Raw genomic sequence first — 57,671 nt, forward strand, 5'->3', positions numbered from 1 at the left:
CGGTGCCATCGCGTCGGCGATCCGCAGCGCCTGCCGGACGTTCCGCTCCGTCTCGCCGACGAGCGAGCCGAGCAGCGCCCCGACGTCGAGCGTGAGCGTGGGCCGGCCCGTCTCGTTGCCCAGGGCCCTGGCGAACTGCGACTTGCCCGTGCCCGGCACGCCCAGCAGCAGGACGCCGCGGGCGCGGACGCCGGCCCCCCTCCCGGGTCGCAGGGCCCGCGAGCAGAAGTCTTTGAGGGCGTCCAGGCCCCCCAGGTCGGCGAACGCCTCGCCGCCGCGGTGCAGCGTCAGCAGGCCCGACTTCTTCAGCATGCCCGACTTCAGCTCCCACAAGGGCCCGGCGGCGACGCGGCCGTGGCGGACGAGCGAGAGGCTGCAGGCCCCCTCGGCCTCGAACCGCGTCAGCCCGGCGGCCGCGTCCAGGACCCGGTCGAGCTCGTCGCCCCCGGGCAGCTCGCCCGGCTCGCAGGCGATCGAGCGGGCGATGGCCTCCAACTGGCCGCGTCCCGGCAGGTCGTGCTCCAGGACGACGAACTGCTTCTCCAGCTCGACCGGCACCTGGACGACCGGCGACAGCACGACGACGAACGTCCGGGCCTGCTTGCCGGAATTGATCCGCGCGTCGAGGGCCTGGACCACCTCGGGGCTCCCCAGGAAGCGGTGGAAGTTGACCAGGACCAGCAGAGCCGCCCCGTCGGGGGCGGCCATGGCGTCCAGCGCCCGGATCGCCGCCAGCGGGTCGGCGGCGTCGACCCCGGCGTGCGCGGCTGCGCCATCGAGCCTCCGCAGCCCGCCGTCGACGTCCCAGGCGGCCAGCGACCAGCCCTGGGCGCGGCACAGGTCGGCGATCTCGGCCAGGGCGTCCTGGTGCTCGGACGATCGGACCCAGAGGCCGGTGAAGCAGGCGCGCACGTGCTCCGCGAGGCGCTCGGCGAGCGTCATCGAATTCTCCTCGGTGGTGAAGGGGATGCGGGGTGGGGCGGTGGGATATGCGGCGACGTGGGTCGCGGCCGGATCACGTCGGGAGTGGACATGGGCCGGCCGGCCATCGGATCGGATAAGGGCGTCGGCCGACCTCACTGCGACTGCCGCTGCTCCTGATCGGCCTGCAGGCCCTGGTGGAACTCGGCCGTGAGCGACTCGGCCGTCCGCCGGCCCAGGGCCCGCTCGACGAACCGGCTCGCCTCGCGGCACTCGGACCCGGCGAAGCCGCGGGTCCGCACGGACGCGCCGCCCTTGGGGTCGACGAGGATCTCGATGGATTTGCTCAAGACGCACCCCCGACGCTGATGGTCAGCTTGATCGAGCCGTCCGCCAGGGCCTGCTCGATGACGATGCAGCCCCGCTTTCGCGCCTCGATCCGGGCCTTCTCCACCGCGTACGCCTGAGTCAGGCGGTCGAGGTGCTCCGGCGCCCCCCACGCCCCTTCGAAGTTGTCGTAGCGGACCCGGCCGGCGGCCGCGTCGATCACCACCGGGTAGAGCCAGCCGGGCAGCCGGACCAGCAGCCCGGCGGCGGCGCCGGAATAGAGCTCCGCCTCGCCGAAGACCGGCTCGACCAGGCCGAGCCGTCGGCAAGCGGACGCGATCGCTGCCGGGTCGCGTAGCTGGGTCTCGATCGTCACGATGTGGCTCACGGATCTACCTCTCGATGGGAGTAAAGGAAGCCGCCGTATCGGTTCGCCCTACCGTCGAGGGCTAGTCCCTCCGACATGGGTCTATGACGCGATTTCGGCCGGAGTTCAGTGATGTCGACCGCCCCTGCGTCTCTGACTCCGCCTCCCATGAGCGATCGAGCCGCGGGACGGCGAGCGGGGTCCCTGGACCTCGGACCTCGGAGCGGCATGGCCATGGACCCCTTTCAAACCGATGCCCAGGCTGGGGCCCGCGAGCCATTCGGCCCGGCTGACCTGGACGATCGATGGCGCCTCAGGCAGCTGACCCGCGTCGCCGCCCAGCTCGCCGCCGATCCCTCCGCCAGCAACCCCGGGCAGATGGAGGGCTGGGCCGAGGCCAAGTCCGCCTATCGCCTCCCAGCGCCGATGGGGTCGCCTTCGGATTGATCTCCGCCCCACTCACGGCGGACGAGGGCCTGCGACCCCCGGACGTTTCCTGGTATCGGGGGAAACGAGCGAGCTGGACTACGGCATACGTCGTCATGTCCCCTACCTGGCACCGACCGGCAACGGGGGCGGCTACGGCTTCCAGCTCCTTGTCGCGCTGCTTGTCGTGGCGGAAGTGACCGGCGAGCCCGTCTTCTACCGAAAGCCTGGCAACCGCCAGGGAGGACACCCACCAGCCGCTCAATCGCGACATGGAGTCCGAAATCTGGGGTGATGTCAAAGACCTGGCCGGCACGCCCACCGCGACAATTCAGCGGGCCCACGTGCTGGACCGTGGCACCGACGATTTCGACGTCTACCACCGCTCCCGAGAGCCTCGATCCGGCTGGGTCGTGCGTGAAGGCATGGAGCACCGAGGGCGGCCAGCCTCCAGAGTAGGTCCACGTCGGCACGGGCACTGGCAGCAATCTTCCCGGGGCCGAGCGAGTTCCGCCTGCAGCTCTGTGTCAGACCCGGCCAGCCGGCACGCCTCACGCGGCCGGCGGCGTCGCCGGAAGAATCCAGCGACCGCTTAAGTTTTTATGCCGTAATAGGATAAATCCATAGGCAACGCACAGGCTGTGGAACGCCCTCCACAAACTTGACGATGTGAATTCGTTATTGAGCAGGCTTCCAACTTGACGCACGCATTAATGCGGCGATGATGAAAATCCGATAAAATCGATCGTCGGGTGCTACTCGTTGGAGAGGATCTCACGGTAGATGGAGATAACTAACCTTCACAAGAGAGACGCCGGCGGGTCCAATCAGGACGCCATAGTCTTCAGTCGGTGGCATGCAACGCTGGATAACGTAGAGCGACTCCGGCCGTATGCCACGGAGCCCCCCCGATTTCACGGCCTCGCGTCCAATCCACCAAACCCAGAAGGCACTGCGGGGTCCTGTTCGGGATGAAGACGCCGATGACACCTCTTCCGCGGGCCGGCCAGGTCGTCCAGGTGCGGCAGCGTCGATACTTCGTCGAGGAGCTGGTGCCGGCCCGGCCCGGGGATGATTCGGCGCTAGTTCGCATGTCATGCCTCGACGACGACGCCCAAGGGCAGCCGCTCGAGGTGCTGTGGGAGAAGGAGGTCGACCCGGAGATCATCACCTCCGAGGCCTGGCAGGCGATCGCGACTCGTGGGTTCGACCCGCCCAAGGTCTTCTCCGCCTATCTGCACACGCTCCAGTGGAATTGCGTCACGTCGACCGATCCCAGCCTCTTCCAGTCGCCGTTCCGCGCGGGGATTCGGATCGACGCCTATCAGCTCGAGCCGCTGCGCAAGGCGCTCCGCCTGCCGCGGGTGAACCTCTTCATCGCCGACGACGTGGGGCTCGGGAAGACGATCGAGGCGGGGCTGATCGCCCGCGAGCTGCTCCTGCGGAAGAAGGCCCAGGCCGTCGTCGTCGCCTGCCCGCCGTCGATGCTCCCCCAGTGGCGGGACGAGCTCGAGACCCGCTTCGGCATGGTCTTCCAGATCCTGGATAAGGAATACATCGCACGCGTGCGGCAGCAACGGGGATATGGGGTCAATCCCTGGACGACCCACACCCGCTTCCTGATCTCGCATCGGCTGCTGATCGACGAGACGTATACCGCGACCCTTCGCGATTGGCTGGGGGACTTCCGCCCGGGGTCGCTGCTGATCCTCGACGAGGCCCATCACGCCGCTCCGGCGAGCGGGACCCGCTACGCGATCGATTCGAAGTTCACCCGGGCGATCCGCGACCTGGCGGGTCGATTCGAACACCGGCTGTTCCTCTCGGCCACCCCCCACAACGGCCATCCGAACAGCTTCTCGGCCCTGCTCGAGATCCTCGACCCCCAACGGTTCATCCGCGGCGTGCCCGTCAATGCGAAGCTGCGCGACGAAGTGATGGTCCGCCGGCTCAAGGAAGACCTGCGCGTCATCTCCGGCGGGTTCCCGAAACGGACGGTGAGGCAGATCGACATCGAGGGCCTGCCGCCGGAGACGGCCGAGCTCAAGCTCGCCGAGCTGCTCGACCAGTACCGAGAACTCAGGGAGCGGCGCCTCGAAGGCGAGACCAAGAAGCGGCAGGCCGCGGCCTCGCTCCTGATCACCGGATTGCAGCAACGTCTCCTCTCCTCGATCGAGGCGTTCGCCCGCACGCTTCGAGTCCACCGTCGGACCGTGCAGCGCCACTGGGAGGCGAGCCAGGCCGGGCTTCCGGAGCCGAAAGCCGCCTCGGCGAGTCTCGACCTGTTCGCCCATGGCGCGGACCCCGACGACGAGCATGCGACGCTGGGTGAGGACGAACTCCAGGCCGAAGAAGACGCGCAGGTCGAAGCGGCAACCCTTTCCTCGGCGGGCTCGCTCGCCGATCTCTCGGCCCGGACCCTGTTCGTCCGCGAGCAGGAGCTCCTGGACGAGATGACGGAACTCGCCGAGGTCGCGAGGGGGCGGCCGGACGCCCGCGTACTCAAGCTCCTCGACTGGATCCGCGAGAACATGTGTCCGGGCCTGGCCTCCCCTCGCGCCCGCTGGAACGAGACGCGCGTCATCATCTTCACCGAGTACGACGCCACGAAGCGATATCTTCAGCAGCATCTCGGGGCGGCCATCGAGTCGACCGACCGAGGGCAGGAACGGATCCGGATTTATGACGGGCCGACCCTCCAGGCGGATCGCGAGGACATCAAGCGGGCCTTCAACGCCGACCCGAAGAAGAACCCGGTCCGCATCCTGATCGCCACCGACGCCGGCCGCGAAGGCCTTAACCTTCAGACCCACTGCTGGAACCTGTTCCATTTCGACGTTCCATGGAACCCCAGCCGGATGGAGCAGCGGAACGGCCGGATCGACCGAAAGCTCCAGCCGAACGCCGAGGTCTTCTGCCACTACTTCGTCTACAAGCAGCGGGTCGAGGACCGCATCCTCAAGGTGCTCGTCCGCAAGACCGAGACGATCAAGCTCGAGCTCGGCAGCCTTTCCCAGGTCGTCGAGAGCCGCCTGGCCGAGACGCTCAAGCACGGGATCCGTCGCCGCGACATCGACTTCATGGAGAACGAACTCCAATCCGCCGACCTGGACCCGAAGATCAGGGAGGTCGTGCGCGACGAGCTGGAACGGACCGCCGACGATGACGACTCGCTCGAAAGCGAGCAGAGGCTCCGCCTGAAGGAGGACGAGGAGGCGCATCGCCGTCAGGAGGGGCTGAGAGGGCAGATCGACCGGCTCCGCAACCTTCTGGAGAGGTCGGGGAGATCGATCGCGCTGGACGAGACGCACTTCCGCTCGGCCATCTCCTGCGCGTTGCAGCTGATCGGCTCCGATCCGCTCAGGCCGATGGCGACGTCGGAGGACTGGGACCGGCCCGTCACCCGGTTCGAGTTCCCTTCGCTCGACCAGCGGCAGGGGGCCGATTCGAGCTGGGCTGACACGATGGATACGCTCCGGGCCCCGAGGCGGCGGGACCAGAAACCATGGGAGTGGCGAAGTGACTCGCCGATCCGCCCCGTCGTGTTCGAGGACACGGGCCGGATGGACGAGGACGTCGTCCACCTGCACCTCGAACATCGGGTGGTCCAGCGCCTGCTGGGGCGATTCACCGCCCAGGGGTACATCCTCCACGACCTCTCGCGGGCCTGCGTCGCGCAGTCGAAGGACGCCATCCCCCGCGTCGCGTTGATCGGTCGGCTCTGCCTCTACGGCCCTGGGGCGGCCCGCCTCCACGAGGAACTCGTCCCGGTCACGGCTCGCTGGTCGGAACCCTCGCAACGCAAGGAGCCCCTGGCCCCCTACGGTCGTGAGGCCGAGGTGAAGACGCTCGACTTGCTGGAGCACGCGCTCCTCCCGACGAACCTCCCGGAAGTCGATCCCGTCGTCCAGGACAAACTCCGAGGGACCGCGGCTCAGGACCTCGACGAACTGCTTCAGCACCTCGAGCGACGTGGCCGGGAACTCGCGGAGGGTGCCCGCATCGCGCTAGCCAGGCGGGCCGATCAGGAGGCGAAGGCGATGGCGGAGATCCTCGAATTGCAGAGGAAGCGCGTCAAGCAAACGGCCGACAAGCACCGCTCGCCGCAGCTCGAGTTCGAGTTCGGCGACCTCGACCAGGACGAGCGCCGCCAACTCGATTCGAACAAGCGGCACTGGGAGAAGCGGCTGGCCGCGATCGACGACGAGTTGACCACCGAGCCGGAACGCATCCGTTCGGTGTACGATGTGAAAGCCCAGCGGATCGAGCCGGTGGGGTTGATCTATATCTGGCCGGTGACGGGATAGCAGGAAGAACGATGGCGATCGACCCCGAATTCCAACGCAACAAGGAATGGCTCGGCTACGTGCAGCCGGTGGGCCTCGTGGTCTCGCCCCCCGCCCTCTCGGCGGCGCAGGCGTTCCCGAACAGGAACATCATCCCCGACCACGCCCGCTTCCTCGATTGCGTCTCCGAAGTCGACCTCCCCGGGAAGGACGACCCGGCGCCGGCCGTCCTGGACCTGCCGAGGTTCTGCTCGGAAGTGCTGGGCTGGAGGCCCGAGGATCTCGTCGGCTCGCCCCAGGGCGGCCCCCTCCCCGATTCGCTCGAAGTCGCCCTGCCCGAGTACAACGAGACGCTCCGGCCCACCTACGCGCTCCGCGAGGACGAGCCCGGCCCGGACGGCGATCGCCCCTGGATGATGCTCATCGAGGCCCTCCCCACCGGGGCCGGGCTCGACGAGGTCGGCGAGACGGACGACCACCGCTGGCAGGCGAGCCGCCAGGCGCGGTTCGAACGGCTGCTGCGCGAGACGCAGGTCCCCATCGGGTTGCTCGCCAACGGCACGCAGTTCCGCCTGGTCTACGCCCCGCGCGGCGAGACTTCGGGCCACGCGACTTTCAGCGTCAAGGACATGACCGAGGTCGCCGGGCGGCCGATCTTCGCGGCCTTGCACATGCTGCTTTGCGAGGAGCGGCTCTTCTCGCTCGGGCCCAAGCAGCGCCTCCCCGCGATCCTGTCGGACAGCCGCAAGTACCAGAACCTCGTCTCCACCCAGCTCGCCCAGCAGGTGCTCGAGGCCCTCTATGAACTCGTCCGGGGGTTCCAGGCGGCCGACGAGCGGTCGAAGGGCGAACTGCTCCGGGCCGTGCTGGAGGACGACCCGAACCACGTCTACGCGGGACTGCTCACCGTGCTGATGCGGCTCGTCTTCGTGCTCTACGCCGAGGATCGCGGGCTCGTCTCCAGCGACGAGGTCTACCAGAAGTTCTATGCGATCACCGGCCTCTTCGAGCGGCTCCGCGAGGATGCCGGCCGGCACACCGACACGATGGACCACCGCTACGGCGCGTGGCCGCAGCTCCTGACGCTCTTCCGCCTGATCCACGACGGCGGCCGGCACGGCGGGTTGAAGCTCCTGGCGCGGAAGGGCTACCTGTTCGACCCGGACCGCTACCCTTTCCTGGAGAGGCGGCCCAGGGGCTCGAAGCGGCGGCCCGGCGAGTCGATCGCCCCGCCGCACGTCTCCGACGGCGTCGTCTTCCGCGTGCTCCAGAACCTGCTCATCCTCGACGGCGAGCGGCTGAGCTACCGGACGCTCGACGTCGAGCAGATCGGCTCGGTCTACGAGACGATGATGGGGTTCAACCTGGAAGTGGCCCGGGGCCGCTCGATCGCCATCAAGCCGAAGAAGGCCCACGGCGTTGACCGCGATCAATCTCGACGAGCTGCTCGCCCAGAAGCCCGGCGAGCGGGCGAAGTGGCTCAAGCAGAAGGCCGATCAGGAGTTCACCGGCCAGGCCGCGACGGCGCTCAAGGCGGCCGAGACGCCCGAGGACGCCGTCGCCGCGCTGGAGAAGAAGGTGGCGAAGGCCGCCACACCGGGCATCGTGCCGCCGGGGGCGATGGTGCTCCAGCCGAGCGACGAACGCCGCAAGTCGGGCTCGCACTACACGCCGCGTTCGCTCACCGAGCCGATCGTGCGGACCACCTTGCGGCCGATCCTGGAGCGACTCGGGGAATCGCCCAGGCCGGAGCAGATCCTCGACCTCAAGGTCTGCGACCCGGCGATGGGCTCCGGGGCGTTCCTGGTCGAAGCCTGCCGACAGCTCGGCGATGCGCTGGTCAAGGCCTGGCACGCGCACGACGGCCTGCCGGCGATCCCGCCGGACGAGGACGAGGTGCTGCACGCCCGCCGGGTCGTCGCCCAGCGCTGCCTTTACGGGGTCGACAAGAACCCGATGGCGGTCGACCTGGCGAAGCTCTCGCTCTGGCTCGCGACCCTGGCGAAGGAGCATGCCTTCACCTTCCTCGACCATGCCCTGCGGTACGGCGATTCGCTGGTGGGCCTCGGCAAGGCGCAGATCCTCGGGTTTCACTGGAAGCCCGAGAAGCAGCAGGACTTCGCGCGCGCCGCGATCGAAGGTCAGCTCAACCGGGCGATGGAGCAGCGTCGCCAGATCCGCGAGGCCCCCGAAGGGACCTCCGACGCCTTGCTTCGCGAGAAGTTCCAGGCGGCCGACGGCTTCCTCGATCAGGCGCGTCGGTACGGCGACCTGGTGATCTCCGCCTTCTTCGCCGGGGACAACGACCGGAAACGGAAGGAACGGCTGGAATCGATCGCGGACGACCTCGCGGCCCAGCGTTCCGCGTACACCGTCGAGCGGCACGCACGTCTCGAACGGGCCGTCGACGACCTGCGGGGGGGGACGAACCCACTCGTGCCGTTCCACTGGGAGATCGAGTTCCCCGAGGTCTTCGACCGACTGCGTTCGGGGTTTGACGCCTTCGTCGGAAATCCTCCATTCCTCGGAGGCACCAAAATCTCGACGTTCTCGGGAATGAGCTACTTTCAATGGCTCACGACGAGTTTCCCGCCCGCAGGTCATCATTGTGACCTCGTTGTCTACTTCTTCAGGCGCGCCTTCGATCTCCTTGGTGATACCGGCGCGATGGGCCTCGTGGCAACTAAGACTGTCTATCAAGGGGACTCGCGGGAAGGGGGCTTAGGCACAATCCTCAAGAGAGGAGGTCAGATAATCGAAGCGACTAAACGACTAGCCTGGCCCGGTGATGCTGCGGTCATTGTAAGCATTGTGCATGTCACCAAGTGTGACAGGCCTGCAGCGGTATTCTTGAACGGCAAGCAAGTGGAACGGATCTCCGCATATCTGCTGCCTGGCAGGATCGACGAAACTCCCTCTGTCTTGGCAAGCAATCCTCTGTCATCTATCGGAAGCAAGATTTATGGGCAGGGATTTCTATTCGATGATACAGATTTAAAGTCCAACCCGTTCGATCTCATGCAGCAAGTAGTTGAACTGAACAGCAAGAATTCAAGCCGTATTTTCCCATACATTGGCGGAGAAGAAATCAATAGTGATCCACGGCAAAACCCAAGCAGGCACGCGATCTATTTGTGCGACATCGAGACTGAAGAAGATCTGGATTCCTGGCCGGAACTTCGTGTAATTGTAGAGCGCAAGGTAAAGCCTGAGCGATTGTCGCTAGGGATGAATCCAAACAACATCCCGCTCCGACGTCGTTGGTGGGCATACCAGGCGCACCGCCCAGATGTGTATCGCACGATTCGCCAGCACGAGAGAGTCTTGGTTGCGTCGCAAGTCAGCAATCATATCGCATTTTGCTTCTGCCCTTCTTCTTGGATATTCTCGCAGACTGCGAATCTGTTTGCCATTCACGCCTTTGGACCATTCGCGGTGCTGCAGTCACGCGCGCATGAGTCTTGGGCGAGAGTCTTTGCTTCTTCTATGAAAGACGACCTTCGCTACACAGCTTCAGACTGCTTCCAGAACTTTCCTTTTCCTGCAACCTTCGAGATTAGCCCTCCACTCGAACTTGCCGGCAAGTGCTATTATGAGTTCCGCGCCGACCTCATGGTCCGCAACAACGAGGGCCTGACCAAGACCTACAACCGATTCCACGACCCCGAGGAACGCTCGCCCGACATCCTCAGGCTCCGCGAGCTGCACGCGGCGATGGACAGGGCCGTCCTCGAAGCCTACGGTTGGGATGACCTCGCCGGGTCGGCCGCGTGCGAGTTCCTGCTCGACTACGAGGAGGACGAGGACGACGAGGAGTCGTCCGGCGGCCGACGCCGCAAGAAGCCCTGGCGTTACCGCTGGCCCGACGACTTCCGCGACGAGGTCCTCGCCCGTCTCCTCGAACTGAACCGTCGGCGCGCCGAGGAGGAGCGGTTGTCGGGCCTCGCCGCCGCGGCCGCGCAGGTCAAGTCCGGCAAGAAATCGGGCGGCGGCAGGAAGACCACCCGGAAGAACGCCGCCCAGGGCGACCTGTTCGAGATCTCATGATGGCCAAGGCGAAGTCGACAACCCGACGCACCGCCCCCGCCCGCCTGGCCGACGCCGCGCCCGCGTCGACGGCGGACCGCCTGCTGGGCGACCTCCGCTCGCTCATCGAGGCCGCCCGCGACCAGACGGCGAAGGCGGTGAACTCGGCGCTGGTCGGCCTCTACTGGCACATCGGCAAGCGGATCCGCGAGGACGTCCTCCACGACCGACGGGCCGAGTACGGCGACGCGATCGTTTCGACGCTGTCGAGACGATTGACCGCGGAGTACGGCCGAGGGTTCTCCGAACCGAGCCTCCGGCACATGATACGCTTCGCCGAGGTCTTTCCGGACGAGGCGATTGTCTCCGCACTGCGGAGAGATTTGAGCTGGACGCATTTCAAGGAGATCCTCTACCTCGACGACCCGCTCAAACGGGACTTCTATGCGGAGATGTGCCGGATCGAACGGTGGAGCACGCGGACGCTCCGGCACAAGATCGGCCATCTGCTCTTCGAGCGCACGGCCCTGAGCAAGAAGCCGGACGAGCTGATCGCGCAGGACCTCGCCGCGCTCCGGGACGAGGACCGGATGACGCCCGACCTCGTCTTCCGCGACCCCTACTTCCTCGACTTCCTCGGGCTCACGCAGCCGTACGCCGAGAAGGACGTCGAGCAGGCGATCCTTCGCGAGCTGGAGGCGTTCATCCTGGAGCTGGGGACCGACTTCGCCTTCGTAGCCCGGCAGAAGCGGATCTCCGTGGACAGTGAGGACTACTACCTCGACCTGCTGTTCTACCACCGCCGCCTGCGCCGACTGGTGGCCGTCGAGCTCAAGCTCGACAGGTTCCAGGCCGCCGACAAGGGGCAGATGGAGCTCTATCTCCGATGGCTGGAGAGGTACGACGCGAGGCCCGGAGAGGAGCCGCCGATCGGCTTGATCCTGTGCGCCGAGAGGTCGGAGAAACAAGTCGAACTGCTCCAACTCGACAAGAGCGGCATCCGCGTGGCCCAGTACTTGACGGAGCTTCCCCCGCGCGAGTTGCTGGAGAAGAAGCTGCGCGATTCGATCCGACTGGCGCGCGAGCATTTGGCGGCGGAGCGTCGGGAACCGACGCCCGACCCTGAACCGAAGACGCCCCCCCCGCCCGCGGCGGCCGCCAAGGCGCGAAACTCCAGAAGAAGCAAGAAGCCCCGCGATGCATAGCCCGATCACTTCCGTGGACGTTCGACGCGGCCTGCTCCACGCCCTGAGGCTCGACCTCGTCGGTCCGGATTCGACCCTCGGATCGCTCGACGAGGTCCTCGACCAGGCCCCCTCGCGATTCTACCTGACCGGCTTCCTCGTCCCCTCGGACGCCGGCACGGTGCAGCGAGTCGACGTCGACAGCACCGACGAGGTCGACGCGGCGGGCGAGTCCTCCTCCGCCGACGACGCGACGACGCCCGAACCGCCCGCCGCCCGCCAGAAATATCTCCCTTCGTCGATCGGCCTGAGCCTGCTCCTCCCGAAGGAGGCCGAGAGCCTCCACGTTCGCGTCCGCTGGGGCGATTACCGGCACCGCCTCGAAGGCGAAGCTCCGAGGCAGGACGAACGTTGGGATCGGACGGATCGCGAAGGCGAGCTGACGTTGCGGATTCCCGCCTCGCGGGGAAAGGCCCCCGCCGAATCGGACGTGCCCGGGAGCGCGGGCCTCCGCGTCGCCCTGGCCGTCCGGGACGTGGTGAGCGACGGGCAAGACTGCCAGCTCCCCGTGGGGACCCGGTCGGTCTCGGTGTTCCTGGTCAACCGACGCCCGCCCTCACCCGACGAGGTCCGCGACGAGGCGTTCGCCTTCCAGACCCAGCTCGAGGTCACCAGCGACGAGCCCTTCGTCCCCCGCCCCAACGTGCGGAGCCTCGGCAGCGACGACTGGGACGACCGCGTCGCCGACCTGCAATACCGCGACGTGTGCGAGTACGCCGTCGGCCATAACGTGGCCACCGAGCTGGATCTCTGCGACGGTCGTTGCTACAAGGTCCGCACCTGCTGGACGCCCCAGGCGGAAGTCGAACGGGTCGCCCCGGTCGAGATGAAGAGCGTCGAACTCTCGATGGATCGGCTGGGCGCGCTCGCCGACGGGCACGACGCCCGCGAGAGGCTCTCGCCCCTGGCGACCGAATACCGCGCGTGGATCGAGTCCCAGCAGTTGAAAGCCCCGGGCTCGCCGCCGCGACGCAAGGAGACCGTCGAGGAACTCCTGAATCGGGCGAGGGTCGCCGCGAGCCGCATCGAGCAGGGCATCACCCTGCTGGACGATCCCGAGTGCCTGGAGGCGTTCAGGACCGCCAATCGCGCGATGGCGACCGCGGCGAGGCGCCGGTTGGGCGTGATGCGGAACAAGTCGCCGGAGTCGGTCGAGCCTAGGTGGCGGCCGTTTCAGCTGGCGTTCCTCCTGATGAACTTGAAGGGCCTCGCCCAGCCGACCGACCCGGACCGGGAAGTGGTGGACCTGCTGTTCTTCCCGACGGGCGGCGGCAAGACCGAGGCCTACCTCGGCCTGGCGGCGTTCACGCTGGTCCTTCGCCGCCTGCGGAACCCCGGTATCCGCTCGGCGGGCCTCTCCGTCCTGATGCGCTACACGCTGCGACTGCTGACCCTCGATCAGCTCGGCCGTGCATCGACACTGATCTGCGCCCTGGAGCTGGAGAGGCAGCAAGACGTCGGGAAGCTGGGAGAGTGGCCCTTCGAGATCGGATTGTGGGTCGGCAAGGCGGCCACGCCGAACGTCATGGGCCGCAAGGGGGACAACAACAAGGACTCGGCGCGGGCGAAGACGATCGCCTTCCAGAACGACGACCGCAAGCCTTCCCCGATCCCGCTCGAAGACTGCCCCTGGTGCGGCACCAAGTTCAAGTCGTCCTCCTTCCGCCTCGTCCCGAACCCCGGCGAGCCGACCGACCTGCGGATCAACTGCGTCAACCGCGACTGCGCGTTCAGCAGGGGGAACCCCCTGCCCATCCTCGCGGTCGACGAGCCGATCTACCGCCGCCTGCCCTGCTTCCTGATCGCGACGGTCGACAAGTTCACCGCCATGCCCTGGACCGGAGAGGTGGGTGCGTTCTTCGGACGAGTCCAGCGTCACGACAAGCAGGGGTTCTACGGCCCCTGCCATCCGACGGCGGGAAACGCCCTCCCCGTCGATCGGCTTCCTCCTCCGGACCTGATCGTCCAGGACGAGTTGCACCTGATCTCCGGCCCCCTCGGGACGATCGCCGGCCTCTACGAGACCGCCCTCGACGAGTTGTGCACGCGCGAGGTCGACGGCAAGCGGGTTCGGCCCAAGATCGTTGCCTCCACCGCCACGGTGCGCCGCGCCGAGAAGCAGATCCGGGCCCTGTTCAATCACCACCTGGTCGACATCTTCCCGCCCCCCGGCCCGGACCGTCGCGACTCGTTCTTCGCCGAGACGCACACGACCGCCCGGAGCAACGCCCGGCTCTATCTGGGCGTCGCCGCCCAGGGGAGGAGCCCGAAGGTCGTGATGCTCCGGGTCTACGTCGCGCTCCTGGCCGCGGCCCAGGGCTGGTACGAGCGGCACGACCGCAAATCGGGCCTGCCGAACCCGGCCGACCCGTACATGACGGTGCTCGGCTATTTCAACAGCCTCCGGGAACTGGGCGGCGCGAGACGATTGATCGAGGACGAGGTGCGCAACCGCGTCTCTCGTTACGCGACGCGGATGCGCGTCGGTGAGGAGGCCGGCCCCTTCGTCGACCGCGACATCGACTACGACCCGGTCGAGCTCACGAGCCGGGAGAGCACCGCCAAGGTCTCCGAGGCGAAACGCCGGCTTTCGCTGACTTTCGACGAGAAGGGCAAGGTCGACGTCGCCATCGCGACCAACATGATCTCGGTGGGACTCGACATCACCCGGCTCGGCCTGATGGTCGTCTTCGGACAGCCCAAGACGAGCGCCGAGTATATCCAGGCCTCAAGTCGCGTCGGCCGCGATGAGGACAGGCCGGGCCTGGTCGTCTCGATCCTCAACGTGCACAAGCCGCGCGACCGTTCGCACTTCGAGCGGTTCTGCGCCTACCACGAATCCTTCTACCGCAGCGTGGAGGCGACGAGCGTGACGCCGTTCTCCCCTCGCGCCCTCGATCGGGCCCTGGCGGGCACCCTCGTGGCGCTGGCCCGGCAGGGCCACACGCCGATGACCGCCCCCAGGGGAGCCGCGGAGATCCTGCGTGAACGTACGACGCTGGAATCCGCGGTCGAGGTCCTGGCGGAAAGGGCCTTCGGACACGACCGGAGCCTGACGGAACAGGAAAGTCAGCGGCTACGCCAGCGAGTCCGTGAACGTTCCCTCGACCTGCTCGACGAGTGGAGCAAGGCGGCGGACGAGGCGCAACTGGTCGGGGGCGCCCTGCAATATCAGGCGGAGGTCGGCGGCAGCGCCCCCCGCCTCCTCCATGAGTTCCTGAGCCCCGACGTGAGAAATCTCCCGCCGCAGAACCGCAAGATGAAGTTCCGCGCGAACCGCTCGATGCGCGACGTGGAGCCGAGCGTGAACCTCTGGCTCACGACCCTCGACGGCGTTTCCATCGAGGAGGACGAAGCATGAATCGACGACCCGGTGCGAGACCTTCCGGACAAATCCGTCGCAGCCAGATCATCACGACATTCGGCCCGGGGGCGATGGTCGACCTGCCGAATCATTCCGTGCTCATCGGCGGCCTCGACTCCTGGTCTCCTCGCGGCGACGAAATCGTGGAGCCGCGGCTCCAGGCGAAGCTGGCCGCGATCCTTGGAGTCCCTTCCATCCAAATCTTCTCCCCGCCCGCGGACCAGGAAGACCCGACCGCACCCCAGACCGGTATCACGGTGTTCCAGTTCCCCGAGTGGTTCATCACCCAGGACGTCGAGCCGACCTTATTCAACCCGGGCGCGCGATCCCGGATGCTCGTGCATCGCAACGTCCTCGTCCGTGGGAAGTTCATCGACCAGGACCGCAAAAGACGGACGGTCGTGCCGATCCGCTTTGTGCGCGCCTGCCCCGCCGGCCACATCGGGGACATCGACTGGTACGAGTTCGCCCACAACGGGCCGACGGAATGCCGCCGCCCGCTCTGGATCGATGAGCGCGGCACGAGCGGCGACTTGAGGGAGATCTTCATACGGTGCGAGTGCGGTCGGGCGGAACGCAGCCTGGGCCAGGCGGCCATCGCCGCCAACCGGTCGTTGGGAAACTGCAACGGCTCCAGGCCGTGGCTCGGGCCTTACACCAGGGAACCGTGCGGCGAGCCCAATCGCCTGTTGATTCGAACTGCGAGCAACGCTTATTTCTCCGAGAAGATGACCGTCATCTCTCTGCCGGACCGTGACGAGGCGGTGGCCCAGGCCGTCGATGCCGCCTGGGAGTTCCTCGAGGCGGTCGAATCCTTGGAAGATCTTCGGTACGAGCGGAAGAAGTCCAAGGTCAAGGCCGCGCTCGACGGCATCAGCGATGCAGAGGCCTTCGAGGAGATCCGCTTGCGGCAGGACGGGCGGCCCAAGGTGGACAAGACGGTCAAGTTCGCGGAACTCGAGACCCTCATCGCGAGCGAGGAGGAAGTCGGCGAGGACAAGCCCGACGGCAACTTCTTCGCCAGGTCCCTGCCCCCCCAATTGTGGGACCGTCCCTGGATGGAGCCGATCGAGCGCGTGGTGCTCGTCCATCGGCTGCGGGAGGTCGCAGCCCAGGTGGGATTCACCCGCTTCGAGGCCGCGGCCCCCGACACGGACGGCGAACTCGCGATGGATGTCCAACGTGCGGCCCTCTCGCGGGAGCCGAGCTGGCTCCCGGCGATCGAGAACCGCGGTGAAGGGGTCTTCCTCCTCTTCCGCAAGAAATCGGTGGACGATTGGCGAGCCAGGCCCGACCTCCAGATCCGAGCGAGAGCTTTATCACGTGGGTTCGACATCTGGAGTCGGGAGCATGAGGGGACGCACCGAGAGTTTCCGGGGCTCCCGTATCTCATGCTTCACTCCTTCGCGCACTTGCTGATCACGGCGGTCTCTCTGGAATGTGGATACCCCGCAAGCTCGATTCGCGAGCGCATCTACGCCATCCCCGAACTCGGGTATGGGGTCTTGCTCTACACCGGCAGTTCAGACGCCGAAGGGACGCTCGGCGGGCTCGTCCAGGTAGGACGTCGGATCCACGACCACGTCCGAAATGCGCTGGAGATGGGCGAACTCTGCTCGAACGACCCGGTCTGCGCCCAGCACGATCCCCCGAATGCGCACGAGCAACGCTTCCTCCACGGCGCCGCCTGTCATGGCTGTCTGCTCATTGCAGAAACCTCGTGCGAGCAGCAGAACGAGTTTCTCGATCGAGCATTGGTCGTCCCGACCGTCGAGCGGTCGGGCATCGAGTTCTTCAAGCTCCCCCCGACATGACCAAGCACCTGCTGTCGCTGTCGTCGAACGACCTGACCGGCCTCGCCCTGGCTCTGAAGTCGGGTCGATTGGTCCGGCCCTTCAGTCCAATCGGCATCCGGAGGATCCTCGCGACCGGCACTGTTGCGGGCGTGCTCCTGGACCTCGAGCGCCTGACAGACTCGGGATGGTCGCCCGATCAGATTGGGTCGTTCCTCGACATGATCGTCGCGGACCGACGGTCACGCCCGGCGCTCGAGGATCGAATCGACCTGGTCACCACCGGACCCGACGTGGCCGGCGTGGTCAATCGGGATACCAGTGTGGTCGTGCGCGAACTCTTCTCGACCGCGACGAGTTCGGTGCTGATCGCAGGATACGCCGTTTATCAGGGCCAGAAGGTTTTCCGAGCTCTCGCCGATCGCATGCAGGAGCGACCAGAACTCGAAGTGCGGATCATCCTGGATATCCAGCGTGGTCTCGGAGACTCATCGTCGGCGAGCGAGCTGGTGAAGCGCTTCGCAGCTCGATTCCGCTCACATCAGTGGCCGTCGGGCCGCCCTTTCCCCGAATTGTTCTTCGATCCAAGATCTGTGGAGCAACAGGCTGAAAGGCGAACATGCATGCATGCCAAGTGCATCGTGGTCGATCTCCACAGTGTTTTCGTCTCATCCGCAAACTTCACGGAGGCGGCCCAGCAAAGGAACATCGAAGTCGGCCTGATAATCCGCTCGAGCCAACTCGCGGATCGCGTAACGCTGTTTTTCTCATCCATGATCTCCGCCGGCTTCCTCTCGTCAATCCCGATGATAGAACTGGAAGCTCCTGGTTAAGCCGCAGTGCCCGTTAAATAGCCCTAAGATAAGGGCCCCCCCCGCCATTCTGAGGGTTCATACCCGTTCCCAGAACGCAAGGAGGTCCGGATGTGTCGAACGTCTCCGGCGCGAGGCGGCCCGGCCGTCGACCCGCTGCCGTACGTCGAAGATCTGCGTCGCGGGATCCCCGAGGAGCGGATCGACGCCATCCTATCACAGGTCGGCCGCGGCTCGGAACGTCGCCGTCGGCTCCCCCCCAATCGGTCGCCTGGCTGGTGATCGCCATGGCGTGGTTCGCAGCCGACTCGATCCCCAAGGCCTGGCACCGCCTCCACCCGACGCGCGACGAGCCCGAGCCCCAGGCCGCCGGATCGCTGCGAGAGGCGGTCGGGCACATCGTGAAGGTGACGCGGAGCTACTGGCCGGGGCTGTTAGCCTGCTATGACGCGGCCGCCCTGCCCCGGACGAACGACGACCTGGAGCAGTTCTTCGGTTCATACCGCTACCACGAGCGTCGGGCGAGCGGACGGAAGGCGGCCTCGCCGGGGACCGTGGTCCGAGGCTCGGTCAGGCTGCTCGCGTCGGCCGCGACTCGATTACGAGCGGTCGATGAGGCGAAACTCGCCCCATCGAACTCGGCGAGGTGGCGCCTGCTACGAGGCTCACTGGATCGTAGGCAGGCGACCCGGACGATGGGCCGCCGCTTCCGCCGCGATCCCGCGGCCTACCTCAAGCCGATTGAAGAGTCATGGATCAAGAAGATTCTGCCGCCCTAGTGTTTTTGACGCGACCCAACCTGCATGAGTCGAAACTAAGTGATAACATGAGTCGCCACGCCGGCGTGCAGCAAGTAGATCTCGCAAGGTGGCATGAACCCGAACCGGTGCCGGCAACGGTCTCTCCAACGGAGAGCAGATGGGTTACGAACAGAGCATAGAAAGTCAGATCAACCAATTAAGAGACGTGCTCCAGAGATACCACGGATTCGCCGTGGTGCGCGAGCTCCTCCAGAACGCCGATGACGCCGGGGCCACCCGCCTCGACATCGGATGGGTGCGGGACCTGGGCGGGGCGCAGCACGAGTTGCTCGGCGGAGGTCCCGCGGTCTTCATCCTCAACGACGGGGAATTCACCGCGAGCAACGCCCGATCGATCGCCCAGTTGGGGCTCAGCGACAAGGCCGGCGAGCACGGGCGGATCGGCAAATTCGGCCTCGGTTTGAAGAGCATCCACCACCTCGGCGAGGTTTATTTCTACCTCTCTTCGTCCACCTTCGAAGGGGAGAGGTACAAACCGAACGACGTGCAAAACCCCTGGACCGCCCGCAAGGAGCCGGTCGAGTCGTTCCGCCCCGAATGGGATGGGTTTGCGGAGTCGGACCAATCCCTGATCCGCGAGAAGCTCGAACCGGTTCTCGCCGCCGTCCGAGAGGATTCCGGCTCCCTAACCTCTTCGAGCCACTGGTTCTGCCTCTGGGTGCCGCTCAGGCGGAAGCGTCATGTCGGCGACGACCACAGTGCGATCATTCCCGAGTACCCCGGCGATGAGGCGAGTCCTCATCCCGCCATCTTCCCAGGCGACTTCGAGGTCGAAGTGGCGAGGCTGTTGCCCTTCCTGAAGCACATCGTCGAGGTCCGCTGCTGGGTCGAAACCCACGAAGGCATCCTGCAACCGATCTCCGGCCTTCGGATCGAACCTCACTCTCGTCGCGCGTCGATCGAGTCGTGCGGGGGCCCGGACCAGAAGCCGCTGACAGGCCGAGTGCGACTCGATCGGTTCCAGGATCCGAGGCCCCTGACCGTGTCCTTCACGGGCTTCGAGGCCCTGGTGGACGACCACCGGTTCGCGGAGATATCGGCGCGGGACGACTGGCCGCGTCCGCTCACGCTCCCCTCGTCCGAAGCCAGTCGCGGGCGATCGATCGCGAGGCCGGAGCCGGCCGTCGCTCATGCCGCCGCCTGCCTCGTCTCCACGCCATCGGAAGGCCCCTCGGGCCGCCTCGACATCGTCTGGGCCTCGTACCTCCCAGTCAAGCTTCCCGAGATCCCATCGCAAGTCTTGAGCAGCCCATACCATCTCACCCTCACGCTCCACGGACGCTTCTTCGTGGATGCAGGCCGGGGCGAGGTCGACTTCGGTGATGGGAAGGCCGCGGAGGAGCGAAGCCTGCGACAGCGATGGAACGACCTGCTCCGGGACGAGGGGACCCTCGACCTCGTCATCCCCGCCATGGAGTCGTTCGCGGATTCTCTCGCGCCGGAGGATCGCGCCGGAGTGATGCGAGACCTGACCTCGGCGATCCACGCCTCGACATTGTTCTCCGAGAATCGGCGGTCGATCTGCCGACGTCACCAGTGGGCCTACCGCCATGGCCCGTCCGGGGCGGCCTGGACGGACGTGGGCGTCGGATCGACAGCCTGCGAGATCCCGGAGCCCGCCGAGGACGAACCCTCGCTCGAAGCCGTCTTCCCATCCCTGGCCGGGCTTTGCGACGACGGTTTCTGCGCGATCTACGGCGGATGGCCGGACCTGATGCGAGAGGAGCGTCGGGCGGCCTGGCCCGAGCCGGCGCTGCTGCGCCTCCTGGAGCTGGACGCGGCCGCCGTCTTCGCCGATCCGAGACGCCTGTCCTTGTTCGTCCGCACGGTGGAGGTCGCCCGAGGCGGCAACTCCAGCCCGACGGTAGCCGCGCGGCTGCGGGAGATCGCCCGTCAGGGGATGTCCTCGTTGAAGCTCTCCGGAGTCATGCGGCAAAAAGACCTGATCCAGCGATACCTCGCCTTGATCCCCGCCGAGAGCAAGCTGAAGCTCGACCTCGGGTCCGCCCCCCTCGACTTGGTCGGTCCATTGGTGGAAGCACTCTGGGAGGAACGCTGTTCCGTGCTCGCCACGCCGATCGCGCACGGAGCGGGGTGCCCCACTCGTGAGGAGGAGGAGGGCCTTCTCGCCCGATTGCTCGCCGTGACGTCATCAGGGAGGGAGGGCGACTTCTTCGAATGGCGCGTGCAGATCGCCTGTCAGGTCGTAGGCTTGGCGCAGCCCGACTCGGGATCGCCTCGGGATGGACTCGCTGATATTCCGATCTTCCCGGTCCGGGCCGGCACCGACGGCGAGGCTTGCCTCGTCGGCCGCGGGGCACTGGCAGGTGCGCTCCGAGCCAAACGCTTGTTCGCCGACGTGGAAATGCTCGGTGGTCCGCTTCTGGGGGCTTTGCGGGACGGAACTGAGGAGCGTTTCATCATCGTCGCCCGCCGGATCGCCGACGCCGCTTTCGGTCGCGACGTGGTCCCCAGCTGCGATCCGCTCAGCTGCTTGAGGCTTCTCGAATCCGCGCCGCTCCTCGTTCAGGCCGAGGCGCGCAGGGGTGCCCTGCTCGGCGCACTCCTCGCGGCCCTCGGCAAGGGCGACGTCCGGTCAGAGAGACAGCCTCTACGATACTTGCTCCACGCGACGCCCGATCGCTGCTCGGAAGATGCTCCTCTCTACCACGAATCGGACGCCGGGTTGGCGCCGATCTGGGCGAGTCTGGCGTCTCGCGCATTGCAGCAATCGGGGGGAGGGTGGCGCGTGGTGCCTCGCGGACTGGCCGACCTGCTCAATACCGAGCAGAAGGTTTCGCTCGACGTCCGGCCTCTCGATCGCCCGGGCGTCGTCGACCTGCTCCGCTCCACCGAGCCGGCGGCACTCGACCTCGCCGACCTGGCCGAGGATGACCTGCGCGCCCTGATCGAAGAGTGCAAGGCGGCGGACTTCGAGGTCATCCGGGCCCTGCCGATCCACCTCACGAACGAAGGCCTGCGAGTGTCGATCGACGACAGGTGTCGCTGGCGGGCGGACTTCCCCATCGACGGCGACCTCGCCGACAATGTGATCGTCCTGGAGCCCGATCGCCGCCCGGCCGTCGCACTCAAGCAGCGGGAGATCCACCCCCATTCCCTCGACGCCAAGGGCATCATCGACCTGATCCTCAAGGCTCCGGACCCGCAGCGCCGCTGGAGGACGGTCCTCGACGCCCTGTCCGCGATCGGGGAGGTGCCGTCTCATCTTTCCAACTCCCTCAAGACGACCCGCTGGATCACGACCCGGGCAGGCCGGCCCGTCTCGCCTCACCAGGTCGTCAACTCGCGGTCCATGAACGACGTGATTCGCATGACGCTGGCCGATCTGAAGGTGGACGAACCGGAGGTGGTCTCCGCGCTGGAATTGCCGGAACCTTTCCTCACCAACAGAGTCGTGCATGGGCTCTATCCCAGCCTGGGCGACGCGCTCGAGCGGCTGGGCCGGGTCCTGGCCCACGATGAACGCTACCGGGTCGGACCCTTGGGACGCGACGAGGTATCGCTCGCCGAACTCCGCTCGGTATTCGCCGACGCCCCCGCCGGGGTCATGCCGTGTTTCCCGTTGCTGCGGGGGCAGACCGGGGTCGGGGCGATCCGCGAGAACCAGGACGCCACGATCGAGTCCAGGCTCGTCCCCGCCCTGTTGCAAGACGTTTCAGGTGCCCGCACGGAGGAGATCCTCGCCTACCTCGCGAAACGCCACGCCGAGGCCCCGCAGATGGAGCGGGGCATGTTTTTCTCGTGGTATAGGCGCTATCTTGACGCCGCCTGCAAGGCGGACCAGATTGAGGCAATCCTCGCCGACATTCCGCTCCTCAGCCAGGCGGAGGGCTGGGAACGTGCCTCCACGTTGACCACCGCCGCCGTCGGCGTCGACCCCTCTTGTCTCCTCCACCCGGACCTGGCACGAATCCTCGCGGAGCACGCCCACAGACCAGGCGATCCCGACGCCGTGTCATTGGCACCGGACGGGGCGACGGCGTGGTCCGGCGGGCCGGGCTCGCTTGACGAGGATGTGCAACGCGGGGCCGTCGCCCTGGGCTCCTATGCCGAGGAGTGGGCGAGTCTTCCCTCGGTCCCTCGTGAGCTCATCGGCGGCCTGATGGCCCTCCTCGGCGATGCGCCTGCGCTGACCGACCTGGCGCGTAATTTCCTGGGGAGCTTCCAGGCCGAGGCCCTCCGCGAGAATCTGGCCTGGGACGGCTCGCAACCGTTCGTGATTCGAGGAACTCGCTGCGGAGGTGCGGGCATCAGCATCACCCAGGCGATGAGGCTGCGTCGCACCATCGTCGAACTGGCCGATGGGGATAGGATCAGGGTGTCCAACTTGCTCGGGCGACCGATCGAGGTGGATGTTCGGCAGACATTCGACGACCTGCTGCTCCCTCATGATTACCTCGGGAACCATGACGGCCTGCGGTACTTCCGGATTCGGATCCGCCGTGTGAACCCGGCTCGGCTTCTGGAGGGACTCGACCCCGTGTCCGTACTCCGCGAGACCGCGCGTCGGTTGCTCGAGGTCGTCGACCGTCAGACGATCTCGAATTTCCACGAGGTCTGGGGCAAACTGGCACAGGGGGAGCAGCTCGACCTCGCGATGGCGCAGCTCGGCCTCCAGGAGGACCTCCCCACCGTCCTCCAGAATCTCGGCCTCAGAAATCGTGAGCCGATCGCGACCGTACTCCGCGACTGGCACGAGGCGAAGCGCGAGCTCGCGCAGCTTGAGTCGACCGAGGAGAAGCGCCGCGCCAAGGCCGAGGATCGCAAGCGGATCGCCCGCGACAAGCTCCGGCGGCTGCTCGAAACCGACGTGGAGGCGCAAGGCCACTGCCTCAACGCCGTCCGCGAGAAAATCAAGACGAGTCAGTACACGCTCGACTCGATCCCCTTCGAGTTGTTCCAGAACGCCGACGACTCCGTCGCCGAGCTTCGCGTGTTGCTGGGCGACGTCCGGCCACCGGACGACTCGTCGCTCCGGTTCGTCGTCGATACCAACGGCCGGGCCCTCTGGTTCGCCTCCTGGGGCCGCGCGATCAACCGCCACCAGGCGGCGGGTTTCCATGATCCGGTCCGCGGATTCGACCAGGACCTGGAGAAGATGCTCGCGCTCGGCTGGTCCGATAAGGGGCAACTCGGACACGGCGACGATCAGACGACCGGGAAATTCGGACTCGGCTTCAAGAGCGTCCTCCTGGCGACGGACCGACCGCGAGTCCTCAGCGACCGGCTGGCGTTCGAGGTCGTCGGCGGCCTTTTCCCGAGGGCCCTCGGCGAGAGTCGCGGGGCGCTGCAGGAGCGTATCAGGGAGCTCGGGCCGGCGCGGCAGGATGGCACGATCGTCGAGCTGTCCATGGACGGCGTCGAAGTCGGCGAGGTTCTCGAACGCTTCCGCAAATCCGCCCCTCTGCTTGCCGTCTTCGGGCGCGAGATCCGCTCGTGCATCATTCGATCCGAGGAAGGTCGGACCGAGGCTTACCGGTGGGAGCCGGTGCCCATTGATGGCACGCCGGGGGCGGAGGTCGGCGAGCTGCCGGGCCTCGTGCCTGGTCGGCTCCTGGTGCTCCGCGGCAGATCGTCGGCGACCGCGCTGGCGATCGGCCGGGAAGGGGTTGAGGGCATGCCTCATGATTGGCCCACGATCTGGGTGACCGCGCCGACTCGGCAGGCGGAGAGGCTCGGTTTCGCCGTGAACGCACCGTTCGACCTCGACGTGGGCCGCTCGCAGCTCGCCTACTCGTCGAGTCGCAATGAAGAGATCGCCGCCGCCGCGGGTCGGGAGGTCGGTGATGTGCTCGTCGCCCTCCACCGACAAGGGAAAGACGGCTGGGAGGGATTCGCTCGGGCACTGGGCCTGAACGAGGGTGCCTCGCCGCTGTCGTTCTGGGTGACCGTCTGGGAGCGGCTGGGCAAGCCCCTCGCAGGCCACCACGACCCGCACGGGCCGCTGCTCCGGGGGATGTTCTGGGGAGCGGCGGATCGCGGGATGCGTCGGCTCGTTTCGGAGTGCGACGCCCTCCCCAACGGCCTCTGGGGGGACGACCGGGACCTCACCGGCCTAGGCCGCCTCCGCGCTCGGGTCTCGGGACTGCTCGATTCCGAGGATGTGTATAATGGGGTTGCGTGTTGGCCTCGCTTTCGCGATGCCCACCCACGCGGATCCCTCGTCTCAGGGCGAGTCTATGATGACCTCAAGGCGCTGGCGTCCGGCATGCCCCCCGACTGCGTCAAAGTCACGCTGGGCGCGGCCATCGTCGGAGAATTGGGCCCGGATCAGAGAGCGGATGCCGGTATCGCGGCCCGCATGGGGGCCCTGATCTCGCCGGAATTCCTCGGTGCCCTGTCGACCAGGGGGGCGGTGGCGACGCAAGAGATCGACGCCTTGAAGAAAGTACTGGCCGACGTCCGGTTCCAGACCCGTGACAGGGACTGGCACCACGCGGCAGACCTGGTGATGCCCGGAGATGATGACGAGGGCCTCCGCGCCGCCTTCGCCCCCCCCCGATCCGTCCTTTCGGACGGCTATGTCGGCGAAGCGGCGGGTTTTTTCCGCGCCTGCCGAGGGCAACTGCGTGCCGATGCCAGGATCCTCAAGGGGTGGGCGATGCAGCCCCTCGACGAAGGCACGCGCAGGGCCGTGCTAACGTACTTGATTCGCGGGCAGCTCGCCCAGGCGCTCTCGGATCAGCTCATCGGTCAGCTCGCAGGTGGCTGGCTCGCCCGGCTCGACACGGCCACTATCATGGGCCAAGGTTTCGACCATAACCAGGCCGCGGTAATCCTCGGGCGGCTCGGAATCACGCCCAGGCCGACGGCGGTGCCGACCGGCGCCAACGACCGAGATAAGCGCCCCGCCCCGAGGGCCGCTCTGGCATCGATCCACGACTGGTGGGGCAGCACTCGCGCAGAATGGGTCTCGCGCTACGAGCGGCAGTGGTATCCGGCGGGCTCTATCCCAAAGCTCTCAGGTGAGATCAATCGACGCTCGCCCGTCGAGGACCGTGGGGGGTGGATGATCATGTTGATGCTCGGGGCGATGCATACGATGGGCCGCACTCGGGCGGAGGCCCACCGAGACTTCCTCGTCCTGTGTAAGGACAAAGGCTGGCTCGACGTCTTCTCGCGGCCAACTGACGATCTCGGCCAGTGGATGGAGGTCCTCAAGGAGTACCTCGATCAGAAGGTCGGGGACAGCCCTTACCTGCACTGGATGGGCAGGTTCGTCAGCATCTTCCAGCTCGCGCACTGGCTCCACGATTATGTCGAGACTTTCCTCGCGATCGACCGGGTGCGGGAGGAGTTTGAACTCGACGCGATCACCGCGTCCAGGACCTCTCCCATCTTCCAGGGGGGCGGCCTGGGCCCTCCGCCCGTCTCCCGCACCCTGGGGATCGGCGCCTGCTTCGTGGTTCGCGAGCTGGTCCGGGCGAAGATCATCACCAACCCCCTCGCCCACCGCCATTGCTACGTCCCCTCGGCCCGCGTCCGCCGCCTCGTGTCGCTGCTGGGCTGCCCCGGACTGGATGGCGATTTCACCTCGACCGCCGAGAGGGTGAGGGTATCGGGCATGATATATGAATACCTCGTGCACACCCTGCGAGGCGAGGAACGGGCCCTGTTCCAAGGGGATTTCGACTTGCCCCTCATAGCTCTGACCGAGCCGGCCAATCGGGGAGTGCTCGCGGACCTGCTTGGTTCGAGCCAGGCCGATGAACTGGATGAGGCCGAGGACGAACTCCAGGAGGTCTTCTGATGGAGGCATCCCAGGGCTTATCCCCCGCGGACCAGGTGAGGAGCGGTCGATTCGGGGTCGGCCGGGTCGAATACGACAAGGGGCCGACCACGATCGTCCGGTTCGATCACGGGCTCGAGGAGTGCGCCAAGGACGACCTCGAAGTCATCGTCACGCCGCTCCAGGCGGTGGAGAGGGGCCGATGGGAGGCTCCGCTCGAGGTCATCGCCCGCATCCAGGCCGAGTCGATACGCTCCGTGAATGACGCCTGGGGCGTCTTCTCCCGGTCGAAGATCGACCTCCTGCCGCACCAGCTCTGGGTCTGCCGACGCGTCCTGGAGAGGTGGCCGGCGCGCTGGCTCGTCGCGGACGACGTCGGCCTCGGCAAGACGATCGAGGCCGGGCTGATCCTCTGGCCTTTACTGGCCCGCGGCCAGGTCCGCCGCCTCCTCGTGCTCTGCCCGGCCTCCCTCGTCGAGCAATGGCAGTCGCGGATGCGCACGATGTTCGACATCCGCCTCGCCCCTTACCTCGCCGAGGCGGACACCGCCCGGCTCGCCTACTTCACGACGCATGACCAGGTCGTCGCCTCGCTCGAGACCATCCGGACTTTCGCCCCGGAGGAGCATAAGACCGCCTCCCGCGAGGACCGGAGCCAGCGGTTCTTCTCCTGCGAACCGTGGGACCTCGTGATCGTGGACGAAGCCCACAGGCTCAACGCCGAGGAGCGAGCCAAACCGACCCTGGGGCACACGCTGATAGATCGCATGGACGGGGCCGGGCTCATTCGATCCCTCGTCTTCTTCACCGGCACCCCACACCGGGGAAAGGAGTACGGATTCCTCTCGCTCCTCAAGCTGCTCAGGTCCGACCTCTTCGACCCCGAGCAGCCGATGGAGGGGCAGATCTCGCATTTGAGAGAGGTGATGATCCGCAACAACAAGCAGAACGTGACCGACCTGGCCGGGAACCGGCTCTTCCAGCCGACCGCGGTCAAGAACGAGACGTACGCTTACTCGCCCGCCGAGCAGACGTTCTACGAGATGCTCACGGACTTCATCGTAACCGGGAAGGCTTACGCCGGAACCCTCAAGGGGTTCGAGGGGACGGCGGTCGGCCTGGTTCTGGTGGCGATGCAGAAACTCGCCTCGAGTTCCGTCGCCGCCATCCGCCGGGCGCTGCGGGGCCGTCTCGAGCGCATCGGCGAAGCCCGCCGGGAAGTCGACCGGTTCAGGCATCGCCTCGAACGCTACCGCGAGACGGAAAGCGGGGGGGACCTCGACGCGATGGCCGATCTCGAGGAGAAGATCGCCGCCGAATCCGCCAGCCTGAGCCTGATGGGGGGGGAGGAGCACCGACTCAGGGAGCTGATCGCAGCGGCGGAGAGGGTCGAACGGGAGACGAGGATCGAGCGGATCGTCGACCTGGTGAGGACTGACTTCCCGGGCCGCTCCGTGCTGTTCTTCACCGAATACAAGGCGACCCAGTCGCTCCTCATGTCGGCCCTGTTTCGGGAATTCGGCGACGGGTGCGCCACCTTCATCAACGGCGACGGCCAGGCCGATGGGATGGTCGATTGCGCGGGCCGCGTCGTCCCCATCCGGGAGTCTCGCGACCGGGCCGCCGATCGATTCAACGGGGGGGCGGTCCGCTTCCTCGTGTCGACCGAGGCTGCCGGGGAGGGTATCGACCTCCAGGAGACATGCCATACCCTGGTCCACGTGGACCTCCCCTGGAATCCCATGCGGATGCATCAGCGCGTCGGTCGCCTCAACCGGATCGGGCAGCGGAAACCGGTCGAGGTCGTCATCATCCGCAACCCCGACACCGTCGAGGGGCGGATCTGGGACAAGCTCAATGCGAAGATCGAGAGCATCATGCGAGCGCTGGGGGGGGCGATGGAGCAGCCCGAGGACTTGATGGAGCTCGTCCTGGGGATGGCCTCCCCGAGTCTTTTCGCCGAACTCTATTCGGAAGCCGGGTCGGTCCGCCCGGAATCGCTCTCGGATTGGTTCGACCAAAAGACGGCGAGGTTCGGCGGCCGGGACGCGATCGCTACGGTCCGCGACCTCGTCGGCAACTCCGCCAGGTTCGATTTCAAGGAAGTGGCCGACCAGCTGCCGCGGGTGGACCTGCCGGCCCTCCGGCCCTTCCTGCTGAACATGCTCGCGCTCAACCACCGCAAGGTCCGGGAAGACGAGGAAGGGTTGTCGTTCAAGACTCCAGATGCGTGGATGGACGCGCCGGCGGTGAGGAGAAACTACGAGGGCCTGCTCTTCGATCGGAAGCACAGGGCGCCGGACGCCGTGAACCGGGTGCTCGGCGTCGGCCATCCGGCCATCGACCGGCCCCTGCATCAGGCGTCCGGCTGGACGAAGGCCGCCACGCTCCTCCCCGCCTCGGAACTCTCCGCGCCGATCGCCGTGTTTCGCGTGACGGATCGCATCACCGGATCCGGCGGCCAGGTGCGTTCCGTCGTCGTCGGCGTCGAAACACCCGCCCATGCGGCACCCGCTTCGGTCCTCAGCGACTGGCGGCTTCTGCTGAAGCTCAACGACCTGGTCGCATCCAGAATTTCTAGGGGGCAGTTATCAACCCTGAATCCTCCATCATCGGAGACCATCCGAGAGGCCCTCCGGGGGGCCGAATCCTCCCTCGCGAGAGAGCTCCCGCGGCTGGACCTCCCGTTCCGGTTCCCCACGCTCGATCTCCTCGCCGTCCTCTGGCCCGGGGAAGTCGCTCCCCGATCATGACCACGGTAGATTCCTGTCCTCGACACCGTCTTGGCCAACTCCATCTTGGAACCGCGGGAGAGGCCTGGTTTATTCCAACCCCAGAGGTCCGAATCTCAATCAGATACCGGGTAGCGGCCTGATCGCCCGGGTTTCCGTAGTGTCGCGGAATGGAGGCCCCGTGGCGGATGCCTCTGGCCGGGTTAAGCATTTGATTACCGCCCGGAGCGCACTTCGAAGGTTGAGGCGACGTTCTCGGACGTCCTGGCTGTGCTCCGTAGGACTTGCTGGGGCGGGCTGGATATTCGGACATCCGCCCGCGACCTGAGACATGTAAGATCCCCAAGGCGCAGCTCGACCGCCTTATCGACGCCATCTGCAACGCTCATTTAACCGTACAAAGTCGAGCCAAGTAGAACAGACATTAAGCCTTGGCCGTTTTCCAGCATGTGGCTGCATGCGTGGCGTCAGCAGGTGAAGAAGCGCCAAGAAAGCGCCGTCCCAGCCCTTCCGTTTCAAAATGGAAGAAGTCCTTCGGCAGGGTGCCCGAAGCTATCCCATCGAAGCGAGGCCGCAGGGGTTTTCCGACGACCAGTCGACCCGCTAATGCCCAAGAGGTCGAGTTGGATCAGCTCGTCTGGATCGGAACGCAGTTGAAGGACGCCGAGGCGGTCATCGCCGCCTGCGAGCGACTGAACCTCGACGGCCCGGTCGCGTCACGCCCGACCCGTCAGTAGGAGAGGAATTCAATGCCCGCCGACATCTTGCACATCACGTCCGAGGAAAATTGGGAGCAAGCCGTCGTCGAGGACGTATACCGGGGCGACACCCTGGCGACCGAAGGCTTCATCCACTGCTGCACGCCCGAGCAAATCGCCGGGGTCCGCGACAGGTACTTCCGCGGGCGGATGAATTTGGTCGTCCTGCGGATCGACCGCGAGAAGCTCGAGCCGCCCCTGGAGTGAGAAGGTCCGCCGGACTCCGAGGAACTGTTCCCCCACCTGTACGGCCCGCTGAATCTTGATGCAGTGGTCGAGGTCGTGCCGCTCGAAGATCTGCCCGATGCGCTCCGTTTTCGCGAAGCGGAGTCGGGGGAGACCGCGACCGAGCGGAGGGTTCTCCGGGCCGTCGGCTACTGGAGGTCGCACCGCGCCGACGCGCCCCGGCTGCCGGACCCCGCATCCCTGGTCCAGCCCTGTTGGCACTCCGAGTCGCTCGACGAGATCGTCGCTTACCTGAAGTCGGGGCGGCGTTTCATCGCGTGGTTCGGGGAATCCTACTGCCGCTTCGGGTGCTGGGATGGCGTCCTCGAGCTGGACGACGGCCCCGACGAGGAGGCGGCCTGGAAGGAGGCCCTGGACCGATACGGCGAGCCGGCGGACATGGGCTCCTGCGACCTCTACGACGGCGAGTGGGTCTGGCCCGAGGGCCTGGCCCACTACGTCGAGCGGCACGCGGTCCGGTTGCCCGAGGAGTTCGTGGAGGACATGCGGTCCCGTTCCTGGACGGTTCCGGAGTTGCCGGAGGAGCCCGATGTCGAGGCCGAAGGCGAAGATGAGGGCGAAGACGAGGACGAGGTGCCGCAGGGCGTCTACTACGTCGAGGACTACTCGTTCTGGATCTCGTGGGCCGAGCGGGAGGCCGGCAGGTCGTCATGACGACGTGGACGCCGGAGGAGATCGGTCGTCAGGGGCGTCTTACCCTCTTGATGCCGCCCTGCGTGAACAGCAGGCTTGTCCTCACCGAGCGGGCGATCACCTGCGCCGCCGCCGACCCCGATCACCGCCGCCATAACCAACGCCACCGCCGACACGGGGCCCACAAGCCTTTGAGATCGTTGACCGACGTACTCGTAGTCGTGCAGGGCGTCGATGGCCGCCTGGGCGGGGCCTGGAGCCCGGGTTCCTTGAGCGATACCATAAGGCTCCCCCCTCGGCGCCCGTTGCTGGTTGGGGCGAGGACGGAAGTGCGCCGAGAGGTACGTCCGGCGTCCGAACGTCGGGACCGGTGCGATGATCGGCCTCCGCTCGGGGATCGATGAGGACGCAAGGGCCGGGAAATCGCCGCCATGCGAGATCGAGCGCCATAACGGACGGACCCCATGACTACGTTCGTAGACGACGACCCCGGCTACCTGGAGTGGGCGGCCGCCCACCCCGACGGCTACGTGGTCAACTGCGGTCGGACGCCGGGCCCCGATTATTTGAAGCTGCACAGGGCCTCGTGCAACTTCATCCGCTCCTCCAAGCGATCAAACTGGACGACGGGCGACTACATCAAAGTCTGTTCGGTGGACCTCGGCGACCTGCGACGATGGGCCTCGGGCGAGGTCGGCGGAGATCTCCAGCCGTGCCAGAGCTGCTCGCCGGCGCCCGTCAAGGGAAACCTCCCGATCAAAAAGGGCGTGCGAGGAGGGACCGGCACCGGTGGCGGTCCGAGCCGCTTGGGAACGACGAAGAACGTCGTCGAGTTCCTGGCCGCCCTGATGGCCGTGATCGGGGGAATCGTGGCGTTCATCCAGTGGCTCAAGTGACCTCGCGGGTCCGCGAGCGCCTCGGACCTCGGCGGATGGTGGTCCAGGTGGTCCATGCGCCTGCACTGCTCCCGGCCGAGTCGAGCCCCACGGGTTCAACGACGGCCGCCTGAGCGACGAGACCCAAGCCTGGACGATTCCTACCATCAGCTGCGGGACCTCAAGAACATGCTCGACGACCGGATCAGGTCCCGAATCCTCGACGACCACAAGAAGCTGACCGCCGACGGCAAGCTCCTGTCGAGGTCGCAGTTGGATGCCAGCTACCGGACGTTCCGCAGCCGGTTCGGGCCGGACGTGCTGGCGGGGCTCGACGGCGAAGAGCTCCTGGAAACGATGCACGCCCACGGCAACCGGGACAGCCTCGTCTACTGGCTGGAGTTCAAGAACGACGACGAGTTCCCGGCCCGCTTCGGGAGCATCTCCGGGGGCAGCGCCTTCAAATTCGGCGTCTTCCGAGGCAAGGAGTCCGGCAACTGGGTGTCGGGCTCGCCGCAGAATGTGAGGCAATTGACAGTCCAGGAGGCGGTCGAGATCGCCCGCAAGCACCGGGACGAGTTGATCCGGGGGACCGCGCGGCTCGGCATGGTTCCCGACCTCGCCGACGACGCCGAGTATCGGGGTCTCCAGGTAGACCTCGGGCGGATCGCCCCGTCGGTCGGCGACCTGGCCTGGGGCCACAAATACTTCTCCCTGATGCACCCCGAGAAGCTCGACGACTACCACAACGCCGACTACCAGCGGTTCCACCTCGTCAAGCTGCTCCAGGTCCCGCCCGAGGGCGAGGGCCGCTACCTCTGCGCCGGTCGCTTCGTGGCCGCCGCCGACGAACTCGGCCTCCCGATCAACCATCTGACGACGACCCTCAACCACCGCGACGGGGAGCCGCACGCCTACTGGCGGGTCGACACGTCCGACGGGACGCAGCCGAGGGGCCGCTGGCCGCTCATGCGGGACGGGGCCTGCGTGGCGATCGGCTGGCCCGACCTGGGCGACCTGTCCGATTTCGAGAAGGACGCCGCCAACAAGCAGAGGCTGGTCGAACTAATCGGCGAGCGACATCCCGGCACTCCCCAGCAGGTCGGGAGGGCGGCCGCGCAGGTCCTCAACTTCGCCAAGGGGATCGCCGAGGGCGACGTCGTCCTCGCCTGCGACGGCCAGGCCGTCCTCGGCGTCGGTCGCGTCGTCGGGGCGTACGTCCACGAGCCCGCCTCCGACTTCCCCCACCGCCGGGCCGTCGAGTGGCTCTCGCTGGACGAGTGGAGGATGCCCGAGCCCGAGGGGCTCCAAACGACCGTCCACCGGCTCAGGAAGGCCCCGGCCAACCTCGTCGAGGCGGAGCGACGTTCGCTCGGCGGTCAGATCGTCCACGGGTCGCCGGGTCCGGGGCCGTCCAAGACGGGCGGCGGGGCCGCGCCCCGCCTCGTAGGCGTGGCGGGTCGCATCCAGGCCGTGCTCGAACGCAAGGGCCAGGCGATCCTCTACGGGCCTCCGGGCACCGGGAAGACGTACTGGGCCGAGCGGACGGCGCTCGACCTCGCCTCGTACCCGCTAGCCGGCAAGCCCTTCGACGGGCTGTCGGAGGGCGAGAAGGCCGAGGTGACGGGCGGACCTTCTGGACTTGGGTCGGTCCGCATGGTCAGCTTCCACCCGGCTTACGGGTACGAGGACTTCATCGAGGGCTACCGCCCCGAATTGCACGAAGGGCGGATGACCTTCGCCCTCCGGGACGGCGTCTTCAAGGAGTTGTGCCGGGACGCCGAGAAACGGCCCGATCGCCCCTTCGTCCTGATCATCGACGAGATCAACCGGGGCGACGTCACCCGCATCTTCGGCGAACTGCTGACGGTCGTCGAGAAGGACAAGCGGGGCAAGTCGGTCGTCCTGCCGCTGAGCCGAGCGGCCTTCCGGGTACCCCCGAACGTCCTGCTCATCGGGACGATGAACACGGCGGACCGCTCGATCGCCCTGCTCGACGCCGCCCTGCGGCGTCGGTTCGGGTTCGTCGAGTTGATGCCGGACGCTTCGCTGCTCGAGGGCGTCGCCGTCGCCGACGTCCCGCTGGGTCCCTGGCTGGAGGCGCTCAACCGCCGGATCTGCGAGCACGTCGGGCGGGACGCCCGCAACCTCCAGGTCGGCCACTCGTTCCTCATGGAGGCGGGCAGGCCGGTCCGGGACGCCGCCCGGTTCTTCCGGGTCGTCCGCGACGAGATCATCCCGCTCCTGGAGGAGTATTGCTACGAGGATTTCGACGCCCTGCACGCCATCCTCGGCGGCGGCCTGGTCGATCTTCCGAACCGGGCGATCCGCCACGAACTGTTCGAGGGGCCGACGGGGCCGGAACTGGGCCAGGCGCTCCTGGCCCCGTGCCCCGAGGTGTTGACCTCGCTCAAGGCCGTGACGAGCCTCGACGAGGCCGAGGCCGACGAGGACGAGCCCGATGCGGGGTCGCCGTCGTGACGGGCCTCGCCGTCCGGCTCGCCGAGTGGCAGACCATCTCGCCGGTCCCTGGAAGCCCGACGGCGGGCCTCGTCCTGGGCGACGACCCGGCGGTGCGGGACCTGGCCCGTCGGCTCTCCGACTCCCGGATGCTGGTGGTCCAAGAGCTCCGCACGGGCCTGTCCGTCGCTTCGACCTCGTTCGTCGGGCGGGTCCGGCTCGGCGGGGTCGAGATCACGGTCGTCCCCAAGCTGCGGTCCGAGACCCTGCTGAGCCTGCTCCGCTTCGCCTACGGCCTACGGCACCTGCACCTGCTGCCCTCGACCTCCCACGCCACGCAAGACGTCGGGTTCCAGGACGTCCTGGTGTGGCAGCTGGTCGAAGAGGCCCGGGAACTCCTTGCGAGGGGTCTGAGGCGGGCGTACGTGCGGCGGGAGGAACTCCTGGCCTCGCCCCGAGGCCGGATCGACTTCCAGGCGATGGCGGGTCGGGGGCCCCTCGCGGCGGCGACCCTCCCGTGCGTGCACCACCGCCGGGACCCGGACCGCCTGATCAATCGGGTGCTCCTGGCGGGCCTGCGGCTGGCCGCCTCGGTGGCCGCCGACCGGGGGCTGAGGGTCCGGGCGAGGCGGCTCGCCGACCTCCTGGGGGAGGGCATCTCGCCGACCCGGCTCGACCGGGAGGTCTTCCGGCGACTGGCGGGCGAGATGGACCGGACGACCAGGCCGTACGAGCCCGCCGTCTCGCTCGTCCGCATCCTCCACGAGGGCGGCGGGCCGTCCCTGGGCGAGGAGCCGGCCGGGCCGAGCCTGCCCGGCTTCCTGTTCGACATGAACCGGTTCTTCCAGGCGTTGCTCGGCCGGTTCCTGGCCGACAACCTGCCCGAGCACTCCGTCCGTTCGGAGCACCGGCTCTCCGGCATGTTCGCCTACCTGCCGGGATGGAACCCCCGCCGCAGCAAGGCGCCGACGCCCCGCCCGGACTTCGTGATCTCGCAAGGGCCGGAGACGGTGGCGATCCTGGATGCGAAATACCGGGACCTCTGGGAGAACCCGCTGCCCAGGGACATGCTCTACCAGCTTGCGATCTATGCGCTGAGCCACGAGGGCGGGACGGCCACGATCCTGTACCCGACCACGCACGCCCAGGCTAGGGAGGCACGGATCGAGGTGCGGAACCCGATCCATGGGGGGAGGCGGGGTTCGGTCATTGTGAGGCCCGTCGATCTGGAGACTCTGGAACGGCTGATCTCGGCCCGAACGACCACGGCCACAGTCCGGGAGCGACGACACTATGCCTCTCTGCTCGCCTTGGGCGCCGGATGAAGCCGCGAGCATCCCTTGCGTCGTGAGAGCGATGCACGGCAGAGAAGCTCTTGTTCAGCCGGTCCAACTACCCGGGGCAGGTCATTAGGACTGGATCAAGCCTCGGGCAGCCCCAGCCTCAACCGATAGCGGTTGAATCGCTCCAGCCTCGTCGGCTCCCACGTCTCCCGCCGCCGCGCCCACGAGTCCGGCTTCTTCTCGGGCAGATGGAGCACATGACTGTTCCAGGCTATACCATCCAAAATTTTCTCTATGTCCGTGGGAAGACGAGTCCATCCATGCTGAATCAGCTTGGCGTTGTAGGTCGGGAAGAGGAACATGAACTCCGTGTCGAAGGACGCGACGTTGTACAGCCTGGTCAGTTCATCCGTCAGCTCGAAGAGTTCGCTGAATTTCAGCGGCTCGACCGGTTCGTCTATCGAATGGGCGATTCGCTTGTCTCGCTGGTCCTTCGCCTTCTTGAAAAGCTCCTTAATCCTCGAATCGAACTTCGCGTTCCTCAGCAGGGCCTGATAATCCTCCCGATACTCGTCCCTGACTGAGGTCCCCATGAAGTTCTTGAACCTCGGAAGCGTCCTGACATCCGATCCGGAATCGGTCGCCAGCTTTGCGATCTGGAGGATGGCCACCTGTGAAAAGTTGTCTACGACATAATCTAGGAAAAAATCGTCGCCGTGGACGATGAAGATTTCACCCGGGAATTCGATGATGCACTTCAGGAAATATATGTTTTGATGAAGAATCGTCATTCTGCCGTAGAAATATTCAATCTCATCGCGGTAGCGTTTGTGGAACTCCGCCTTGAGAACGTCCTCAGCCTTCATCCTATCGAAGCGGGTCGCCATGTTCGGTGGCTCCGTTGCTGAAAGCATCAATTCGCCGCCCCAGGGAAGTGGACCCCGATGTCGAAACAATTTCGCCTCGGTCCGATGTTCGGCCGCCGCCGACAGCCGCTTGGCGGCCCCGCTGATGTCGTAGACCAACGTCATGTAGGTATGCCCGCGTTGCCAGGCGACCTCGTCGATCCCCAGGGCCGTCACCCCGCTCAGGTCACGGTGGGCCAGGCTCCACTCGACGTCGTGCTCGACGGCCCGACATATGCTGTCCCAGGAGGTCCGGAAGATCGATCCCACCTCGCTCCAACTCAGACGTTTGGCCCAACTCGCCAGGAACCAGCGAAAGGTCGTCGTCAGCTGATTCTTGCCATCACCCCAGGGGACGAGTTCGACCGTCACCCCACACCGCTTGCACTCGACGCGACGCATCCAGTAGGCCAGGAACACGAGGATCCCCCACAAGGGGACGAACTCGAATCGTCGTTCCACCAGGCGATCATAGGGGCGGCCCTGATTCAGGCACCCGGAGCAATATGGGCGACTGTTCTTGCGAGCGACCATCCGGACCACCAAGGCCGGCCCGCCATCGTGTTTCGCGAGTCAGGCCTCGCCGTAGGTGAAAAACTTGAACGTCTCCACGCGATTGAGGATCGTCTGGATACGCATCCTGGGGCATTCGCTCCCGGCCGGCGCGGAGGTCGCCCTTGCCGGGCTCGAGGGCGGATGGTGGGTCGTCGCGGCGGCGGCCAGCTGATCGGCCGGCGGGGTCAGGTGCCGGGACGGAACGGTTCCGGCCAACTGACCGGCCGCCCCTCGCGGACGTCCTCGAGCAGCGAGACCAGCCGGTCGAACCCGCCGTCGGGCATCTCGTCGAGGCCGGCGAACCCCATCCCATCTCGACCGCGAGAAGGCGGCACGATCGGAGCAAGGCCGTAGGCGACTCGGACCTCCTCGATCGTCAGCGAGAGCAACCTGATGACCCTGTGGGCTCGGTATCCTTCAACCTCGTTGACGGTAGGCTCTCGAACGCTCACGCCATGGTCGAGATGGGCCAGGTACTTGTTTCGGAGCGGTCGGATGGCTTCCAGATCGAACTTGCACGCCCCGATCGCGTTCCTGATCGACCGGGCCAATCCAAGCCTCCAGTCCTCGTTGACCAGGTCCGCCAACCGTTCGAAGGTGCAATTCTCTCGAGCCCCCTTGCCCTTCCCGGTCTCGGCGGGATCGATGATCCGGCAGATCGTCATGACCATCGCATGGGACGGGGTCCGCTGGACAAGCCCCATGCCGTACGGGACCAGCTCGTTCCAGAGTTCGCTCGGTTTGCGGCCGTGGAACAGCTGGATCGAGACTGCGTAGAGCCTCGAGGCGTACATGACCTGATCGTGGATGACCAGGCAGGTGGCGATCGTCTCTTCCCCCGACAGATGCGGCCAGGGTTCGCCATGTCCGTCGATCTTGTCGTGTTGGTCCACCACAGTCTCCCCTGCAGCCTCACCCCAGCCTCCGGTCCCCCGCCCGCACCCGCACCGGCTCGGCCCTCTCGTCCTCGACCAGGTAGGTCGGGATCCCCGCCTGGATCGCCCGCCGCGCGCAGTCCCGAGTCCCCTTGCTGCGGGCCAGGTCGCGGTGGAAGGCGATGCACATGGCCGCGCCCGCGGCGACCATCTCGGCGTTCCGGATCGCCCCGGCGTTGGCGACGTACTGGCGGCCGTTCCGGTCCTGCTTCAACAAGGCCCCGGGCGCGTCCAGTTCCTCCCAGCGGGCCGGGTGGACCTCCTGCTCGATCCCCAGCTCGCCGCAGGCCTCGGCGAACGAACGGTCGATCCCGGAGGCCCCGCCGTGGACGATCCTGAACCCCGCCCCATGCCGGACGATGAGCCGGCCGAAGACCGACTCGGCCGTCTCGGGGTCGTACCAGGCCCGGTCTCCGGTGATGAGGATGCGCATGGAGGGGATTGTAGCGGGGCGGTCGACGGGTGGCCAGGTATTGGGAGCTGACCCCCGACCTGGTCGGCGACCGCTCGTCGCCGGGCGTCGATCGCGCTCCTAATAGGAGGTCGCGTTTAGTGACCGTCCCGACTTCGCGGGATCAGACGGCCTGGGCGACGGCCGCGACCCGGGCCCTGCGGTCGACGAGGTCGGCCGCCTCCCGATAGGCCCTCGACAGCTCCGCCTGGTTTAACCCCGGCTGCCTAGCCGCTCGGCCAACGTCGCGTGACGACCTTACGCTACCACGGCCCCGCGGTTCGAAGAAGCCGGGCCCGGATCAGTACAGGATTAGCACCTTGCCCTGGACGCCGTCGATGATCAGGGTGAGCTTCCCGATCAGCTCCCGCCCGATCAGCATGTCGACGGGCGATGCGGGCTGGATCCCGATCAGGTCCAGCTCCAGCCACTCGCCCTTACCCGTCAGCCCGTCGAGGCGGATCCTGGCCGGGAAGGTCGGGGCCGAAATGGCCTGCCCTTCCCCCACCGGTCGGATGATCGCGGCGTCTCCCTCCGACAGCCCGATCCTCCGGGCGAGCGCGGGGACGATGATCGACGAGGATGCCCCCGTGTCGATCATCGCCGTGACGTCCCTCGACTCGCCCAGGCCGCGACGCTCCCTCGCGGCCGTCGTGCGGAGGCCCACCTGCAGCAACGGGCCTAGCGGCTGCAACGTCGTTTCGATGCGTCCCATCAGCGAGCGGCCCCGCCGAGGAACACGAGGGGCTGATGCCGGGCGATCCGCTTGATGAGGACGGGGACGTCGCCGAAGCGACGCAGGCCCTCCTCCTCGGCATCCCCCCGTTCGGGGAAGACCCCGCAGATCTCGGACTTGCGGATGAGGACGTAGTCGCCCTCGTTCTCGAGGAGCCGGTCGAGGTTGGCGGCGTAGACCGCGAGCTCCTCCGACAGGGCCCCGGCATAGCCCGCGGGGACGCCCCGGGACCAGTCGTAAGATTGCGAGCGGTCCGGGGTAGCCGGCACCGGGCTCATCTCCTCCCCCGCGTCACGCCCGGGAACCTCCGCCTGCCTCCCCCCGCTCGGGACCCTCAGGAGGGCGAACCCGAGCGATCTGCCCTCGGTGACGGTCACCAGCCTGACCGGCCTCCCCTCAATCGTCTCGGCGACCCCCGACTTGACCAGTTTGTGCGTCGCCCCCTCGGACGTCCTGGCGATCGTCCAGAGCCTTCCGCCGGGCAGCTTGATCAGTTTGTGCGTCGCCCCCTCGGACGTCTCGATCGCGGTGTAATTCAACACGCGCATCAACTTGGCGAGCGAAGGAGGGTATCGCCTATATCCCCGCTTGCGCGCCGCCCCTGGCCGGCCGGCGGCTGGCCCCAGGCCGCTCTTCCCGTGATTCGCCATGGTCGCACCCCCTCTCGGCGGATCGTACTTCCTATCCTAGGCCTCTCAAACGACTTTCGCCAGTAGAATTGGGCAGAAAGGCTGCGTCCGACACTGGGATTTATGTCGCGTTCGCGCCCCGGGACGCCCGTCAGGCCGCCTGGGCGTCGGACTGTCCCTCGACCTCTCGCGCCAGCTCGGCGACCACCTTGCGGGCGGACGCCAGCATCTCCGCGGGGTCGACCCCGGAGGCCCGCGAGGCTTCCCAGCGGTAGCCGTCGTACTTGAAGATGCGGGATGTCGAGGACTTCCTCCCCCTCGGCTTCTTCGGCCTGGCCCCCACCTGCTTCACCACGTCCTCCCGGGTGAAGCCCTGCTCCACGGCCGCGGTCGCGAGCCGGACCTGCTCGCGGGGGTCTACCAGCCGGGCGATCTCCTGGGCGGTGGTGGCGGGCAGCTCGCCGCGATCGACCCTCTCGCGGACAACCGCCGGCAGCTCGAGCAGGGACAAGGTTCGGGAGACCTGCCCCTCCGACATCGCCAGCTCCGAGGCCAGCCGCTTGGCCGTCCAGCCCTGCCCCTGCATAAGCGACCGGAAGGCGGCCGCCTTCTCGACCGGCTTGAGCTCCTCTCGGAGGCGGCTCGCGAGCAGCGCCTCGACGGCGTCCGGGATCGGTAGGTCTCGCATGCCGAAGTCTCCGATTGAAGGGAGCGACGATATTCTATTCGGCGAGGGGGGGGCGATCACCCTGCGTCGAACAGGGTGGTCCGGTGATCTCGAAGCACGCGTGGAATTCCACGCCTCGCCCCGCGGAGGGCCTGATTTACACGCGCGGAATGTTTCACCCTGCTTGCCCTTGCACATCCTGCCGCCAGGCTGTAAACCTAGGTTTCGAAAAGCTTTCGGGATGGGATGGGCGGCCGGGGGGGTAGCTTCCCAAGCTGGACGTCAGGGGTTCGAATCCCCTCGCCCGCTCTTTGATCGAATCCTTTCACGTCGCCTACGTTCACGATCCCGCCTGACCTCATCAGGCTGAGATCTTGAGAGTGGTGCCAACTCGTAGATGGCGCAAAACCGCGAGCCGGCCGTCCCGGACGATGAGGGATTCTCCCCGGGTCCAAGCCCAGGGACGGTCCGAGCCGGCGACGGCCGGGTCCTTCCCGTGCCGGCGGGCTGGGTCCTTGTCGCGCCGGGGGACGCCGGGCTGACGCGCCGCGTGAAGGCCGCCGGGGATCACTGGGTCGTCCGGGAGAAGGTTGGTCGCCGGTCGTTCTCCCGAGGCGTCTGGGCCGCCGCCGAGATCGTCGAGCGGATTCGGGCAGAACTGATGGCCGAAAGGTCCACCGAGGCCTACGCCGCTAAGAAGCAAGCCGCGGCGGCTCGACGGCAGATCGGACAGGCCGCTTACGTCGAGGATTTCCACAAGGCTGTCACGGCTTTCCTCGCCTTCCATCCGAATCACTGCGAGCTGGCCGATCGCGTCGCCCTGGCCGTGACTCGTCATGCCACGCCGGTGGGGAGCGGGACGGTCGCCAGGACCAAACGCATCCCGATCGAGCGACGGGCCGAGGCCGCGGTCATCGCCTGGATGCGGCACCAGACCACGGGCTACGACGGCATGACGATCCCGCGGATCAAGGGCAAGCGACGCGAGGTCCGCCGCATGCTCGCCCGACGATCCCAGGAACTCCTGGAGATCTATCGGCGCGGCGAGCCGGTCGACGGCGGCTGCCTCCTTCGCAAGGCCGTGGGCGCCGAAGGGAACGAGACGACCTCGGTGAGCTGACGGCGCAGTCCGAGTCCCGTGCCCCCGACGCATCGACGGCGGCTTCAGGCCTCGCGATCCAGGCCCCGTAAGGATATCCTTCAGGCCTGGAGACGGAGGATTCGGGGGACGGGGGATTCGAGCGCGATGGCGACCAAGCCGACCAGGATGCAACAGCAGGCGAGCGAGCAGCTCGCCCAGGCCCTCGTGCTGGTCACCGAGGCCGCGCGTCTCGACGGTGGCGATCGGCTCGGTCGCGACGAACTGCGAGAGATCGCCGAGCGCCTCGCCCGGATCTCCCGGGCGTTCGGCCTCGATGAGGTCGTCGGGAAGGCCGTGGATCGCCGTGCCCGCTCGCTCGAGATGCCGTCGAGTGCGGCCGAGCTGCTCACGCTCCTGGACTCCGATGTCAGCCCGCTGGAGACGCTCTTGCTGACCGACGACGAGTTCAAGGGGCTCGTCGAACGGATGCTCGAGGAGCTGGGCGACCTGTAAGGCCGTGAGAACCCTCAGGCGAGGATCTCGCGGATCACGTGGCCGTGGACGTCGGTGAGGCGGCGGTCGATGCCGTCGTGGCGGACGGTCAGGCGCTCGTGATCGATGCCGAGCAGGTGCAGGATCGTGGCGTGAAGGTCGTAGCCGGTGGTCGCGCCGGCGGCCGCCTTCCAGGACCAGGGATCGCTCTCGCCGTGCGCGACGCCCCCCTTGACTCCTGCGCCGGCGAGCCAGGTCACGGACGTCCCGCCGTTGTGGTCGCGGCCGGTGGCCCCCTGGGTGAAGGGCATGCGGCCGAATTCGGTCGAGCAGACGATCAGCGTGTCGTCCAGGAGGCCCCGTGCTTTGAGGTCGACCAGCAGGGCCGCGGTCGGCCGGTCGATGCTCCGAGCGATCGGCGGGAGTTCGTTGGGGATGTCCGTGTGGTTGTCCCAGTTGTCCTTCGGCCCCCCCGCCCCGCTCCAGACCTGGACGAAGCGGACGCCACGTTCCAGGAGCCTGCGGGCGAGCAGGCAGCGGCGGCCGAAGTCGGCGGTCGCCGGCTCGTCGAGGCCGTAGAGTCGTCGCGTCGCGTCGGTCTCGCCCGCCAGCTCGAGCGCCTCGGGGGCGCTCAACTGCATCCGGGCGGCCAGCTCGTATGCGGCGATCCGGGATTCGAGGCGTGAGTCTCCCGGATTCGCCTCGGCGTGCCGGCGGTTCATCGCGGCGAGCCGGAGCAGGCCTTCGCGCTCGGCCTCGGCCGACGGCCATCGGGCCGAACCGGGGGGGAAGAGGTCGGGGATCGGCTCGGGCGCCGCGGCGTTGATCGTGGTGCCCTGGTGGGCCATCGGAAGGAACCCCGCCGAGAAGTTCCCCTTGGCGTTGTAGGGGAGCCCCTTGGGATCGGGCAGGACGACGAAGGTCGGCAGGTCGTCGCCCAGGGCCCCGAGGCCGTAGGAGACCCAGGCGCCCAGGCAAGGGAAGCCCGGGGCGAGGAACCCCGTGTTCATCAAGTAGCTGGCCGGGCCGTGGACGTTCGTCCGCGAGGTCACCGCCATGAGGAAGGCCATGTCGTCGACCCGCGTCGCCAGGTGCGGGAAGACCTCGCTCACCCAGCGGCCCGACTCGCCGTGCCGTCGGAAGGCGAACGGGGACTTCATCAGCCGCCCCGGCGTGCTGGTGACCCCTTCCACATGCTCGCCCGGGTCGAAGGGCTCGCCGTGGAGCCGGTCCAGCTCGGGCTTGCGGTCGAAGGTGTCCATCTGGCTCATGCCGCCGTTGAGGAAGATCTGCAAGACGCGCCGGGCCTTCGCCCGATGGTGGAGCCCGCCGTCGAGGTCCATCCGGGGGCGATCCGGCCCCGACGCATCGGCCCGCCCGATCAGGTCCGCGAGGGCGAGCCCGCCGAACCCGCCCCCGAGCCTCCAGAGCCAGTCGCGTCGCGAGATCCGCCCTTGCATGAATCGTCCCCCTTCGTCACGGCCAATGGTTCCTGGTCGATCCGTCTTCAGTCCACGAAGAGGAACTCGCTGGTGTTGAGGAGCATGCGGCAGAAGTTCGCCGTCCCGTGGCTCGCGAGATACTCGGCCCACGCGCCGGCCTCGTCGCTCTCCGGCGGACGGCCGAGGACCAAGTCGAAGGCGACCGCGACCCGCGCCCGGGCGTCGGCGGCGAGCCCGTCGACGCGGCGGGCGAGATGCTCGGACTGACGGATCAGGAACGGGTCGTTGAGCAAGGCGAGGGCCTGGAGCGGGGTGACCGACGCGTTCCGCGCCGGGGTCAACTGCGAGGCGTCCGCGGCGTCGAAGACGTCCATGAACGGATCGGGGAGCGTCCGGAAGAGGAAGCGATACACGCTCCGCCGCCCGGCGCCGGGCGCGTCCCAGTCATAGGAAGCGTATTCGACGGTGGGCGTGACGTGCACGCCCGGCCCCAGGGTGAAGTGGCGGATCGACGGCCCACCCATCGTCGCGTCGAGCCGCCCCGCGACGGCGAGGACCGCGTCGCGGATCGACTCGGCGTCGAGCCGGGTGCGGTTCATCCGCCAGAGGAGCCTGTTGTCGCCGTCGACCGCCGCCTTCCCCGCATCGTGCCGCGACGCTTGGCGGTAGGCGGCGGAAGTGACGATGAGGCGATCGAGCGACTTGAGCGACCCCCCTCCCTCGCGGAACGTCCAGGCCAGCCAGTCGAGCAGCTCGGGATGAGTCGGCGCGGCGCCCATGCGGCCGAAGTCGTTGGGGGTGTCGACGAGGCCGCGGCCGAAATGGGCCTGCCAGGCGCGGTTGACGATCGACCGCCAGGTCAGCGGATTCGCTTCCTCGGACAACCATTTCGCCAGGGCGATGCGGCGGTCCGATTCCTTGGGCAGGTCGAACCGGGACTCCAGCCCGGCCACGCACCCGAGCGCCCCGGGGACGGCCGGCGCCCCCGGGTTGCGGATGTCCCCTCGCTTCAGGACGAACACTGGACGAGGCTCCGCGACGGGCTTGTGGCTGCCGTCCGGCGTGAACTGGCTCGCCGCGGCGTAGACCGAGCGGGCCGGTGGGAGCGCGGCGATTCGACGATCCAGGTACTCGGCCAGATGGATGGCCCCGAGCTCGCGACGTTGCTCGGGCGTTCGGCGCTCGGGCGGGATTTCCAGCAGGGCGACGATCGGGCCGGGGAGCGAGCCCACGCGCGCCGGGCGGGGGGCGGAGGCGACCGAGATCCGGAAGCGGCCGATCGCATGGCCGGCGGGGTAGGTCTGCCGCAGGACGAAGCGGAGCCTGACGCCACCGCCCGCCCCGCCCACGTCCTCGCGGAACTCGAAGACCCCTTCGTGCGGCTTGCCGACCTCGGGATGGATCCCCCACGCGGTCTTCGTGTCGCCATCGACGGCCCCCGCGATCCCCCAGCCGGGCTGGTCGTAATCGGACGCGGCCCTCGCGATCGGGGCGGGCCGCCAGTCGTCGGGGGCGGCCGACGACGCCTGGAAGACCTCGACGTCGGTCAGGTGGAGGTTGCCGTTCGCGTTCCGGCCGGGGCCGCCGCTCGGGAGTCGCTCGTCGGGGAGCAGTTCCAGCCGGAACGCGGTGATTCCGACGAGGTCGGTCCTCGCGGTGATCGTGTAGGTCTGCTCGGCCGGGGAGGGCCCCTCCGCCAGGATCGATCGATCGGGCTGGATCGTCAGGGACGTCCCGGCCTCGGCCTTCAGCTCCGGGGAGATCAGGGGCGACCAGGGGATCCTCGGACCCCGGAGCTCGGCCGCCCAGGCGGCGACCTCGGCCTGGATCGCGTCGCCCTGGAGCGAGGCCAAGAGTTCCGGGTCGCCGGACGCGAGGGCTTTCCGGCGCTCGGTCAGCTCGCGGCGAAGCCGGTGGACCTCGGGGTCTGGGTCGTACGTCCGATCTGCCCGGCCCACTCCGGCGAACACGGCCTGGAGTCCGTAGTATTCGGCCTGGCTGATCGGGTCGAACTTGTGGTCGTGGCAGCGGGCGCAGTGGACCGTGCTGCTGACGAACGTGGACATCACCGTAGCCACCATGTCGTCGCGATCGAGGTAATGGCCGACCTGCCGGTCCAGGCTGTCCTCGCGGATGTCGCGCAGCGAGCTCTCGTCCCAGGGGCCGGCCGCCAGGAAGCCGAGCGCCGGGGTCAGCTCCGGCTCGTCGGGATAGAGGGCGTCGGCGGCCACCTGCTCGCGGACGAATCGCGCGTACGGCTTGTCGCGGTTGAACGAATCGATGAGGTAGTCTCGATACGGCCAGGCGTTGGGGCGGATCCGATCCTGGTCGTGGCCGTGGGTCTCGGCGAAGTGGGCCAGGTCCATCCAGCGCCGGGCCCAACGTTCGCCATAATGCGGGCTGGCTAGCAGGCGATCGACGAGGCGTTCGTAGGCGTCGGCCGCGGGGTCGGCGAGGAACGCCGCGATCTCCTCCGGCAACGGCGGGAGGCCGATCAGGTCGAAGGTCGCGCGGCGGATCAGCGTCCGGCGATCGGCCTCGTCCGAAGGCGACAGCCCCTCGCGACGAAGCCGATCCAGGAGGAAGGCGTCGATGGGATTCCTGGCCCGACCTCGGTCGGCCCCGTCGAGTTCGGGGACGGCGGGCGGCTCGATCGGACGGAGCGCCCAGCCGCCTTTCGCGGCTTCTACGCTGCCGGGCTCGGAAGCGTCCCTCGGGTCGAAGGCCCCCTGCTCGATCCAGCGGCGGAGGTCCGCGATCGCAGCTTCGGGAAGCTTTCCCTTGGGGGGCATCGGCTCGACCTCGGCGTCAGCCCCCTGCTCGACCGCGAGGATCAAGAGGCTCTCGTCGGGGAGGCCCGGAGCGACCGCCGGGCCCGAGTCGCCCCCGGCGCGGGCCGCCTCGCGGTCGTCGAGTCGGAGGCCCCCCTTGGCCTTCGCGGCCTCGGTCGAGTGGCAGGGATAGCAGTGCTCGATCAGGACCGGCCGCACCCTGGCCTCGAAGAAGTCGCGCGAGGCCGCGTCGTCGGCCCGCGCCGCTGTGACGCAGGAGACGAGGAGCAACCCCCAGCATCGCAAGGCGTTCCGGTTTCCCAATCCTCGCATCCGATCCGCCCCTTCAAGATTCGATGTGGCCACCGACTCGGGGCCATGTTACCCCCTCCTCACCTCGCCCACACGCTCATTCGCCGAAACGGCCGGCCGAGGCCCAGCCCGGCGCGGCGGGAATCACTCCGCCTTCGAGACCCGGACGAGCACCCGACCGTATCGGGTCAATCGGGGCGTCCCGCGGTCGGTCACGCTGAGCAGGATCGGGATCGACTCTCCGGCGAACTCGGGACCGATGACGAGCCTCGCCAGCTTCTGGTCCGCCCCTTCGATGACGATCCGGCGATCGCTCGCCGGGAACGTCGGGTAGACCCGCCAGCGAACTTCGAGGTCGTCGCCGTCGGGATCGCTCGATCCGCCGGCGTCGAGGTCGATGTCCTCCCCGGGGTCGATGCGACGCTCGCGGTCGCCGGCGATCCGCACGATCGGCGGGTGGTTGGCTCCGGAGGACGGCCGGACGCACCAGTCCAGCCGGGCCTGGAAATCGGCCTGGAACGCCGGCCGCCAGCGATAGACCGACGACATCCGGGCGTCGGGGTCGCGCGAGACATCGAGGTCCGACTCGGGGACGTCGGTCAGCCGCCGGCCCTCGCCTTCGAACCGCCCTCCCCAACTCCCAAGGTCGAGGCGATCCGGGTCGCCGAGCCCGTTGGGGACCAGCGCCAGGAACGACGGGGTGTCGCCCTCCTTGATGCCGCGGACCGGGCCGAGGGTGGAGGACCAGATGTCGCCGCCGCGATAGTCCGGGTACAGGTCGCCCAGGGGACCGTGGCCGTGGATGTTCTCGCGGACCCATGCCGACGAGGCCAGCTCGGCGTCGCCGCCGCGATACATCCCGCGGTAGGCGCGGCGCTGGGTGATCGTGAAGAGTTCGGAGAACTGGTCGCGGATCCAGGGCCCCGTCGAATCCTGGTCGCCGATCGCGTGGACCCGGAGCTTCGCGAGGAATCGACCGGCCTCGCCAGGGCTCCGCCGCCGCCGGACCGTGTCGAGGGCCTGGGCTAGGTCGGCGGTCCCTCCCCAGACGACGACCCACACCGGACGAGGGTCCGGCCGATCGATCACGCGGATCAGCCAATCGGACGCCTCGGTCTCCTTCCCCTCCCCGACGCTCGTCCCGACGGCCGCCTTCAGCCCGGCGATCGGCTGACCCGCCTTGACGACTTCGCGCAGGCGCTGGGCCGGCGGATAGCGGGGGTCGTGAAGGACCAGGTTGGGCCGGACCCGCTCGTAGGCGTCGACGACGCGTCGGATCAGGTCGGGGCGGACGGATTGGCCGTGTCCCAGGTTCGACGAGGCGATCAGGCCCTCGACGTCGAACTCGTTCGTGTAGAGCATCAGGCGGATGAGCGACTGGCCGTCGTCGGGCTCGGCCTCGCCGGCGGTCAGGCTGCTGACGTCGGTGAGGACCACCAGCCGGGTCCGTTGCGGGGATGATTCCGCTCGAACCGCGACCGTCCAGGCGAGCGCGAGCAGGACGGCGATCGGGATCTTCATGGGCCACTTCCGGTCGAACGTTCGGAGCTACCGCCCGGCCCAGCGGGCGACCTCGGGCGTGTAGCGTTCACCGGCCGCCGCGCCGGGCGGGAAGGCGGCGTCGAGCCGCGCTAGATCGTCGGGAGACAGCGAGACGCCCTCGGCCGCCAGGTTCTCTTCCAGGTGCGTGCGACGTTTCATACCGGGGATCGGGATCACGTCCGCGCCTCGCGAGAGCACCCAGGCGAGGGCGATCTGGGCGGGCGTCGCGCCATGAGATTGGGCGATCTCCTCTAGGGGCCGCAGGAGTTCCAGGTTGGCCGCGAGATTCTCGCCAGCGAACCGAGGGTTGTCCGCCCGCCAGTCACCCTCGGCGATGCGGTCGCGGCCGGTCACGGCTCCGGTCAGGAAACCTCGGCCCAGCGGGCTGAACGGTACGAAGGCCACGCCCAGCTCGCGACAGGTCGGCAGCACCTCGGCCTCGGGTTCGCGGGTCCAGAGCGAATACTCGGACTGGAGGGCCGTGATCGGATGGACGGCGTGGGCCCGGCGAAGGGTGGCTGCCGAGACCTCCGAGAGCCCCAGGCATCGGACCTTCCCGGCGGCCGCCAGCTCGGCCATCGCGCCGATCGATTCCTCGACCGGAACGTCGGGATCGAGCCGGTGCAGGTAGTACAGGTCGATGATGTCGGTCCGCAGCCGCCGCAGGCTCGCCTCGCAGGCCGCCCGGATGCGACCCGGTCGTCCGTCCACGCCGACGACCTCCGCGCCGTCCGGCGCCGTCCGCTTCACCCAGCCCGTCTTGGTGGCGAGCACGAACTCCGGGCGCCGGGATTCGAGCGTGCGGCCGATGAGCGACTCGTTGTGGCCGTCGCCGTAGGAATCGGCGGTGTCGATCAGGTTGACGCCGAGGTCGAGGGCTCGATGCAACGTCGCCGCGGATTCGATTTCGTCGGCCGGGCCGTAAGAGCCCGACATGCCCCAGCACCCCAGCCCGATCGCCGAGACGCGGAGCCCGCTCGACCCCAGATCTGTTCGCCGCATGAGGATCCTCCGTCGTTCGGAGCCGACGCGTCGGTCGACCAGCACCGGACCTCCAGGCTAGAGCATCCGGGGGCCTCAGGATAGCCTCCCCTTCGCCGTCGCGGGCCCGGCGGCTTGTCTCGGCCCGTGCAGTTGCGATACTCGTCGTGGTCCGGCGACGGTCCGAGACGGGATCGGCGGGACCGACCCTGGAGGAGGCTGGAAATGGACGAGTCGTGGGATCCTTCGACGCGTTCCCTGGACCGACGATCGTTCCTCGGCGCCGCGGGCCTGGGGCTCTGCGCGGGCTCGCTCGCCGCCTCGCGGGCCGCCGGGGGTTCGGACCCCGGTCCCCTCCCCTGCCCGCTCGAAGCCTGGCGGAAGGGGCCCGTCGTCCTCGGCCGCGAGGGCGGCCCCGGCGACGGCTGGGTGCAGAACTTCACCTGCGCGGCCGAGCCTGGCGAGGGAGGACGCTGGCGGATCTGGTACTCGCTGACCGATCCCAAGTCCCGATACAACATCGCCGTGGCCGAGGGAGTCCCGGGCGAACGCATGGAGCGGCGGATCGCCGTGCTCTCCACCGGCGATCCCCAGGACGCCTCCTTCGCGATCGGCAACTTGCCGGCCGGGTGGAACCCGGTCCAGCCCGTCTACCTTCGACTCCCGGACGGCCGCCACCGACTCTATTTCTGGGCCCATGGCCCGCAGGTCGGCCGCTACCTGGCCGCCGAGAGCGACGACGGCCGGCGCTTTCGCGTGCTCGACCCGGACCGGCCTTGCCTCTATCACCTCAACGACCGCGCGGTCGGGGGCGAGGCGGCCGTCGCGGCCGGGCTGGTCGGCCAGGCCCGCAAGGTCGCCGTGCTAGCGAAGGGCGAATCCGCCGTCCCGGCCCGACTCATCTCGAACGACGTCGTCGACGTCTACCCCCTCCCCGGGGGCGGATACGAGATGTACTCGGTGGGCCTGATCGAGGTGCCGAAGGACGACCCCCGCTACATCGCCCATGACAACGCACCCGGCTGGGTCCGGGTGATCGACCGACGCACCAGCGAGGACGGCCTGGAATGGTCCGAGCCCCGCCGCGTGCTGATCCCGGACGAGCACGACCCCGTCGACCAGCAATTCTACTATCTGTCGGTCACCCGCACCGATCGCGGCCTGGTGGGGATGCTCGGGCACTACCGCGTGCAGGCCCAGACGATGGACCTGGAATGGTGCTTCTCCCAGGACGGCCTGAACTGGGAGAGGCCGCTTCGTCGAGCCTGGATCCCCCGAGGAAAGCCGGGCGAGCCGGACAGCTTCGGGATCTACGCTCCGCAATCCCTGGTCCAGCACGAGGGCCGGTGGTGGCTCTTTTACACCGGCGTCAACTCGTCCCACAACGGCAAGGAGGCGCACGACGAGCCGGGGAGCGTGGTGATGGCCGCCTCCTGCGAGTCCATCTGGGCCTAGCCGCGCCGACCTCGCGGGCCGCCCGCCTCGGGCCGCCGGGAGTATCGTCCCGGGGTCGAGGGGGCGGATCGGCGAGGGTTGGTCACTTCTTCGCGGGGCCGGTCTCGATCGGCGTGTCGTCGACGTTGCCCCAGTCGGCCCAGCTCTCGTAATAGTTCCGGGCGGGGTGGCCGAGGCGCTCGAAGACGAAGGCGTCGACCGAAGCCCGGCCGCCCCCCTGGCAGTGCGTGATGACCGGCTCGCCCGGCCGGACCCCGGCCTTCTCGAGCTTCGCGCGAAGCTCCTCGACGGGGAGGAACTTCCCCTCGGGCGTGACGAATCCCTGCCATTCCAGGTGGCACGCCTCCGGGATATGGCCCCCGCGACGCGACTTCTTGTCCTCGCCCGTGTATTCGGCCTCGGTCCGGGCGTCGATGATCCGCATCGACTTCGCGTCGATCGCGGAGAGCACCTCGGCGCGGGAGGCCCGGCGACCGGGCCGGAATTTCACCGAGAAGGCCAGGGGCTCGACCGCGGGGACCTCGACGGCGACGGGCCGACCTTCGGCCGCCCAGGCCGGGAAGCCGCCGTCGACGAGCCCGACCCGATCGACGCCCAGGTAGCCGAGAAGCCACCAGAGACGGGCGGCGTCGAGCTGACGTTTGGCGTCGTAGACGAGGACCTTCGTCTCGGGGCCGATCCCCAGCGGCCGGATCCAGTCCTCCCAGGCGGTCCGGTCGGTCAGAGCGCCGGGCTTGGCCGCCATCGCCTCGACGGCCTTCGCATCGACCCAGACGGCGCCCGGGATGTGGCCCTTGTCGTAATCGGGTCGAGGACGGGCGTCGATCAACCGCAGGTTCGGCTCTCCCAGGCGAGCCTGAAGCTCCTCGAAGCCGACGAGGGTCGCCGCCGATGCGGGGGCCTCGCCGTCGTCGATCAGGGAAACCGGCAGGAGCATCAACGCCAGGGATTGGAGGATGGTCAGAAGCATGGCCGCGTCACTCTCCTCGCAAAGGTTCGTCGCGATTCCGAATCACGACCCGGAACGGCGATCCTGCGAGCCCGCAGGAGCACGGGATTGTCGCGCCATGGTCGCCCGAGTAATATCGGATGTCAATATCGACATTGGAGATCGGAAGCCGTGAGCGAGCTGTTGACCCGGATCTTCTTCGGCGGTTTCGTGCGGATGCACGTGCTCTACCACGCCGTGCGGGAGCCGATCTACGGGGTCGAGATGATGGAGGAACTGGCCCGGCACGGCTACGAGGTGGGCCCGGGCACCCTCTACCCGATGCTCCACCAGCTGGAGCAGGCCGGCTATCTCGTCTCTCAAGCCGAGGTCGTCGGCGGCAAGCAGCGGAAATACTACCGGGCCACCGACGAGGGGTCGCAGGCGCTCGAGGACGCGAAGGCGAGGCTCCGCGAGCTGGTCAAGGAGGTCCTCCACGACGACCCGCCCACGCCTTCGATCCGACCGAGCCCCGCGCCTGACGAATGACCGGGGCGACGACCCGCCCATCCGGCCGCAAGCCCCGAACCGGGACCCGCGAGACGCCCATGAACCCGATCGACTTCGCCCTCAAACGCCCCCTGACGGTCATGGTCGCTGTCGCGGCCGTGGCCATGGGGAGCGTCCTCGCCGTGCTCCGGATGCCGATCGACGTCTTCCCGAACCTGAACCTCCCGGTGGTCTACGTCTGCCAGCCTTACGGCGGGATGGACCCGGCGCAGATGGAAGGGCTGCTCACCAACTATTACGAGTACCACTTCCTGTACATCTCCGGCATCCACCACGTCGAATCGAGGAACGTGCAGGGGATGGCCCTGATGAAGCTGTTCTTCCACCCCGGCACGAACATGGCCCAGGCCATGGCCGAGACGATCGGCTACGTCACGCGGTCGCGGGCGTTCATGCCGCCGGGGACCGTCTCGCCGTTCATCACCCGATTCGACGCCGGCAGCGTCCCGGTCGGGTATCTCGTCCTCTCCAGCCAGACGAAGTCGATCGGCGAGATCCAGGACCAGGCGCTCTTCAAGGTCCGGCCGATGTTCGCGGGCCTGCCGGGAGTCTCGGCCCCGCCCCCCTTCGGCGGCAGCCAGCGGACGGTCCTCGTCCGCCTGGACCCCGATCGGCTGCGGTCGTACGCCATGTCGCCGAACGAGGTCATCCAGGCGCTCTCGGCCGGCAACGTCATCAGCCCGTCGGGCACGGTCCGCATCGAGGACTCCATGCCCATCGTGCCGGTGAACTCGCTGGTCAAGGACGTGAACGAGCTGCTCACGATCCCGATCCGGCCCGGCGTGGAGCCGACGGTCTACCTTCGCGACGTCGCCACGGTCCAGGACGGCTCCGACGTCCCGGTCGGCTACGCCCTCGTGAACGGCCGCCGCGCGGTCTACATCCTCGTGACCAAGCGCGCCGACGCCTCGACGCTCGCGGTCGTCGACAACGTAAAACGCGCGCTCCCCGACATGCGCGCCGTGCTCCCGGACGACATCCAGGTCCGCTTCGAGTTCGACCAGTCCCCCACCGTCACCCGCTCGATCCAAAGCCTCGTGCTCGAAGGGGCGATGGGCGCGGGGCTGATCGGGCTCTTGACGCTCGTGTTCCTGCGCGACTGGCGGAGCGTCGTGGTCATCGTCCTGAACATCCCGTTCGCGATCTGCGGCGCGCTCGTGGGGCTCTGGCTCTCGGGGCAGACCCTCAACATCATGACGCTGGGGGGCCTGGCGCTGGCGGTCGGCATCCTGGTCGACGAATCGACGGTCGAGATCGAGAACATCCACGCCAAGCTGGAAGGGACGGAATCCGTGGCGCTGGCCGTCCGCCGGGGCAACCTGGACACGGCCGTCCCCCGCTTGCTGGCGATGCTCTGCGTGCTGGCCGTCTTCATACCATCGTTCTTCATGCAAGGGGCGGCTCAGGCCCTGTTCGTGCCGCTTTCGCTCGCGGTGGGCTTCGCGATGGTCAGCTCGTACCTGCTCTCCAGCACGTTCGTCCCGGTGCTCTCCGCCTGGATGTTGAGGGGCCATCGCATCGAATCGGGCGGGACCCGAAGACGTCCCCCGTTCGAACGATTCCGGGACGGATTCGCCTCGACCGCGGCCGGCATCCTGCACGCCCGATGGCTGGTCGTGATCGTCTACCTGGCCGCGGCCGGGCTGGTGCTCCTCGCCGTCGGCCGAAACCTGGGCCTGGAGATCTTCCCCCGCGTCGACGCCGGCCGGTTCCAGCTCCGGCTGAAGGCGCCCGCCGGCACCCGCATCGAGAAGACCGAGAAGATCGTCAAGGACGCCCTGGCCGCGATCGCCGGGGAAGCCGGCGAGGATGCGGTCGAGATCTCCGTCGGCTACGTCGGCCTCATCCCTTCGAGCTATCCCATCAATGCCATCTACCAGTGGACGGGTGGGCCCGAGGAGGCCGTCGTCCGGGTGGCGCTCCGGGAGGAGGCCGGCGTCGAGGTCGAGGCGCTCAAGCGCAGGCTCCGCGATCGACTCGCGGCGTCGGCACCCGGCGTCCAGTTCTCGTTCGAGCCGGCCGACATCGTGAGCGACGTCATGAGCTTCGGCTCGCCGACGCCGGTCGAGGTGGCCGTGAGCGGGCCCAGCTTCCCCGACAGCCGCGCCCACGCGGAGAAGATCCGCCGCGAGCTGGCCGCCGTCCCCACGCTTCGCGACGTGCGTTACGGGCAGGCGCTCGACTACCCCACCGTGGGCGTCCGGATCGACCGCGAGCGTGCGGGCCTGAGCGGCGTCACCACCGAGGAGATCGCACGGTCCCTCGTGACCGCCACGTCGTCCAGCCGCTTCGTGGTCCCCAACTACTGGCCCGACCCCAAGACGGGCATAGGCTATCAGGTGCAGGTGGAGATCCCCTATCAGGTGATGGATTCCATTGAGGACGTCGCCACCCTCCCCGTGCAGCGTTCCGGCGGCCCGTCGCTCCTCCTTCGAGACGTGGCCGACGTGGCGCCCGGCACGATGCCCGGCGAGTACGACCGCTACAACATGAAGCGGATGCTGACGCTCACGGCGAACGTCGTCGGCGAGGACCTCGGCCGGGCCGCCGATCGCGTGGCCGCGGCCGTGGCAAGGGCGGGCGAGCCGCCGAAGGGGGTCATGGTCGACGTCCGGGGCCAGATCGCCCCCATGCGCGAGATCCTCCGGGGACTCGCGATCGGGCTGGGAATGTCGGTGGCGGTGATCCTGCTCCTCCTGACGGCCAACTTCCAGTCGATCCGCCTCGCCCTGGTGGCCGTCGCCTCGGCCCCCGCGACGATGGCCGGGGTCGTCGTCGCCCTCGCCCTCACGGGGACCACGGCCAACCTCCAGTCGTTCATGGGCGCGATCATGGCCCTCGGCGTGGCGGTGGCGAACGCGATCCTGCTCGTGACCTTCGCGGAGCGGGAGCGGCTGGCCGGGGCCTCGGCCCGCGATGCGGCCGTCCGGGGCGTGCGCGACCGACTTCGGCCGATCCTCATGACCAGCCTGGCCATGATCGCCGGCATGGCGCCGATGGCCCTGGGGCTGGGCGAAGGGGGCGAGCAGACCGCCCCCCTGGGACGCGCCGTGATCGGGGGCCTCTCGGCGTCGACGCTCGCCACCCTCTTCGTGCTCCCCTCCGTGTTCGCGGTCGTCATGGGCGGCGTCGACCGCCGCTCGGCCTCGCTCCATCCCTTCGACCCCGCGAGCGCCCGGTTCGTCGGCGAGGACGAACAAGTCGCCCTCGCGGCCCGCAACGGCGTCCACCCGCCGGTTGCACAGGCGTCGAAGCGAGAACACTCCGAATCCGCGACCACCACTCCAGGACCAGCCACGCCATGAATCCGAGACAATCCGTGACCTGGTCATCGCGCGGACGCCTGGCAGCCAGGACGACCCTGCTCGTGATCGTTTGCGGCGCGGGATGCACGCGATCGCCCGAGTCGGCCTCGAACCCGGCCCCGACCGCCCCCGGCGGGGTGCCGATCGTCACCGTCGCGACGGTGGCACCGCAACGCGGCCCGATCCGCAAGATGACGCGGGAGCCCGGCCAGATCGAGGCTTACGAGGCGACGTCGCTCCACGCGCGCGTCGGCGGTTACATCCGATCGATCGCCGTGGACGCCGGCGATCCCGTCAAGGCGGGCCAGGTGATCGCCGAGATCGACGTCCCCGAGCTGGACGCGGCCGCCGATCAGAAGCGGGCGCTCCTCGAACAGGCGGAGGCCGGCCGGAAGCAGGCGGACGCGGCGGTCGTCGTCGCCCAGGCCGCCGTCTCCACGGCCGAGGCCAGGATCGCCGAGGCCCGCGCGTCCATCCGTCGGACCGACGCCGACGCGGCGCGATGGCAGGCCGAGTACGAACGCACGAGCCGGCTCGTGCGCGAGGGCGCCGTGACCGGCTCCGTGCTCGATGAGGCGCAGAGCAAGCTGGAGTCCGCCCGCGCGACTCGCGACGAGGCGACGGCCCTCGTCCAGTCGGCCGAGGCCGCCCAGGCCCAGGCCCAGGCCGAACTAGTCCAGGCGCGGGCCGACGTGCCCGCGGCGGCCGCCCGCGTCGACGTCGCCAGGGCCGACCTCGAGGCGGCGGAAGCCATGGCTGGCTTTGGGAAGATCCTCGCCCCGTTCGACGGCGTCGTCACGCGCCGACATGTCCACCCGGGACATCTGACCATGCCCGGCGGGGCGGGCACGCCCCTCCTCGAAGTCGAGCGCATCGACCGGCTGCGGGTCGCCGTCGGCGTGCCCGAGGTCGACGCGACGTTCGTCCAGCCCGGCGACCCCGCCGAGGTCCGGGTCCAGGCCCTCGACGGCCGCACGGTGAAAGGGGCCGTCTCGCGGATCTCCTGGTCCCTCGACCGCGCCACCCGCACCCTCCGCACCGAGATCGACCTGGACAACCCCGACGGGACGCTGCGGCCGGGGCTCTACGCCTATGTGGCCATCGTCGCCGAGGAACGGCCCGACGCCCTGACCCTCCCCACGACCGCGATCGTCAAGGAGGGGGGCGAGACGTTTTGCGTGCTGGTCGAAGCCGGAACCGCGAGCCGCCGAAAGCTCCGGCTGGGCCTGACGGGCGGCGGCCTCGTCGAGATCCTGGATGGCCTGGAAGGGGGCGAGACGGTCGTCGCCGCCGAAGCCGCCTCGCTGGCGGACGGGCAGCCCGTCGCGCCTTCAAAAGCCACTCCGAAATGAGATCCCGCCGCTCTGATCGGATGGGGCGGCCGCTCCGACGCGGTGCGGACTTCGAGAGAGTTATCGAGCGCGGGCGGATCGCAAACCGATAATATCGGAGGCCGAAATCAACGATCCGGGGTAGAACTCCGGGGAATGGGCGTCCGAATCGCCAGGGAGGGCGTCTGAAATGAGACCAGCAGGACGAATTGGGCCTCGCCTGGCCTGGCTGGCGATCGCCGCTTGCTCCTTCCTTCCCGCATCACGGGCGCAGTCCCCGGCCGCGTCGGTCGGCCCCGCCCCCGGGGAGAGCTCGATTCCGAAAGTGCCGGCTCCTATGGACTTGCGATCGCCCACGGCCGCTGCGAGGTCCACCCTCGCGCCGATCGCGGACGAGGGCGATGCGACCGGGGTGCAGTCCTCGGCGGCCCGCCTGGACGACCCGGAGGACGTCGGCTTGCCGCTGGAGCCCGATCAGGAGATCTACCCGATCGACCTCCCCGGCGCGTTGCGGCTCGCCGGCGCCCGGGATTTGGACATCGCCATCGCGAAGACGCGGGTGGCGCAGGCGGCGGCCGACCTGTCGCAGGCCCGGGCGCTCTGGCTGCCGAGCATCTTCCTGGGCCCTAACTGGATCCGGCACGACGGCCAGGCCCAGATCGTCGAGGGTCCGGTCCGCAACATCAGCAAGAGTTCACTGTTCCTGGGCGGCACGGCGGCCTCGGGTTCGAGCGTGAGCGGGCCGGTCCCCGCCGGCGGCCCGGCGCAGGTGACCGGGCTCACGACGGTGCTGCGGTTCTCGGACGCCATCTTCGAGCCGCTCGCCGCCAACCAGGTGATGAACTCCCGGAAGGCCCGGGTCGCCGCCGCGGGCAACGACGCCCTGCTGGGCGTCGCCGAGGCGTATCTGGATCTTCAGGCCGCCGCCGGACGGCTGGCGATCGCCCGCGAGGCCGCGACCAACGCGGACCGGCTGGCCGCCCTCACCGGCTCGTTCGCACGCTCCGGGGCCGGCCTTGAGGCCGACTACCGCCGGACCCTCGCCGAGCGGGACCGTCGCCGCAAGCAGATCGAGGAGGCCGTGGGCGAGGTCGAGATGGCGTCCGCCGAGCTGGTCCGCAGGACGCGGCTCGACCCGCGGATCGTCGTGGCCCCGGTCGAGCCCGCCGAATCGGTCCTCCGCATGGTGGACGACGACCTCCCGATCGACGACCTGATCGTCGCGGGCCTGCAGAACCGCCCCGAACTCGCGGAAGCCCAGGCCCTGGTCTCCGCCACGCTGGTCCGGCTGAAACAGGCCAGGCTCCGGCCGTTCATCCCCAGCCTGGCGCTGCGTTTCTCGGGGGGCGGCTTCGGCGGCGGTCGCAACGACTTCTTCGGCGATTTCGCCGGCCGCAGCGACGCCGACGTCAACCTGTACTGGGAGCTGGCGAACCTGGGATTCACCGACCGGGCGATC

36 protein-coding genes and 1 pseudogene (1 of these 37 running past the window's edge) are annotated in these 57,671 nt (G+C 68.0%); 23 read left to right on the forward strand and 14 right to left on the reverse strand.

Annotated features, from left to right (window positions below; all coding sequences use genetic code 11):
• The 3 genes from G6O68_RS26855 to G6O68_RS26865 form a co-directional block, all read right to left on the reverse strand.
• Positions 1 to 942, reverse strand: a 942-nt coding sequence (locus G6O68_RS26855) for an AAA family ATPase (protein ID WP_165251971.1), incomplete at its 3' end; no start/stop codon positions are given.
• Between the two features lie 134 nt (positions 943 to 1,076).
• Entirely contained in the window at positions 1,077 to 1,271 is a 195-nt protein-coding gene (locus tag G6O68_RS26860) for a DUF2997 domain-containing protein (RefSeq protein ID WP_165251973.1), read from the reverse strand.
• A complete protein-coding gene (locus tag G6O68_RS26865; protein ID WP_165251975.1) occupies positions 1,268 to 1,636 on the reverse strand; it encodes a hypothetical protein in 369 nt (122 codons plus the stop codon). The genes G6O68_RS26860 and G6O68_RS26865 overlap by 4 nt, the downstream gene beginning before the upstream one ends.
• A 213-nt stretch (positions 1,637 to 1,849) precedes the next feature.
• Here G6O68_RS26865 and G6O68_RS26870 point away from each other — a divergent pair, with 213 nt between their 5' ends.
• The 16 genes and pseudogenes from G6O68_RS26870 (at position 1,850) to G6O68_RS26940 (ending at position 35,166) form a co-directional block, all read left to right on the forward strand.
• Positions 1,850 to 2,062 carry a transposase DNA-binding-containing protein gene (locus G6O68_RS26870; RefSeq protein ID WP_165251977.1) on the forward strand — a complete coding sequence of 71 codons (213 nt, stop codon included), beginning with the start codon at positions 1,850 to 1,852 and terminating at the stop codon, positions 2,060 to 2,062.
• A 962-nt stretch (positions 2,063 to 3,024) separates the two neighbouring features.
• A complete protein-coding gene (gene drmD / locus G6O68_RS26875) occupies positions 3,025 to 6,348 on the forward strand; it encodes a DISARM system SNF2-like helicase DrmD (protein ID WP_165251979.1) in 3,324 nt (1,107 codons plus the stop codon).
• Between the two features lie 11 nt (positions 6,349 to 6,359).
• Positions 6,360 to 7,082: pseudogene (locus G6O68_RS33655) on the forward strand (Eco57I restriction-modification methylase domain-containing protein); the annotation flags it as partial.
• 664 nt (positions 7,083 to 7,746) lie between these two features.
• Positions 7,747 to 10,374 (forward strand): Eco57I restriction-modification methylase domain-containing protein, encoded by a 2,628-nt coding sequence (locus tag G6O68_RS26885; protein ID WP_165251983.1) that lies wholly within the window; start codon positions 7,747 to 7,749, stop codon positions 10,372 to 10,374.
• On the forward strand, positions 10,374 to 11,558 hold the full coding sequence (locus G6O68_RS26890; protein WP_165252067.1) for a PDDEXK nuclease domain-containing protein: 1,185 nt from the start codon (positions 10,374 to 10,376) through the stop codon (positions 11,556 to 11,558). Before G6O68_RS26885 ends, G6O68_RS26890 begins: the two co-directional genes overlap by 1 nt.
• Positions 11,551 to 14,958: a DISARM system helicase DrmA gene (gene drmA / locus G6O68_RS26895; protein ID WP_165251985.1), complete on the forward strand. Its 3,408-nt coding sequence runs from the start codon at positions 11,551 to 11,553 to the stop codon at positions 14,956 to 14,958. The genes G6O68_RS26890 and drmA overlap by 8 nt, the downstream gene beginning before the upstream one ends.
• Positions 14,955 to 16,775 carry a DUF1998 domain-containing protein gene (drmB, locus tag G6O68_RS26900; RefSeq protein ID WP_165251987.1) on the forward strand — a complete coding sequence of 607 codons (1,821 nt, stop codon included), beginning with the start codon at positions 14,955 to 14,957 and terminating at the stop codon, positions 16,773 to 16,775. The genes drmA and drmB overlap by 4 nt, the downstream gene beginning before the upstream one ends.
• The gene (drmC, locus tag G6O68_RS26905; protein WP_165251989.1) at positions 16,772 to 17,587 is read left to right on the forward strand and encodes a DISARM system phospholipase D-like protein DrmC; all 816 of its coding nucleotides are present in this window, start codon (positions 16,772 to 16,774) and stop codon (positions 17,585 to 17,587) included. The genes drmB and drmC overlap by 4 nt, the downstream gene beginning before the upstream one ends.
• Positions 17,588 to 17,853: 266 nt before the next feature.
• A complete protein-coding gene (locus G6O68_RS26910; protein ID WP_165251990.1) occupies positions 17,854 to 18,345 on the forward strand; it encodes a hypothetical protein in 492 nt (163 codons plus the stop codon).
• A gap of 139 nt (positions 18,346 to 18,484) precedes the next feature.
• Entirely contained in the window at positions 18,485 to 26,158 is a 7,674-nt protein-coding gene (locus G6O68_RS26915; RefSeq protein ID WP_165251991.1) for a sacsin N-terminal ATP-binding-like domain-containing protein, read from the forward strand.
• Positions 26,158 to 28,890: a DEAD/DEAH box helicase gene (locus tag G6O68_RS26920; protein WP_165251992.1), complete on the forward strand. Its 2,733-nt coding sequence runs from the start codon at positions 26,158 to 26,160 to the stop codon at positions 28,888 to 28,890. Before G6O68_RS26915 ends, G6O68_RS26920 begins: the two co-directional genes overlap by 1 nt.
• A 728-nt stretch (positions 28,891 to 29,618) precedes the next feature.
• Positions 29,619 to 29,834, forward strand: a complete 216-nt coding sequence (locus G6O68_RS33035; protein WP_240911525.1) for a DUF952 domain-containing protein — start codon at positions 29,619 to 29,621, stop codon at positions 29,832 to 29,834.
• A 75-nt stretch (positions 29,835 to 29,909) separates the two neighbouring features.
• Positions 29,910 to 30,527, forward strand: coding sequence for a hypothetical protein (locus G6O68_RS32495; protein ID WP_240911526.1), 618 nt, complete (start codon positions 29,910 to 29,912; stop codon positions 30,525 to 30,527).
• 443 nt (positions 30,528 to 30,970) lie between these two features.
• Positions 30,971 to 31,402 (forward strand): hypothetical protein, encoded by a 432-nt coding sequence (locus G6O68_RS26930; RefSeq protein ID WP_165251993.1) that lies wholly within the window; start codon positions 30,971 to 30,973, stop codon positions 31,400 to 31,402.
• Positions 31,403 to 31,570: 168 nt separating this feature from the next.
• Positions 31,571 to 33,862, forward strand: coding sequence for an AAA family ATPase (locus G6O68_RS26935; RefSeq protein ID WP_165251994.1), 2,292 nt, complete (start codon positions 31,571 to 31,573; stop codon positions 33,860 to 33,862).
• Positions 33,859 to 35,166 (forward strand): McrC family protein, encoded by a 1,308-nt coding sequence (locus tag G6O68_RS26940; RefSeq protein ID WP_165251995.1) that lies wholly within the window; start codon positions 33,859 to 33,861, stop codon positions 35,164 to 35,166. The genes G6O68_RS26935 and G6O68_RS26940 overlap by 4 nt, the downstream gene beginning before the upstream one ends.
• A 95-nt stretch (positions 35,167 to 35,261) precedes the next feature.
• On the opposite strand, the gene G6O68_RS26945 is transcribed toward G6O68_RS26940, so the two are convergent.
• The 6 genes from G6O68_RS26945 to G6O68_RS26970 form a co-directional block, all read right to left on the reverse strand.
• Complete coding sequence (locus tag G6O68_RS26945; RefSeq protein ID WP_165251997.1) at positions 35,262 to 36,491, reverse strand: transposase; 1,230 nt, start codon at positions 36,489 to 36,491, stop codon at positions 35,262 to 35,264.
• 278 nt (positions 36,492 to 36,769) lie between these two features.
• Positions 36,770 to 37,477: an AbiU2 domain-containing protein gene (locus G6O68_RS26950; protein ID WP_165251999.1), complete on the reverse strand. Its 708-nt coding sequence runs from the start codon at positions 37,475 to 37,477 to the stop codon at positions 36,770 to 36,772.
• A gap of 19 nt (positions 37,478 to 37,496) precedes the next feature.
• Positions 37,497 to 37,952 carry an SLOG family protein gene (locus G6O68_RS26955; protein WP_165252000.1) on the reverse strand — a complete coding sequence of 152 codons (456 nt, stop codon included), beginning with the start codon at positions 37,950 to 37,952 and terminating at the stop codon, positions 37,497 to 37,499.
• A 319-nt stretch (positions 37,953 to 38,271) separates the two neighbouring features.
• Positions 38,272 to 38,685, reverse strand: coding sequence for a retroviral-like aspartic protease family protein (locus G6O68_RS26960; protein ID WP_165252001.1), 414 nt, complete (start codon positions 38,683 to 38,685; stop codon positions 38,272 to 38,274).
• Complete coding sequence (locus tag G6O68_RS26965; RefSeq protein WP_165252002.1) at positions 38,685 to 39,356, reverse strand: hypothetical protein; 672 nt, start codon at positions 39,354 to 39,356, stop codon at positions 38,685 to 38,687. Before G6O68_RS26965 ends, G6O68_RS26960 begins: the two co-directional genes overlap by 1 nt.
• 130 nt (positions 39,357 to 39,486) lie before the next feature.
• Positions 39,487 to 40,023, reverse strand: a complete 537-nt coding sequence (locus G6O68_RS26970; protein ID WP_165252003.1) for a ParB/RepB/Spo0J family partition protein — start codon at positions 40,021 to 40,023, stop codon at positions 39,487 to 39,489.
• A gap of 376 nt (positions 40,024 to 40,399) precedes the next feature.
• Between G6O68_RS26970 and G6O68_RS26975 the strand changes: the two genes are divergently transcribed.
• Entirely contained in the window at positions 40,400 to 41,122 is a 723-nt protein-coding gene (locus G6O68_RS26975; RefSeq protein ID WP_165252004.1) for a DUF2293 domain-containing protein, read from the forward strand.
• A gap of 126 nt (positions 41,123 to 41,248) precedes the next feature.
• Positions 41,249 to 41,596: a hypothetical protein gene (locus G6O68_RS26980; RefSeq protein WP_165252005.1), complete on the forward strand. Its 348-nt coding sequence runs from the start codon at positions 41,249 to 41,251 to the stop codon at positions 41,594 to 41,596.
• A 14-nt stretch (positions 41,597 to 41,610) separates the two neighbouring features.
• Here the strand turns inward: G6O68_RS26980 and G6O68_RS26985 are convergent, their stop codons facing one another.
• From G6O68_RS26985 to G6O68_RS27000, 4 genes are all read right to left on the reverse strand, one after another.
• Positions 41,611 to 43,035, reverse strand: coding sequence for a DUF1501 domain-containing protein (locus tag G6O68_RS26985; protein WP_165252007.1), 1,425 nt, complete (start codon positions 43,033 to 43,035; stop codon positions 41,611 to 41,613).
• 47 nt (positions 43,036 to 43,082) lie between these two features.
• The gene (locus G6O68_RS26990; RefSeq protein WP_165252009.1) at positions 43,083 to 46,121 is read right to left on the reverse strand and encodes a PSD1 and planctomycete cytochrome C domain-containing protein; all 3,039 of its coding nucleotides are present in this window, start codon (positions 46,119 to 46,121) and stop codon (positions 43,083 to 43,085) included.
• A gap of 123 nt (positions 46,122 to 46,244) precedes the next feature.
• Positions 46,245 to 47,621 (reverse strand): nucleoside hydrolase-like domain-containing protein, encoded by a 1,377-nt coding sequence (locus G6O68_RS26995; RefSeq protein ID WP_165252011.1) that lies wholly within the window; start codon positions 47,619 to 47,621, stop codon positions 46,245 to 46,247.
• Positions 47,622 to 47,648: 27 nt separating this feature from the next.
• Entirely contained in the window at positions 47,649 to 48,644 is a 996-nt protein-coding gene (locus G6O68_RS27000) for an aldo/keto reductase (protein ID WP_165252013.1), read from the reverse strand.
• A 204-nt stretch (positions 48,645 to 48,848) separates the two neighbouring features.
• Between G6O68_RS27000 and G6O68_RS27005 the strand changes: the two genes are divergently transcribed.
• The gene (locus tag G6O68_RS27005; RefSeq protein ID WP_165252015.1) at positions 48,849 to 50,078 is read left to right on the forward strand and encodes a hypothetical protein; all 1,230 of its coding nucleotides are present in this window, start codon (positions 48,849 to 48,851) and stop codon (positions 50,076 to 50,078) included.
• Positions 50,079 to 50,160: 82 nt separating this feature from the next.
• Here G6O68_RS27005 and G6O68_RS27010 read toward each other — a convergent pair whose 3' ends face one another.
• Positions 50,161 to 51,048 (reverse strand): sulfurtransferase, encoded by an 888-nt coding sequence (locus G6O68_RS27010; RefSeq protein WP_165252026.1) that lies wholly within the window; start codon positions 51,046 to 51,048, stop codon positions 50,161 to 50,163.
• A 150-nt stretch (positions 51,049 to 51,198) separates the two neighbouring features.
• On the opposite strand from G6O68_RS27010, the gene G6O68_RS27015 reads away from it, so the two are divergent.
• The 4 genes from G6O68_RS27015 to G6O68_RS27030 all read left to right on the forward strand — a co-directional run.
• Positions 51,199 to 51,555, forward strand: coding sequence for a PadR family transcriptional regulator (locus G6O68_RS27015; protein ID WP_206108219.1), 357 nt, complete (start codon positions 51,199 to 51,201; stop codon positions 51,553 to 51,555).
• Between the two features lie 59 nt (positions 51,556 to 51,614).
• Positions 51,615 to 54,881 (forward strand): efflux RND transporter permease subunit, encoded by a 3,267-nt coding sequence (locus G6O68_RS27020; RefSeq protein ID WP_165252028.1) that lies wholly within the window; start codon positions 51,615 to 51,617, stop codon positions 54,879 to 54,881.
• A 14-nt stretch (positions 54,882 to 54,895) separates the two neighbouring features.
• On the forward strand, positions 54,896 to 56,233 hold the full coding sequence (locus tag G6O68_RS27025) for an efflux RND transporter periplasmic adaptor subunit (RefSeq protein ID WP_165252030.1): 1,338 nt from the start codon (positions 54,896 to 54,898) through the stop codon (positions 56,231 to 56,233).
• Between the two features lie 316 nt (positions 56,234 to 56,549).
• A protein-coding gene (locus G6O68_RS27030) for a TolC family protein (protein WP_165252033.1) crosses the window boundary here: on the forward strand, positions 56,550 to 57,671 show its 5' portion. It continues 420 nt past the right edge of the window; the window shows 1,122 of its 1,542 coding nt (coding positions 1–1,122); it begins with the start codon at positions 56,550 to 56,552; its stop codon lies off the right edge, out of view.

The sequence above is a fragment of the Paludisphaera soli genome, assembly GCF_011064595.1.
In the GTDB taxonomy this organism is placed as follows: domain Bacteria; phylum Planctomycetota; class Planctomycetia; order Isosphaerales; family Isosphaeraceae; genus Paludisphaera; species Paludisphaera soli.

What these genes read in the sequence shown, in the direction of transcription:
- G6O68_RS27005 (WP_165252015.1), top strand. Translation starts at nt 48,849, where the DNA reads ATGGACGAGTCGTGGGATCCTTCGACGCGTTCCCTGGACCGACGATCG.
- G6O68_RS27020 (WP_165252028.1), top strand. Translation starts at nt 51,615, where the DNA reads ATGAACCCGATCGACTTCGCCCTCAAACGCCCCCTGACGGTCATGGTC.
- drmB (WP_165251987.1), top strand. Translation starts at nt 14,955, where the DNA reads ATGAATCGACGACCCGGTGCGAGACCTTCCGGACAAATCCGTCGCAGC.
- G6O68_RS26920 (WP_165251992.1), top strand. Translation starts at nt 26,158, where the DNA reads ATGGAGGCATCCCAGGGCTTATCCCCCGCGGACCAGGTGAGGAGCGGT.
- G6O68_RS26975 (WP_165252004.1), top strand. Translation starts at nt 40,400, where the DNA reads ATGGCGCAAAACCGCGAGCCGGCCGTCCCGGACGATGAGGGATTCTCC.
- G6O68_RS26980 (WP_165252005.1), top strand. Translation starts at nt 41,249, where the DNA reads ATGGCGACCAAGCCGACCAGGATGCAACAGCAGGCGAGCGAGCAGCTC.
- G6O68_RS26985 (WP_165252007.1), bottom strand. Translation starts at nt 43,035, where the DNA reads ATGCAAGGGCGGATCTCGCGACGCGACTGGCTCTGGAGGCTCGGGGGC.
- G6O68_RS26930 (WP_165251993.1), top strand. Translation starts at nt 30,971, where the DNA reads ATGACTACGTTCGTAGACGACGACCCCGGCTACCTGGAGTGGGCGGCC.
- G6O68_RS26915 (WP_165251991.1), top strand. Translation starts at nt 18,485, where the DNA reads ATGGGTTACGAACAGAGCATAGAAAGTCAGATCAACCAATTAAGAGAC.
- drmD (WP_165251979.1), top strand. Translation starts at nt 3,025, where the DNA reads ATGACACCTCTTCCGCGGGCCGGCCAGGTCGTCCAGGTGCGGCAGCGT.
- G6O68_RS26955 (WP_165252000.1), bottom strand. Translation starts at nt 37,952, where the DNA reads ATGCGCATCCTCATCACCGGAGACCGGGCCTGGTACGACCCCGAGACG.
- drmA (WP_165251985.1), top strand. Translation starts at nt 11,551, where the DNA reads ATGCATAGCCCGATCACTTCCGTGGACGTTCGACGCGGCCTGCTCCAC.
- drmC (WP_165251989.1), top strand. Translation starts at nt 16,772, where the DNA reads ATGACCAAGCACCTGCTGTCGCTGTCGTCGAACGACCTGACCGGCCTC.
- G6O68_RS26935 (WP_165251994.1), top strand. Translation starts at nt 31,571, where the DNA reads ATGCTCGACGACCGGATCAGGTCCCGAATCCTCGACGACCACAAGAAG.
- G6O68_RS26890 (WP_165252067.1), top strand. Translation starts at nt 10,374, where the DNA reads ATGGCCAAGGCGAAGTCGACAACCCGACGCACCGCCCCCGCCCGCCTG.
- G6O68_RS26960 (WP_165252001.1), bottom strand. Translation starts at nt 38,685, where the DNA reads ATGGGACGCATCGAAACGACGTTGCAGCCGCTAGGCCCGTTGCTGCAG.
- G6O68_RS26995 (WP_165252011.1), bottom strand. Translation starts at nt 47,621, where the DNA reads ATGAAGATCCCGATCGCCGTCCTGCTCGCGCTCGCCTGGACGGTCGCG.
- G6O68_RS26970 (WP_165252003.1), bottom strand. Translation starts at nt 40,023, where the DNA reads ATGCGAGACCTACCGATCCCGGACGCCGTCGAGGCGCTGCTCGCGAGC.
- G6O68_RS26990 (WP_165252009.1), bottom strand. Translation starts at nt 46,121, where the DNA reads ATGCGAGGATTGGGAAACCGGAACGCCTTGCGATGCTGGGGGTTGCTC.
- G6O68_RS26870 (WP_165251977.1), top strand. Translation starts at nt 1,850, where the DNA reads ATGGACCCCTTTCAAACCGATGCCCAGGCTGGGGCCCGCGAGCCATTC.
- G6O68_RS26910 (WP_165251990.1), top strand. Translation starts at nt 17,854, where the DNA reads ATGGCGTGGTTCGCAGCCGACTCGATCCCCAAGGCCTGGCACCGCCTC.
- G6O68_RS26965 (WP_165252002.1), bottom strand. Translation starts at nt 39,356, where the DNA reads ATGGCGAATCACGGGAAGAGCGGCCTGGGGCCAGCCGCCGGCCGGCCA.
- G6O68_RS33035 (WP_240911525.1), top strand. Translation starts at nt 29,619, where the DNA reads ATGCCCGCCGACATCTTGCACATCACGTCCGAGGAAAATTGGGAGCAA.
- G6O68_RS27000 (WP_165252013.1), bottom strand. Translation starts at nt 48,644, where the DNA reads ATGCGGCGAACAGATCTGGGGTCGAGCGGGCTCCGCGTCTCGGCGATC.
- G6O68_RS27010 (WP_165252026.1), bottom strand. Translation starts at nt 51,048, where the DNA reads ATGCTTCTGACCATCCTCCAATCCCTGGCGTTGATGCTCCTGCCGGTT.